The organism is Methylomonas sp. Uni0011, assembly GCF_056850255.1.
Genome location: NZ_JBVVNO010000017.1, coordinates 1 through 56691 on the forward strand (window position 1 = coordinate 1; position 56691 = coordinate 56691).

At 52.7% G+C, this 56691-nt stretch carries 57 protein-coding genes (1 of these 57 only partly in view); 32 read left to right on the forward strand and 25 right to left on the reverse strand.

Translation table 11 applies throughout. The features are described from left to right. Positions 1–159: 159 nt before the first annotated feature. Positions 160–729 carry a nitroreductase family protein gene (locus tag AC0IM9_RS16115; RefSeq protein WP_482804672.1) on the forward strand — a complete coding sequence of 190 codons (570 nt, stop codon included), beginning with the start codon at positions 160–162 and terminating at the stop codon, positions 727–729. 229 nt (positions 730–958) lie between these two features. On the opposite strand, the gene AC0IM9_RS16120 is transcribed toward AC0IM9_RS16115, so the two are convergent. The 3 genes from AC0IM9_RS16120 to AC0IM9_RS16130 are packed head-to-tail and all read right to left on the reverse strand — an operon-like array spanning position 959 to position 3026. Next, positions 959–1240 (reverse strand): RnfH family protein, encoded by a 282-nt coding sequence (locus tag AC0IM9_RS16120; protein WP_482804673.1) that lies wholly within the window; start codon positions 1238–1240, stop codon positions 959–961. Then, positions 1230–1667, reverse strand: a complete 438-nt coding sequence (locus AC0IM9_RS16125) for a type II toxin-antitoxin system RatA family toxin (protein ID WP_222101861.1) — start codon at positions 1665–1667, stop codon at positions 1230–1232. Before AC0IM9_RS16125 ends, AC0IM9_RS16120 begins: the two co-directional genes overlap by 11 nt. Next, positions 1668–3026 (reverse strand): sodium-dependent transporter, encoded by a 1359-nt coding sequence (locus AC0IM9_RS16130; protein WP_482804674.1) that lies wholly within the window; start codon positions 3024–3026, stop codon positions 1668–1670. Between the two features lie 98 nt (positions 3027–3124). Here AC0IM9_RS16130 and smpB point away from each other — a divergent pair, with 98 nt between their 5' ends. The 14 genes from smpB (at position 3125) to AC0IM9_RS16200 (ending at position 15777) form a co-directional block, all read left to right on the forward strand. Beyond that, entirely contained in the window at positions 3125–3610 is a 486-nt protein-coding gene (gene smpB / locus AC0IM9_RS16135; RefSeq protein WP_482804675.1) for an SsrA-binding protein SmpB, read from the forward strand. Between the two features lie 3 nt (positions 3611–3613). Further along, complete coding sequence (locus AC0IM9_RS16140) at positions 3614–4180, forward strand: hydrolase (RefSeq protein WP_482804676.1); 567 nt, start codon at positions 3614–3616, stop codon at positions 4178–4180. A gap of 21 nt (positions 4181–4201) precedes the next feature. Continuing rightward, positions 4202–5230, forward strand: a complete 1029-nt coding sequence (locus AC0IM9_RS16145) for an FAD:protein FMN transferase (RefSeq protein WP_482804677.1) — start codon at positions 4202–4204, stop codon at positions 5228–5230. Positions 5231–5263: 33 nt separating this feature from the next. Next, positions 5264–6052, forward strand: coding sequence for a DUF2231 domain-containing protein (locus tag AC0IM9_RS16150; RefSeq protein WP_482804678.1), 789 nt, complete (start codon positions 5264–5266; stop codon positions 6050–6052). Between the two features lie 114 nt (positions 6053–6166). After that, positions 6167–6787 (forward strand): phosphoribosylanthranilate isomerase, encoded by a 621-nt coding sequence (locus tag AC0IM9_RS16155; RefSeq protein WP_482804679.1) that lies wholly within the window; start codon positions 6167–6169, stop codon positions 6785–6787. A 23-nt stretch (positions 6788–6810) separates the two neighbouring features. Beyond that, the gene (gene trpB, locus AC0IM9_RS16160; RefSeq protein WP_140911307.1) at positions 6811–8013 is read left to right on the forward strand and encodes a tryptophan synthase subunit beta; all 1203 of its coding nucleotides are present in this window, start codon (positions 6811–6813) and stop codon (positions 8011–8013) included. Further along, positions 8010–8813 carry a tryptophan synthase subunit alpha gene (trpA, locus tag AC0IM9_RS16165; protein WP_482804680.1) on the forward strand — a complete coding sequence of 268 codons (804 nt, stop codon included), beginning with the start codon at positions 8010–8012 and terminating at the stop codon, positions 8811–8813. The genes trpB and trpA overlap by 4 nt, the downstream gene beginning before the upstream one ends. Before the next feature lie 24 nt (positions 8814–8837). After that, on the forward strand, positions 8838–9770 hold the full coding sequence (gene accD, locus AC0IM9_RS16170) for an acetyl-CoA carboxylase, carboxyltransferase subunit beta (protein ID WP_482804681.1): 933 nt from the start codon (positions 8838–8840) through the stop codon (positions 9768–9770). Between the two features lie 11 nt (positions 9771–9781). Further along, positions 9782–11047, forward strand: a complete 1266-nt coding sequence (gene folC, locus AC0IM9_RS16175) for a bifunctional tetrahydrofolate synthase/dihydrofolate synthase (protein WP_445370643.1) — start codon at positions 9782–9784, stop codon at positions 11045–11047. Between the two features lie 11 nt (positions 11048–11058). Then, a complete protein-coding gene (locus AC0IM9_RS16180) occupies positions 11059–11859 on the forward strand; it encodes an SPOR domain-containing protein (RefSeq protein WP_482804682.1) in 801 nt (266 codons plus the stop codon). A gap of 32 nt (positions 11860–11891) precedes the next feature. Then, positions 11892–12410 carry a CvpA family protein gene (locus AC0IM9_RS16185; protein ID WP_278211848.1) on the forward strand — a complete coding sequence of 173 codons (519 nt, stop codon included), beginning with the start codon at positions 11892–11894 and terminating at the stop codon, positions 12408–12410. Between the two features lie 12 nt (positions 12411–12422). Next, a complete protein-coding gene (gene purF, locus AC0IM9_RS16190) occupies positions 12423–13931 on the forward strand; it encodes an amidophosphoribosyltransferase (protein ID WP_140911200.1) in 1509 nt (502 codons plus the stop codon). 1 nt (position 13932) lies between these two features. Further along, on the forward strand, positions 13933–15123 hold the full coding sequence (locus AC0IM9_RS16195) for an O-succinylhomoserine sulfhydrylase (protein ID WP_445370641.1): 1191 nt from the start codon (positions 13933–13935) through the stop codon (positions 15121–15123). A gap of 75 nt (positions 15124–15198) precedes the next feature. Then, positions 15199–15777 carry a PilZ domain-containing protein gene (locus AC0IM9_RS16200; protein ID WP_140911202.1) on the forward strand — a complete coding sequence of 193 codons (579 nt, stop codon included), beginning with the start codon at positions 15199–15201 and terminating at the stop codon, positions 15775–15777. 32 nt (positions 15778–15809) lie between these two features. On the opposite strand, the gene grxC is transcribed toward AC0IM9_RS16200, so the two are convergent. Next, positions 15810–16064, reverse strand: a complete 255-nt coding sequence (gene grxC, locus AC0IM9_RS16205; RefSeq protein WP_278211850.1) for a glutaredoxin 3 — start codon at positions 16062–16064, stop codon at positions 15810–15812. Between the two features lie 35 nt (positions 16065–16099). After that, positions 16100–16753: a class II aldolase/adducin family protein gene (locus AC0IM9_RS16210; RefSeq protein WP_482804683.1), complete on the reverse strand. Its 654-nt coding sequence runs from the start codon at positions 16751–16753 to the stop codon at positions 16100–16102. A 46-nt stretch (positions 16754–16799) separates the two neighbouring features. Between AC0IM9_RS16210 and AC0IM9_RS16215 the strand changes: the two genes are divergently transcribed. From AC0IM9_RS16215 to AC0IM9_RS16265, 11 genes are all read left to right on the forward strand, one after another. Then, positions 16800–20180 carry a mechanosensitive ion channel domain-containing protein gene (locus tag AC0IM9_RS16215; protein WP_482804684.1) on the forward strand — a complete coding sequence of 1127 codons (3381 nt, stop codon included), beginning with the start codon at positions 16800–16802 and terminating at the stop codon, positions 20178–20180. Between the two features lie 66 nt (positions 20181–20246). Beyond that, complete coding sequence (gene nrdR / locus AC0IM9_RS16220; RefSeq protein WP_140911206.1) at positions 20247–20705, forward strand: transcriptional regulator NrdR; 459 nt, start codon at positions 20247–20249, stop codon at positions 20703–20705. Then, positions 20695–21792 carry a bifunctional diaminohydroxyphosphoribosylaminopyrimidine deaminase/5-amino-6-(5-phosphoribosylamino)uracil reductase RibD gene (ribD, locus tag AC0IM9_RS16225; RefSeq protein ID WP_278211853.1) on the forward strand — a complete coding sequence of 366 codons (1098 nt, stop codon included), beginning with the start codon at positions 20695–20697 and terminating at the stop codon, positions 21790–21792. Before nrdR ends, ribD begins: the two co-directional genes overlap by 11 nt. 11 nt (positions 21793–21803) lie before the next feature. Next, positions 21804–22058 (forward strand): hypothetical protein, encoded by a 255-nt coding sequence (locus AC0IM9_RS16230; protein ID WP_140911208.1) that lies wholly within the window; start codon positions 21804–21806, stop codon positions 22056–22058. A 35-nt stretch (positions 22059–22093) separates the two neighbouring features. Beyond that, positions 22094–22750, forward strand: a complete 657-nt coding sequence (locus tag AC0IM9_RS16235) for a riboflavin synthase (protein ID WP_482804685.1) — start codon at positions 22094–22096, stop codon at positions 22748–22750. Beyond that, positions 22747–23859, forward strand: a complete 1113-nt coding sequence (ribBA, locus tag AC0IM9_RS16240; protein WP_140911210.1) for a bifunctional 3,4-dihydroxy-2-butanone-4-phosphate synthase/GTP cyclohydrolase II — start codon at positions 22747–22749, stop codon at positions 23857–23859. The genes AC0IM9_RS16235 and ribBA overlap by 4 nt, the downstream gene beginning before the upstream one ends. A 38-nt stretch (positions 23860–23897) precedes the next feature. After that, positions 23898–24386, forward strand: a complete 489-nt coding sequence (gene ribH, locus AC0IM9_RS16245; RefSeq protein WP_482804686.1) for a 6,7-dimethyl-8-ribityllumazine synthase — start codon at positions 23898–23900, stop codon at positions 24384–24386. After that, positions 24386–24832: a transcription antitermination factor NusB gene (nusB, locus tag AC0IM9_RS16250; protein ID WP_140911212.1), complete on the forward strand. Its 447-nt coding sequence runs from the start codon at positions 24386–24388 to the stop codon at positions 24830–24832. Before ribH ends, nusB begins: the two co-directional genes overlap by 1 nt. Further along, positions 24832–25767 carry a thiamine-phosphate kinase gene (thiL, locus tag AC0IM9_RS16255; RefSeq protein ID WP_482804687.1) on the forward strand — a complete coding sequence of 312 codons (936 nt, stop codon included), beginning with the start codon at positions 24832–24834 and terminating at the stop codon, positions 25765–25767. Before nusB ends, thiL begins: the two co-directional genes overlap by 1 nt. Further along, the gene (locus AC0IM9_RS16260) at positions 25751–26248 is read left to right on the forward strand and encodes a phosphatidylglycerophosphatase A family protein (RefSeq protein ID WP_482804688.1); all 498 of its coding nucleotides are present in this window, start codon (positions 25751–25753) and stop codon (positions 26246–26248) included. The genes thiL and AC0IM9_RS16260 overlap by 17 nt, the downstream gene beginning before the upstream one ends. 193 nt (positions 26249–26441) lie before the next feature. Continuing rightward, positions 26442–27257 carry a GlcG/HbpS family heme-binding protein gene (locus tag AC0IM9_RS16265; RefSeq protein WP_278211859.1) on the forward strand — a complete coding sequence of 272 codons (816 nt, stop codon included), beginning with the start codon at positions 26442–26444 and terminating at the stop codon, positions 27255–27257. Positions 27258–27489: 232 nt separating this feature from the next. On the opposite strand, the gene AC0IM9_RS16270 is transcribed toward AC0IM9_RS16265, so the two are convergent. The 13 genes from AC0IM9_RS16270 to AC0IM9_RS16330 form a co-directional block, all read right to left on the reverse strand. Beyond that, on the reverse strand, positions 27490–28458 hold the full coding sequence (locus tag AC0IM9_RS16270; protein WP_482804689.1) for a glycosyltransferase family 2 protein: 969 nt from the start codon (positions 28456–28458) through the stop codon (positions 27490–27492). 30 nt (positions 28459–28488) lie between these two features. Next, the gene (locus AC0IM9_RS16275; protein ID WP_278211861.1) at positions 28489–29577 is read right to left on the reverse strand and encodes a glycosyltransferase WbsX family protein; all 1089 of its coding nucleotides are present in this window, start codon (positions 29575–29577) and stop codon (positions 28489–28491) included. Between the two features lie 6 nt (positions 29578–29583). Then, the gene (locus AC0IM9_RS16280) at positions 29584–30555 is read right to left on the reverse strand and encodes a glycosyltransferase (RefSeq protein ID WP_482804690.1); all 972 of its coding nucleotides are present in this window, start codon (positions 30553–30555) and stop codon (positions 29584–29586) included. A 144-nt stretch (positions 30556–30699) separates the two neighbouring features. Further along, positions 30700–32037 carry a glycosyltransferase family 4 protein gene (locus tag AC0IM9_RS16285; RefSeq protein ID WP_482804691.1) on the reverse strand — a complete coding sequence of 446 codons (1338 nt, stop codon included), beginning with the start codon at positions 32035–32037 and terminating at the stop codon, positions 30700–30702. 5 nt (positions 32038–32042) lie between these two features. After that, a complete protein-coding gene (locus tag AC0IM9_RS16290) occupies positions 32043–33251 on the reverse strand; it encodes a glycosyltransferase family 4 protein (protein ID WP_140911218.1) in 1209 nt (402 codons plus the stop codon). Positions 33252–33308: 57 nt separating this feature from the next. Continuing rightward, the gene (locus AC0IM9_RS16295) at positions 33309–34184 is read right to left on the reverse strand and encodes a glycosyltransferase family 2 protein (RefSeq protein WP_445370629.1); all 876 of its coding nucleotides are present in this window, start codon (positions 34182–34184) and stop codon (positions 33309–33311) included. Positions 34185–34191: 7 nt separating this feature from the next. After that, positions 34192–34854, reverse strand: coding sequence for a class I SAM-dependent methyltransferase (locus AC0IM9_RS16300; RefSeq protein ID WP_445370628.1), 663 nt, complete (start codon positions 34852–34854; stop codon positions 34192–34194). Positions 34855–34859: 5 nt separating this feature from the next. Continuing rightward, on the reverse strand, positions 34860–36101 hold the full coding sequence (locus AC0IM9_RS16305; RefSeq protein WP_445370627.1) for an ABC transporter ATP-binding protein: 1242 nt from the start codon (positions 36099–36101) through the stop codon (positions 34860–34862). 44 nt (positions 36102–36145) lie between these two features. Beyond that, the gene (locus AC0IM9_RS16310) at positions 36146–36964 is read right to left on the reverse strand and encodes an ABC transporter permease (RefSeq protein WP_140911222.1); all 819 of its coding nucleotides are present in this window, start codon (positions 36962–36964) and stop codon (positions 36146–36148) included. A 27-nt stretch (positions 36965–36991) separates the two neighbouring features. Continuing rightward, positions 36992–37603 carry a tetratricopeptide repeat protein gene (locus AC0IM9_RS16315; protein WP_140911223.1) on the reverse strand — a complete coding sequence of 204 codons (612 nt, stop codon included), beginning with the start codon at positions 37601–37603 and terminating at the stop codon, positions 36992–36994. Between the two features lie 31 nt (positions 37604–37634). Continuing rightward, positions 37635–38864 carry a glycosyltransferase family 4 protein gene (locus AC0IM9_RS16320; RefSeq protein WP_482804692.1) on the reverse strand — a complete coding sequence of 410 codons (1230 nt, stop codon included), beginning with the start codon at positions 38862–38864 and terminating at the stop codon, positions 37635–37637. A 48-nt stretch (positions 38865–38912) separates the two neighbouring features. Beyond that, on the reverse strand, positions 38913–39860 hold the full coding sequence (locus tag AC0IM9_RS16325) for a glycosyltransferase family 2 protein (protein WP_482804693.1): 948 nt from the start codon (positions 39858–39860) through the stop codon (positions 38913–38915). An 18-nt stretch (positions 39861–39878) separates the two neighbouring features. Beyond that, positions 39879–41120: a hypothetical protein gene (locus tag AC0IM9_RS16330; protein ID WP_482804694.1), complete on the reverse strand. Its 1242-nt coding sequence runs from the start codon at positions 41118–41120 to the stop codon at positions 39879–39881. A 220-nt stretch (positions 41121–41340) separates the two neighbouring features. Between AC0IM9_RS16330 and xrtA the strand changes: the two genes are divergently transcribed. From xrtA to corA, 3 genes are all read left to right on the forward strand, one after another. Beyond that, the gene (xrtA, locus tag AC0IM9_RS16335; protein ID WP_482804695.1) at positions 41341–42855 is read left to right on the forward strand and encodes an exosortase A; all 1515 of its coding nucleotides are present in this window, start codon (positions 41341–41343) and stop codon (positions 42853–42855) included. Between the two features lie 115 nt (positions 42856–42970). Further along, positions 42971–44371 carry a mannose-1-phosphate guanylyltransferase/mannose-6-phosphate isomerase gene (locus AC0IM9_RS16340; RefSeq protein WP_482804696.1) on the forward strand — a complete coding sequence of 467 codons (1401 nt, stop codon included), beginning with the start codon at positions 42971–42973 and terminating at the stop codon, positions 44369–44371. Between the two features lie 110 nt (positions 44372–44481). Then, complete coding sequence (gene corA / locus AC0IM9_RS16345; RefSeq protein WP_445370621.1) at positions 44482–45759, forward strand: magnesium/cobalt transporter CorA; 1278 nt, start codon at positions 44482–44484, stop codon at positions 45757–45759. A gap of 200 nt (positions 45760–45959) precedes the next feature. On the opposite strand, the gene AC0IM9_RS16350 is transcribed toward corA, so the two are convergent. Beyond that, complete coding sequence (locus AC0IM9_RS16350) at positions 45960–47210, reverse strand: HlyC/CorC family transporter (RefSeq protein ID WP_482804697.1); 1251 nt, start codon at positions 47208–47210, stop codon at positions 45960–45962. 236 nt (positions 47211–47446) lie between these two features. Between AC0IM9_RS16350 and AC0IM9_RS16355 the strand changes: the two genes are divergently transcribed. From AC0IM9_RS16355 to AC0IM9_RS16365, 3 genes are all read left to right on the forward strand, one after another. Further along, positions 47447–48859 carry a sigma-54 dependent transcriptional regulator gene (locus tag AC0IM9_RS16355; RefSeq protein WP_482804698.1) on the forward strand — a complete coding sequence of 471 codons (1413 nt, stop codon included), beginning with the start codon at positions 47447–47449 and terminating at the stop codon, positions 48857–48859. A 102-nt stretch (positions 48860–48961) separates the two neighbouring features. Further along, positions 48962–50203, forward strand: a complete 1242-nt coding sequence (locus AC0IM9_RS16360; RefSeq protein ID WP_482804699.1) for a M20 aminoacylase family protein — start codon at positions 48962–48964, stop codon at positions 50201–50203. Between the two features lie 176 nt (positions 50204–50379). Next, on the forward strand, positions 50380–50589 hold the full coding sequence (locus AC0IM9_RS16365) for a hypothetical protein (RefSeq protein WP_482804700.1): 210 nt from the start codon (positions 50380–50382) through the stop codon (positions 50587–50589). A 39-nt stretch (positions 50590–50628) separates the two neighbouring features. Here the strand turns inward: AC0IM9_RS16365 and AC0IM9_RS16370 are convergent, their stop codons facing one another. The 6 genes in view from AC0IM9_RS16370 to AC0IM9_RS16395 are tightly spaced (at most 26 nt apart) and all read right to left on the reverse strand, a layout consistent with a single transcriptional unit that may run on beyond the window. Next, on the reverse strand, positions 50629–51375 hold the full coding sequence (locus AC0IM9_RS16370; protein ID WP_482804701.1) for an MgtC/SapB family protein: 747 nt from the start codon (positions 51373–51375) through the stop codon (positions 50629–50631). A 26-nt stretch (positions 51376–51401) separates the two neighbouring features. Beyond that, complete coding sequence (gene gspD, locus AC0IM9_RS16375) at positions 51402–53690, reverse strand: type II secretion system secretin GspD (RefSeq protein ID WP_482804702.1); 2289 nt, start codon at positions 53688–53690, stop codon at positions 51402–51404. Further along, on the reverse strand, positions 53680–54291 hold the full coding sequence (locus AC0IM9_RS16380) for a hypothetical protein (RefSeq protein ID WP_482804703.1): 612 nt from the start codon (positions 54289–54291) through the stop codon (positions 53680–53682). Before AC0IM9_RS16380 ends, gspD begins: the two co-directional genes overlap by 11 nt. Beyond that, positions 54288–54866: a type II secretion system protein GspM gene (gene gspM / locus AC0IM9_RS16385; RefSeq protein ID WP_140911237.1), complete on the reverse strand. Its 579-nt coding sequence runs from the start codon at positions 54864–54866 to the stop codon at positions 54288–54290. Before gspM ends, AC0IM9_RS16380 begins: the two co-directional genes overlap by 4 nt. After that, the gene (locus AC0IM9_RS16390; protein ID WP_482804704.1) at positions 54859–56022 is read right to left on the reverse strand and encodes a PilN domain-containing protein; all 1164 of its coding nucleotides are present in this window, start codon (positions 56020–56022) and stop codon (positions 54859–54861) included. The genes gspM and AC0IM9_RS16390 overlap by 8 nt, the downstream gene beginning before the upstream one ends. Continuing rightward, positions 56003–56691 carry the 3' portion of a type II secretion system minor pseudopilin gene (locus AC0IM9_RS16395; protein WP_260839203.1) on the reverse strand. It continues 244 nt past the right edge of the window, so only the last 689 of its 933 coding nucleotides appear in the window; the start codon falls outside the window, past its right edge; the stop codon is at positions 56003–56005. The genes AC0IM9_RS16390 and AC0IM9_RS16395 overlap by 20 nt, the downstream gene beginning before the upstream one ends.

Genomic DNA, 56691 nt, shown 5'->3' on the forward strand with positions numbered 1-56691 from the left:
GCGGCATCTTGCTTAAATTCCAGACTGTATTTGGGCCGTTTGTGTTTTTGCTCGTTTGTCATGGTCACCTCTGCTGACAGTATAAAGTCTGCCTTTTGAAGTGTCCGGGTTCATTAAACCATTTCAGACTCTGTCTTAGAATCTCTCGACTTTAAGCCGTTGAAGTTGTTTTATGACTCTCGACCTAATCAAGCACGTCCAGATGATTGTTTTCGACTGAACAAAAGCGAGTTCTTGGTTACTGTAACCAATGCCGGCCGTATTGATCAGGGTTTGTATTTTTATGACGCAAATGACAATTCATACGAGCTCGTGGGCGGGCATTATTGGCCGGAAATTTCAATAAAACGCGAGTTTATCGGCGGGAACCAAAAACGATTCGTTTTGATTAGCACATCGAATCTATCACGAGGTAATTGGGAATACGGCTACAGGATTCTCTATCTAGTTCCTGGAAAAAAAATAGAATCCTTTGCCGTCAAAGATCTTCTATTTGCGAAAGAAAATCCGGTTTCGGGTTTTTGTGGGCATGATAGTGATGGGGTTGAACTAAACGATATTGCAACTTCGATTAACGGCTTTGATATAGTCGATGAAGGAAGCGACAAAGTTCGAGTTAAATTCAATGTCGAAGAGGAAGACTGCAAAACAGGCATACGTCGAAAATATAATCGGGTATTTATGCCCCAAGCTTGCGGATTCACTGAAGTTGAGCAGATCAAGAATTGACGTTCAATCGCTTAATGTGCGCTGTCGCTGCGACTTTATTAACGCGGTGCGCATGGCGTTCTGATCCTACGCTTCGGAGCTTTTGTATCGGGGCATTCGAATGGGTTTTCCAGTCGACTCCTCAGTAGTGTGACATTCCTGCGGCCCCGTTTGAGTATTTGTCGATAAAAACTCTGGGCTCTGCGCAGCATCTGGATAGGACTATGTTAGGCATACAATTTTGATGCCGTCACTTTTTTACCCGTTCCCGCCTGGCTTCCATCGGATTTTTCCGTAGCGGCCGGTAGATTTCGACGCGGTCGCCGTCGGCCAGAACTTTATCCGGGGCGCAAGCCGCGCCGAAGATGCCGATGGTTTGCTGCGCCAGATCGATGTCGGGGAGTTGGCTGGCGATGTTTGACTCGGATATCGCCTCTACCGCAGTAGTGCCGGCCGCCAGCGTCAGCCGAATCAGAATTTGCCGTTCCGGCAGGGCGTAGGCCACTTCGACCTGAATCGGATCAGCCGCCATACAGGGCTTTGGCGCGTTGGGTGAAGGAACCGACCATGGTGTTGCAGATTTGGTTGAATACCGGGCCGAAGGCCAGGCTGGCGAAAGCGCTGGAAATTTCGAACTCGAGATCCAGCGAGATTTTGCTGGCGTCCTCGCGCAACGGCATAAAGCTCCAAAAACCTTCCAATGATTTGAACGGCCCGTCGAGCAGGCTGATCTGAATCCGGCCGCCGCGGTCGATTTTGTTGCGGGTGGTGAACGACTTGTGAAAACCGGCTTTGGCGATGTCGATCTGGCCTTCGACGATATCGCCCTCGCGGCGCAGCACCCGGCTGCCTGAACACCAGGGCAGAAATTTGGGATAGGATTCGATGTCGTCGACCAGATCGAACATCTGCTGCGCGGAAAATTTCACCAGCGCGCTTTTTTGTACCACCGTAATCATTTACAGCACTCCGAGTACGTGCAGGAATACCAGAAAGACCGAGGCCGGCGCGACGTATTTGATCAAAAATTGCCAGACCTGAAAACCTTGCGCCGGCAATTCCAATTCCTGTTCGGCATCGGTCTGGCGCATGCTCCAGCCGGCAAACAGGGCGATGCATAAACCGCCGATCGGCAACATCAGGTTGGCGGTCAGGTAGTCCAGCAATTCAAACAGATTTTTGTCGAACCATTTGTGGCCGGACCAGATGTTGAACGAAAACACCACGGCGACACCCAGAGCCCAACAGGCGCTACCGGCCCAGACGCAGGCCCGGTTGCGTTCGAGATCTTTATTTTCCACCAGCCAGGCCACAGCCGGTTCGATCAACGAAATTGAGGAAGTCAGCGCCGCAAAAAACAGCAAAACGAAAAACAGCACGCCGAACAGCCAACCGCCGCCCATGTGGCCGAAAGCCAGCGGCAGGGTTTGAAAGATCAGTCCCGGTCCGGCTGCCGCTTCCAGGTTGTTGGCGAACACCAGTGGGAAGATCGCGATGCCGGCCAGCAGTGCGACCATGGTATCGGCGCCGGCGATAAAGAACGTGGTTTTGGCGATCGAGACATGGCCTGGCAGGTAGGAGCCGTAAACCATGATGGCGCCCATGCCCAGGCTCAAAGTGAAGAAGGCGTGGCCCATCGCGGTCAATACCGCATCGGCGTCGATTTTGCTGAAATCCGGGCTGAACAAAAATTCGATGCCTTGCTCGTAGGCGCCCGACGACATCGCATAAGCCACTAATATCATCAGAATCACGAACAAGGCCGGCATCAAAAATCGCACGGCTTTTTCCAAGCCGCCTTGCACGCCGCGCATCACCACCTGCATCGTGATGATCATGAACAGCGTATGCCAGAACAATTGCTGGATCGGGCTGGCCATCAGGCCGTCGAACATGGCTTTGACCTCGCCGGCGTCGGTGCCGAAGAAGCCGCCGAAGAAGGCTTTGAAAATATAGGCCATGGCCCAGCCGGCAATTACGCTGTAGTAAGAAAGGATCAGAAAGCCGGCGATCATGCCCAGCCAGCCCAGGTAATGCCAGCGCGGGTCGGCGCCGGCTTCCGCACTCAGGTTTTGCATGGTGTTGATGGGGCTTTGCCGGCCGCGCCGGCCGAGCATGATCTCGGCGATCATGATCGGCACGCCGATTGCGGCAACGCAGGCCAAGTACACCATCACGAAGGCACCGCCGCCGTTTTCGCCGGTGATGTACGGAAATTTCCAGATATTACCCAATCCCACCGCCGATCCGGTGGCGGCCAAAATAAATGCAAAGCGGGATGACCATTCGCCGTGAATGGATCGGGTTTTATCGCTCATGTGATGCGCCCTGTGTTTTTTAAGTCGTTATTTAACGGGTGTGTGAGTAAAATAACAAAATTCCCGTTTTCAGTCAGTCTAAAAAATCCTAGCACCAGATGGCCGCCAAAAAATCGAAAAAGGACTCTAAAGCCAACGACAACACCATTGCGGTAAACCGGCAAGCCACGCATGAGTACACGATAGACGAGCAATTCGAAGCCGGGTTGGTGCTGGAAGGGTGGGAAGTGAAGAGTCTGCGCGACGGCAGGGTACAGTTGAAGGAAAGCTACGTTGAAATCAGACGCGGCGAAGCTTGGCTGTGCGGCGCCCACGTGTCGCCGCTGCTGTCGGCCTCGACCCACGTCAACCCGGACGCGGTGCGGCGCAAGAAGCTGCTGTTGCACCGGCGCGAACTGAACAGGTTGATCGGCTCGGTGGAACGCAAAGGCTACACTCTGATCCCGCTGTCCATGTATTGGATTAAAGGCCGGGCCAAACTGAAAATCGGCTTGGCTAAAGGTAAAAAACTGCACGATAAGCGCGCGGCGGCCAAGGACAAGGATTGGCAACGCGACAAGGCGCGCATCATGAAACACGGCTAAGCCATGTCTTCTCATCCCAATTTACTCGACGCAAATAACAGCGTCCTGCTGCTGGTGGATATCCAAACCCGCCTCAGTGCGGCGATGGCGGCAGCCGAATCGCAACAGATGTCGTTGCACTGCGAGCGCCTGCTGCAAGGGGCGGCTTTGCTGGATGTACCGGTCATCGTGACCGAACAGTACCCGCAAGGGCTGGGGCCGACTCAAGCCAATTTGTTGGAGCGATTGCCGGCCGCGGCGAACGTGTTCGCCAAAACCGGGTTTTCCTGCTGCGCGGCGGAAGGCTTTGACGGCACGTTGGCGGCACTGGGACGCAAGCAGATAGTGCTGGCCGGCCAAGAAACCCATGTGTGCGTCCTGCAGACTGCGCTTGAATTGCAGCATCGGGGTTACCAGATACATGTGCTTACCGACGCCGTCTGCTCGCGGCATGCCGAACATAAGGCCTTCGCTTTGCAGCGCATGCAGCAGCAGGGTGTGACGCTGAGCTGCCACGAATCGGTATTGTTCGAATGGTTGCGCGATGCCAAGCATGAACGGTTTAAGGCTATTTCCGGTTTATTGCGTTAAAAACACCATCGTGGGGGATAAATGATACGGACGACATGGATCGGACCGATACTGGGAGCGTTATTGCTGGTGGCTTGCGGCGGTGAACCGCAGCTGCCGGTGCAGAAATTCGAGGGCTTTGCCCAAGGCACCACCTACCATGTCAGCTATTGGTCGGAGCAGGTTGTGGATGGCAAGCAAGTGCAGGCCGAAGTCGACAAGACGCTGGCGGAGCTGGATAAATTGTTGTCGAACTACCGGCCCGATTCCGCAATCGAGCAATTCAATGTGTCTGCCGCGACGGTTGGCCAGACGGTGGACGCGCAAATCGTTGCCCTGGTCAAAGTAGCGCACACGGTCAGTCAGCTCAGTTCCGGTTGTTACGATCTGACCGTCAAGCCTATATTCGAACTTTGGGGTTTTCAAAACGACGAATTGCACGTGCCGGACCAGGCCGCTATCGATGCCGCGTTGGCGAGTGTTGGTATGTCCAAATTGGAAATCGTCGACGACGTGCATTTGTTGAAGAAATTACCAAGTCTTCGCGTCGATTTGTCCTCCATCGCTCAGGGCTACAGTGTTGGCAAAGTTGCCGAAGCCATGGAACACTTGGGGATACAAAATTATCTGGTGGAAATCGGCGGGGAACTGAAATCGAATGGCCATAAACCCGACGGCAAAGCCTGGATCATCGCCGTCGAAAAACCCTTGCCCGGCGAAAGAATGATGCATAAGACGGTGACTTTGCCGAAGGATGCGCCGATGGCGGTGATGACCAGCGGCACTTATCGCCACTATTTCGATCTGAAAGGCCAGCGCTACAGCCACATTCTGGATGCGCGCAACGGCAGGCCGGTGGGGCATGATTTGGTGGCGGTGACGGTTTTCCACGAAAATCCGACGGTGGCCGATGCTTGGTCGACGGCCTTGCTTTGTCTGGGTCAGGAAGAGGGTATGAAGTTGGCGGATAACGAGAAACTGCAGGCTTTATTCATTCAGCAGCGCGGCAGCGAATTCGTCGAAAGCAAGACTCGGGCGCTGACGACCTCGACCGCAGTCACAATCAATTAAGCCAAGGCCGGAGCGCCGAAACCAGGGGGATTCATGTTGGGACTAGACAGTCAAATCCGATTTTCGATACATGGCGGTGCCGACAGCGGCGGCGTGGCCGGCGGCGTCGATAGTCTGCTGGCGTTTTTGGAGACCGCAGTCCGGCAATCGCCGGCCGAAACCTTCCACGATTTAATGCCGGGAATCGCGGCATTGCAGAATTTGCACCCGTTATTCGTGCATTTTCCGATCGCCTTGTTGAGTCTGTTTTTTGCAGTGGATCTGGTCGGCACCCTGGCCGGTCGCGCCGAGTGGCGCCGGGTCGCCGGCTGGCTGTTGTATCTTGGCGTCGCCTTTGCCGGGATTACCGCGACCTTCGGTTTTATTGCGGCGGATACGGTTGCCCACGGCGGCGATGTCCACGAGATCATGGAAAGCCACGAACATTTGGCGATATCGGTATTCGGTCTGGCCGCATTTCTGGCGGTGTGGCGCGGAATCAGCAAAACCCATCCGGCCGGTCCGGCCAACGCGTTTTACTTGCTGCTGGCCGGAGTGCTGGCCGGCTTGCTGATGTTTACAGCCGATTTGGGTGGCCTGATGGTTTACAAATACGGCGTCGCGGTCGAGGCGGCCGCCGATGCGAATCGGGCTGCGGCGCAGGAACATGAACACGGCACTCCCGATTTCGACCAACCGGTCGATCACGACGAGCCGGTGGTGAAGCAGCAATTGGGCTTAGGCAGCGCCATCCATCAGGACGGCGCGCAGCATTCGCAAGGCGATCCTGCCCCGGCAGCTGCAAGCCACCCGCACCAGCATAACCACAAACATGCGCACTGAGCTGTCGCTGAAGGCGCGGCAAAGGCTGGTTCGTCCGGCCTTTTTTGTTGGGTGCGGGCATGATTTCCGGTTTAGCTGTGGTATCCTACGCCGCCATTTTTTATGAGCTTGGCTATGCGTACCCGCGTTAAAATATGCGGCTTTACCAATGTCGACGATGCGGTGCAGGCCGGTCGGCTGGGTGCCGATGCGATTGGATTGGTGTTTTACCCGCCCAGTCCGCGTCATGTCGAAATCGAACAAGCGGCGGCGATCAGCGAAGCCTTGCCGGCGTTCGTCAGCGTGGTAGCCTTGTTCGTCGATGCCGAGCCGGGCATGATTCGGGAAGTATTGGACAAAGTGCGGGTGGATTGCCTGCAATTCCACGGTGAAGAGCCGGCGGAAGCCTGTCGGATCTATCGCAAATCGTATATCAAGGCTGTCCGGATGCGGCTTGGCATTGACGTAGCGCAGTTGGAAAGCCGATATGCCGATGCCGCCGGATTGTTACTGGATGCCTACCATCCGGGTCTGCCGGGGGGAAGCGGTAGCGGTTTTGACTGGGATTTGATTCCGCAAAGACGATCGCTGCCGTTGATATTGGCGGGTGGTTTGACAGCGGAGAACGCCGGTGCGGCGGTGATTGCGGTAAAGCCGTATGCGTTGGATGTCAGCAGCGGTGTTGAGGCCGGGAAGGGCATCAAGGATGCGGCGAAAATGGCCGAATTCATAAGAATAACTAATCAAGCGACTTGAGAATTATGACTGACACATACCCTTTGGGTGACAAGTACGATATGCCGGACGCCAGGGGGCATTTCGGTCCTTATGGCGGCATCTTTGTAGCCGAGACGCTGATGCCGGCGATTACCGAACTCAACGCAGCCTACCAGCGCTATATCGACGATCCGGATTTCATTGCCGAACTGGACGCGGATCTGCGCGATTATGTCGGTCGGCCGTCGCCGTTGTACCACGCTCAACGTTGGAGTGATCACCTGGGCGGCGCCCAAATTTATCTGAAGCGGGAAGACCTGAACCACACCGGCGCCCATAAAGTGAACAATACCGTCGGTCAGGCCTTGCTGGCCAAACGGATGGGCAAGACCCGCATCATCGCCGAAACCGGCGCCGGCCAGCACGGCGTCGCCACCGCCACCGTCGCAGCGCGGCTGGGATTGGAATGCGTGGTTTACATGGGTGCGGTCGATGTCGCCCGCCAGGCGTTAAATGTGTACCGGATGAAACTGTTGGGCGCCACCGTGGTGCCGGTCGAATCCGGCTCCAAAACCCTGAAGGACGCGTTGAACGAAGCGCTACGCGATTGGGTGACCAATATCGACAACACCTTTTATATCATCGGCACCGTGGCCGGTCCGCATCCTTATCCGGCGATGGTGCGCGATTTCCAAGCGGTGATCGGCCGCGAAGCCCGCCAACAATGCTTGGACCAAGCCGGTAAATTGCCGGATGCGTTGGTCGCCTGCGTCGGTGGCGGTTCCAATGCCATTGGCCTGTTTTATCCGTTCATCGACGATGCCGGAGTGAAAATGTATGGGGTCGAAGCGGCCGGCGACGGTATCGCCAGCGGCCGCCATTCCGCGCCGCTGTCCGCCGGCCGCCCCGGTGTACTGCACGGCAACCGCACCTATCTGATGGCAGACGACGACGGCGAGATCATCGAAACCCATTCCATTTCCGCCGGTCTGGATTATCCCGGCGTCGGTCCGGAACATGCCTGGCTGAAAGACATCGGGCGGGCCGAGTACCCCAATATCACCGATGACGAAGCCTTGCAGGGCTTCCACGCGCTGACCAAGATGGAAGGCATCATTCCGGCGCTGGAATCCAGCCATGCTATGGCCTACACGATGAAATTGGCGCCGACGATGCGCAAAGATCAAGTCATTGTCGTTAACCTGTCCGGCCGCGGCGACAAGGACATGCACACCATCATGCAACGCGAGGGGATCAGCCTATGAGCCGTCTAGCCGCCAAATTCGCCGAATTGAAAGCTTCCGGGCGCAAGGCTTTGATTCCGTTCATTACCGCCGGCGACCCGTATCCCGAATTCACCGTGCCGATGCTGCACGAAATGGTCAAAGCCGGTGCCGACGTGATCGAACTGGGCGTGCCGTTTTCCGATCCGATGGCCGACGGTCCGGTGATTCAGCGCGCCAGCGAGCGCGCCTTGTCCCACCATGTCGGGCTACGCAAAGTGCTGGCGATGGCAATGGAATTTCGCAAAACCGATCAAACTACGCCGCTGGTGTTGATGGGTTACCTGAATCCGATCGAAATCATGGGCTACGAAGGTTTTGCCAATGCGGTACAGCGTGCCGACGTCGACGGGGTGTTGACAGTCGATTTACCGCCGGAAGAATCGGAGGATTGCGTCAAATTGCTGCGCGAGCGCGGCATCGACCAGATCTTTCTGTTGGCGCCGAACACCACGCCGGATCGGATCCGCAAAATGCACGAGGTCGGCAGCGGTTACCTTTATTATGTCTCGTTGAAAGGCGTCACCGGTGCCGGTCATTTGGATACGGCCGACGTCGAAGACAAGTTGCAAATGATCAAGGCCAATACCGATTTGCCGGTCGGCGTCGGTTTCGGCGTCAAGGATGCCGATACGGCGCGGACGATTGCCGCCATTGCCGACGGCGTAGTGGTGGGCAGCGCGCTGATTAGTAAGGTTGAAGCCAATCTCGACGATCCCGAGCAGGCCAAACGCGAAATTATCGAATTGTTAAAGTCCATGCGCCAAGCAATGGACCACTGAGCTACATAGCGGAGATCACCCCGAATGAGTTGGTTTGAGAAATTGGTTCCCTCTGCAATACGAACCGAATCGTCGCAAAAACGCACCACGGTCCCGGAAGGCTTGTGGAACAAGTGTCCGCGTTGCGACGCGATACTGTTCAATGCCGAACTGGAAAAAAACTTCAGCGTGTGCCCCAAGTGCGAACACCATTTGCGGATTTCCGCACGCAAGCGGTTGAACATGTTTCTGGACGACGACAATCGCCAGGAAATCGGTGCCGGTCTGAAACCGGCCGATCCGCTGAAATTCAAGGATAGCAAGCGGTACAAGGACCGGATCAGTCAGGCGCAAAAGCAAAGCAACGAAAACGACGCTCTGGTGGTGATGAAGGGCACTTTGAAAGGCTATCCGATTGTGGCGGCGGCCTTCGATTTCGGCTTTATGGGCGGCTCGATGGGCTCGGTAGTGGGCGAGCGTTTCGTGCGCGGCGTCAACGAAAGCCTGCGTAGCGGCGCCCCGTTCATTGTCTTCACCGCCAGCGGCGGCGCCAGGATGCAGGAGTCGTTGTTTTCGTTGTTTCAAATGACCAAAACCAGCGCAGCCCTAACCAAACTGGCTGAGGCCGGCATTCCTTATATCTCGTTCATGACGGACCCGACAATGGGCGGCGTATCGGCCAGTTTGGCAATGTTGGGCGACATCAATGTGGCCGAGCCCGACGCGTTGATCGGATTCGCCGGGCCGCGCGTGATCGAACAGACGGTGCGGGAAAAGTTGCCGGAAGGTTTTCAGCGTAGCGAGTTTTTGCAGGAGCACGGCGCGATCGATATGATCATTGATCGCCGGGAGATGCGCGATAAAATAGCCAGCATTCTGGCGATTTTACGCGAAGCCGCAACCGCCGCTGCGGCAACGAGCGAAACGGCCGATTCGAATCCAGGCTCAGTCAGCGAAACCTTGCCGATAACAGACTAAAACCGGTCGAAATGGCGCGTTTCGATTCACTGCAAGCTTGGCTGGCCTGGCAGGAACAATTACATCCGCGCTCGATCGATTTAGGCTTGGCACGAGTTGCCGGCGTATACCGGCAGCTCAATCCGACCAGGCGTAAACCCTTGACCGTCACGGTCGGCGGCACCAACGGCAAGGGCTCCTGCGTGGCATATCTGGAAGCAATCTACCGAGCCCAGGGCTATAAAGTCGGTGCCTACACATCGCCCCACATCCTGCGCTACAACGAACGGATCCGTATAGACGGCCGTGCAGTTGACGATGCCGACATCTGCCGGGTATTTTCCCGAATCGATATGGCCCGCGGCGAAACCAGTCTGAGCTATTTCGAATTCGGCACACTGGCGGCCTTGTGTTTGTTCGCCGAAGCCGATCTGGATGTACAGTTATTGGAAGTGGGTTTGGGCGGCAGGCTGGATGCGGTTAACATCGTCGATCCGGATGTTGCTCTGGTGACCACCATCGCCTTGGACCATGTCGATTGGTTGGGCAATACCGTCGAAGCGATAGGCCGGGAAAAAGCCGGCATTTTTCGGCAATCGGTGCCAGCCGTGATTGGCGATGCCGCGGCACCGGCTTCGTTACGGCAGGTGGCCGAGCAGATCGGTGCCGAGGTTTACCAATTGGACGAAGCTTTTGCTTACCAAAAATACGGTGAAACCTGGGCTTGGCGTGCAGGCGATCGAGTCTACGCCGGTTTGCCGGCTCCGGCTTTTAAAGGTGAACACCAATACCGGAATGCGGCGGCGGTGCTGATGGCGGTTTCGGCGTTGCAGGAGAACTTGCCGGTGGACGAGGCGGCGATCCGTGCCGGTTTGAACGCGGCCAAACTGCAGGGTCGGTTTCAGTTGATTCCGGGGACGCCGCAGGTGTTGCTGGATGTCGGCCACAATCCGCAAGCGGTCGGTACCTTGATCGATTACCTGAGCGACTATTTTCCCGAAACCAGAATTCATGCCGTATTTGCCATGATGCGCGATAAAGACATCGGCAGCGTGTTGAAAATGATGCGGGCTAGGGTGGCCAAGTGGTATCTGGCTCCGCTCGACAATCCGCGCGCCGCCACGCCCGAATTGATCGAATCCCATTTCCGCCAGTTGCAGATGGCGAACTTCGAAAACGGCTTCGCCGATTTTTCGGCCGCATTTGAAGCGGCGCGGGCCGCGGCCGGACCGGACGAGCTGGTTCTGGTGTTCGGCTCGTTTTTTCTGGTATCCGAATATTTGGCTAAATTTTCCTAGAGGGGATCGTAATGGATCAAGAATTGAAACAGCGATTGATTGGGGCGGCGGTGATCACTGCATTGGCCGCGATTTTCGTACCGATGTTGTTCGACGACCCGATCGACGAAACCGGCAAAAATATCAGCGAACTGAAAATTCCCGAGCTGCCTGCCAAGACCCAGGATGTGGAAATCATGCCGCTTCCGGAAAAAACGGAAGATGTCGCTGAAGCGCAGGCTCCGGCCAGTACCGGAAAGCCCGTACCCAAGTTCGTTGAGGAAGGCGAAGCCGAGGCCGAATTCGAGGCGCCGAAACCGCAACTGAAACTAGGCGCGCGGGATACCGCGCCGATAACGCCGGCCGCGCCGCCACCGCGGGCATTAGCGCCTGTCGAAGAAGAACCGGCTGAGGCTGAAGATTTGCCGATAGCGCCAAAAACCACAAAACCTGTTGCCCCGGTTCAACCGTTGCCAGGGGTTGCACCGGTGCCGAAACCTTTGAAGCCTCTGGCAAAACCAGCCGAAGCGAAACCGGAACTGCAAACGCAGGCGCCGGTAGCGCCGCCAGCGATCAAGCCCGCCGCTCCGGCCGAGGAAACCAATCGCTGGTATTTGCAGGTCGGTACCTTCAGTCAAAGAGCCAACGCCGCCAGTTTGCAAGAGAGTTTGAAGCAGCAGGGTTTTGCCGCGACGATCAAAGAAGCCGCCGGCGATAAAGGCACGGTATTTAAAGTTCGGATCGGGCCCATCGTCGACAAAGCCAAAGCCCAGGCCGTCAAAGCCAAGTTGGCGCAGATCAACGTCAACAGCTTTGTCTCCGCCGACGAGTAAATTTTGCGTACGGATCGATAGATCTCTGAACGATGCCGGACTTGGTTGCTTGGGACAAGCTGCTGTGGGTTGATTACACCATTATCGCCATCATATCGATGTCGGCGGTGATGGGTTTGGTGCGCGGTTTTATCAAGGAGGCTTTCGCGTTGGTGCTGTGGATTGCGGCGGTGTGGGTGGCGACCCATTACAGCCGGGAGCTTGCGGTGTTGCTGCAAACCACGATCAGCTATCCGTCGGCCCGCATCGCCGCGAGTTTCGGCTTGCTGTTTTTCGCGACTTTAATATTGGGCAGCCTGATCAGTTTTCTGTTGAGCCAATTGATCGAAAAAACCGGCTTGAGCGGCAGCGACCGCCTGCTCGGCATGTTGTTCGGCATTGCCCGCGGGGCCGTGCTGGTTTCCATTCTGGTGATTCTGGCCGGGGTCACACCATTGCCGGAAGATCCGTGGTGGAAACAATCCGTTCTCATTCCTCCGTTTCAAGCCTTGGCGGTCTGGTTGAAAACCCAGATGCCGGCAGGCTTGGCGGATTACATTCATTATCGATAATCCGGATCAGCTATGTGTGGTATTGCCGCTATTGTTTCCAATCAAAGTGTTAACCAGGACCTGTACGATGCGCTGACGGTGTTGCAGCACCGCGGTCAGGATGCTGCCGGTATAGTCACCTGCGAAGGCGGCCGTTTGCATCTGCGCAAAGACAACGGTTTGGCCAGAGACGTGTTTTCAACCGAACAAATGATGAAGTTGAAAGGTAACATGGGCATTGCGCACGTGCGTTATCCGACCGCCGGTTGCACCAGTTCGGCCGAGGCGCAACCGTTTTACGTCAATTCGCCGTTCGGCCTGACCCTGGCCCACAACGGCAATCTGACCAATACCGAAGAACTGAAGCGCCAAGTGTTCGTCGACGACCAGCGCCATATCAATACCGATTCCGATTCGGAAGTGTTACTGAATGTGTTCGCTCACGAATTGCAGCAGTTCGGCAAATTGCGCTTGACGGTAGAGGATGTGTTTCAAGCCGTTAGCGCCGTGCATAAACGTTGCCGCGGCGCTTATGCGGTGGTGGTGATGATTGCCGGCTTCGGCGTATTGGGTTTTCGCGATCCGCACGGCATCAGACCGATCGTGTTCGGCGAACGCAAAACCGAGGATGGCGTCGATTACATGATTGCCTCGGAGAGCGTCGCACTGGACGTGTTGGATTTTCGTCTGATCCGCGATTTGGCACCGGGCGAAGCCGTGTTCATCGAGGCTTCCGGCACATTGCATACCCGCCAGTGCGCCGAGGTCACCGATCATTGCCCGTGTATCTTCGAATATGTCTATTTCGCTCGGCCGGATTCGATCATCGACAACATTTCGGTTTATAAGGCAAGGATGCGGATGGGCAAAAAATTGGCGTTAAAGATTCTGCGCGAATGGCCGGACCACGATATCGACGTGGTGATTCCGATTCCGGACACCAGTCGTACCGCCGCTTCGCAAATCGCCCATGACTTGGGTGTGAAGTTTCGCGAAGGCTTTATGAAAAATCGTTACATCGGTCGCACCTTCATCATGCCCGGCCAGAAGCTGCGCAAAAAGTCGGTAAAACAAAAGCTGAACGCGATTTCGTTGGAATTCGACGGTAAAAACGTGTTGTTGGTAGACGACTCCATTGTGCGCGGCACCACCTCGGAGCAGATTATTCAGATGGCACGCGACGCCGGTGCCAAAAAGGTGTATTTTGCCTCCGCGGCGCCGCCGGTGCGTTATCCGAACGTCTACGGCATCGATATGCCGGCCGCGCATGAGTTGATTGCCCACGACCGAAGTGAAGCCGAGGTGTGCAAAGCACTGGGTGCCGATAAACTGATTTACCAGGATCTCGACGATTTGATCGAAGCGGTAGGTCGCGGTAATCCTAAGATCAAACATTTCGATACCTCTTGCTTCAGTCACGATTATGTTACTGGCGACATAGACGACGCCTACTTGGCGAGAATCGAAGCCTTGCGCAACGACCACGCCCAGGAGCAGCGCAACAGCAGCAGTTTTATCATCGAAATGCAGGTGGCGAAATAATATGAGTCAACCGGATTGGCAGGATTTTGCCGCAGAAACCCAAGCCATACGCGCCGGCCAGCATCGGACTCACGAGTCTGAGCACAGCATGCCGATTTTTGCGACCTCCAGCTATGTGTTCGGCTCGGCCGAGGAGGCGTCGCTCAAATTCACCGGCCAGTTGCCCGGCAACATTTATTCGCGCTTTACCAACCCGACAGTCGCGGCCTTCCAGGAGCGTCTGGCGCTAATGGAAAAAGGCGAGCGCTGTCTGGCGTTTGCGTCAGGAATGGCGGCGATCATGGCGGTAGGGATGGCTTTATTGAAGGCCGGCGACCATGTGGTGTGTTCGCGTAGCGTATTCGGTAACACGGTCCTGGCTTTTCAAAATTATTTCGGCAAATTCGGAGTCGAGACCGATTTCGTCAGTTTGACCGATCCTGCCGCTTGGGAAGCGGCCATCAAGCCCAATACCCGGTTTCTGTTTCTGGAAACGCCGTCGAATCCGCTGATCGAAATTGCCGATATCCGGGCTTTGGCCGATATCGCCCATCGACACGGTTGTCTGTTGGTGGTGGACAACGTGTTTTGCACGCCGATTTTGCAGCAGCCGCTGGCGTTGGGCGCAGATATCGTGGTGCATTCGACGACCAAGTATATTGACGGTCAGGGACGCTGCGTTGGCGGCGCGGTGGTCGCCAACAACGAGATCATCGAAAAGCAGGTCTACCCCTATCTGCGTACCGGCGGCGCAACGCTGAGTCCGTTCAACGCCTGGGTGTTTTTGGGCGGTTTGGAAACGCTGGCGATTCGGATGAAAGCGCATTGCGACAGCGCCTTTGCCCTGGCCCAATGGCTGGAACAGCAGGACGCCGTCGCCAAGGTGCATTATCCGGGGTTGGCGTCTCACGCCCAGCACGAACTGGCCAAGCGTCAGCAAAGCCATTTCGGCGCGGTAGTCAGTTTCGAACTAAAGGGCGGCAAGGCAGAAGCCTGGCGTTTGATTGATGCGACGCGGATGCTGTCGATAACGGCTAATCTGGGCGACGTCAAAACCACAATTACGCATCCGGCTACGACCACTCACGGCCGGCTGTCGCCGGAGGCCCGCGCCGAAGCGGGGATTAAGGACAGTCTGGTGCGGATCTCGGTCGGTCTGGAAAATCTCGACGACATCAAGGCCGATTTGGCGGTCGGTTTGGGTTTGGTCTGAAACACGGGGCCGGGCGGGCGAACGTTGAGCCAAAAATAAGCTATCTTTGTCGGACATTCCTTAGAGATTTCGAGCATGTTTCAGGATAGAAAAGAATACCGAAAAAACTTTAATGCCGAAGGTAGGCTGTACGTGGGCGGCGAGACGCTGCAGATCAATTGCTACGATGTTTCGCTGAACGGCGCGATGCTTGAGGTTGCGCCTGGCGATTTGTTGACGACTATTCGGGATTTCGAAGTTCTGTTGGAACAAAGCCGGCGCGCGGAAATTTTTGTCGCCGAGTTGCAGTTGGCCGGTGAGGTTGACATTGTCTGGGTCAAGCGCGATCGCAACCGCATAATGATGGGTCTGGAGTTTCGCGACGTAGTACACAACGCCCAAAAACTGTGGCGCAAGCGCCGCGGATACCGCAAGGCCGAACATTTTAAGGCGGAGTTATTCGTCGACAAGGAACGTTTTTTGGTGGAAGGGCTAGACCGCTCGGTGGAAGGCATGTGTCTGAAACTGGCCGGCAATTCGCCAGCCATCAAAATCAACGCTCCGGTCAAAGTGCAGTGCCCAGAGTTGGGCTTGAGCGCGTTGGGCAAAATCGTCTGGTACGACAGTAACGAAATCAGCACCCGCATCGGCCTGCAGTTAGTCACTATCCGCTAAAATGCTCGGCCCGAACAGGGCTCGCTTTAGTTTCAATCCCGCAGTAGCGGATCCAGCTCCTGATTTCTGTCCAGCGCTTGCAAGTCGTCAAATCCGCCGATGTGGCGATTGCCGATGAATATCTGCGGCACCGTGCGGCGTTGGGTTTTCTCGATCATCTGCTCTCTCAAGCCCGGCTCGGCATCGACGTTGATTTCGGTGTAACCGGCTCCTTTACGCTCCAGCAAGCGTTTCGCCATCGTGCAATAAGGGCAAATTTTGGTGGTGTAGATGATGATTTCCGGCATGATAAAAATTAATAAATGCTAATAAAGCTGGCATTCTAGCGGCCCGGCTGGTTTTGCTCAAGCGCTAAGGCCATGGCCAGCCGAGCAATCAATAACTCTGCTGCTTGCTGCAGCGAGCCGCCGTAGGCGACGACGCCGTCCAGGTGTCCGAGCATGGCAAATATGCCGTGGTCGACGCTCCCAGAATTTCGCAATAGCGTTGCCACGGCGTCGGCCATCTCCGGAGTACCGTAGGGTACCTGCGCGGCGGTATGCGCCAGCTGCAAATTTGCGTTATTGTGCCAAATTTCCGGGCAATGTACGTGGATGACGGCCTGCACCGGCGGCAACAACTGGTAGATCACCGCGTGAGTCAAGGCTTCCGAAGAGGGTTGGGCCGGGCCCAAGGACTGCAGCCGATTCTGCTGTGGCGACGCCGCCGTGACCCAGGCGTAATGTTCCGGGCCGAGCTGGGGCAGATCGCCGGTCTGGGTGGCGGATACCAAAAAGCCGTTCTCGCCGGGAACCCGACGGCTACTGATGTTGCCGAAACCGAGGCCATCGTATTTGCCGGCGATACGACCTATCAAACCGAGGCGATACATGATGTTGCGCCAAGCATTGATCGCGCGCAGATCGGTGTCTGCGGGCAGTGCTTGGTATTGGTGGTCGAGACGGTATTTGATCACGCCTTCGCGATCGTTAAGCATAGGAACTCCAGCCGGCTATTTTGTTTTACGCTGATTACACTAACTCATGAACTTGAATTTTTTGCTGCATAGCCTGTTTTTTTTATTGATGTTGTTGGCGGGCGATGCCTTTTCGGCCGCAGCTGCGCCGGCTACGGCCATCAAAGCCGTGACCCGGGCAGATATTCAGCAGCGGGTGCAATCGATCAAGGACAAGCAAAATCTGGCCGAAGAGATCAAGAACCGGATTTTGGCCGCCTACCGTGAAAGCGACGACAATTTGAGCGAGGCCGAAGCTCAGGATGCCCAAGCCGATTCCTTCAAGCAGGCGTTGAGTTTGTATCCGGTTGTTGCCAAACAAATCGCCGGCCAGATTGCCGAAGCGGAAAACAACTTAAAAAATCGCAAAGCGGAAAAGTTGGCGCTATTTCCGACCGACGAACTGGAGCAGCGCTTAATTATCGAAAAGACCCGTCTCAGCGATCTGGATGCCGAAATCAGCCGGATCGAAGCGCAAATCGGCGAACTAAATAGCCGGCCGCAACTGATTCGGGAAAAAATTGCCGAAATCAAAAACAAGCAGGCATCCAGTTTACAGGAGCAACAAAGTTTGGTCGCGCGCGCCGCCGACAGTCTTTACGAGCGCGAAGCCCGCCAAATCCAACTGGATACCCGGATTCGCCTGTTGAATAGCAGTTTGAAAACGCTGGAGCTGGAAAACATCAGCAGCCCGCTCCGGTTGCAGGTCGAAAAGGACCGGATGCATCTGGCGTCGTTGCAACGGGAGTTGGAAGCTCTGACCATTGCCGATCTGGATAATTTTTTATTGGATCGGCGCCAGCAGCAAATTGACAAGGAGCAGGCCGAATTGGCGCAGGCGGAGAGAGAAGCCGAAAGCAAGCATCCGCTGATTAGAGCTGCAACCAAGCAGAACATGCAATACAACCGCAAGCTGCAGGACATCAATAAAAACATGGAGCAATACCTGCTGCAAAAAACCGAGATCGATACCCGCGGCAAACAATTGGAAAAAGACTTTCAAAGCGCCGAGCAAAAAATCAATCTCGCCGGTTTGAGTCCGGCCTTGGGCAACCTACTGCGCGAACAGCGCCGTAACGTGCCGCAGAGAAAGCAGTTTGCCCGTTTGAACGACGATATCCAGGCGCAAATTGCGCTGGCGAGTTTGGAAATGTTCAAACTGGATGAGGCGAAGAAAGAGTTGGCCGATGTCAATCAAGTGTTACTGGATCAAATCGGCCAGTTGCCAGCGGAGACGGACGACGCGGAGAAATTGCGGATCCGTACCGAGTTGCGCATGTTGTTGAACGACCGCAAAGATTTGGTGATGCGGCTGGCCTCCAGTTATAACGACTATGGCCGCTTACTCGGCGACGTCGATTTCAGTTTGCAGCAAATGCTGGGGGTGGCCGACAAATTCAGTGCCTATCTCGACCAGCGTTTGCTGTGGGTGCCCAGCGCGCCGGTGATCGACAAACACTATTTGAAGGACATTTTCTCGTCGTTGATCTGGTTTCTGAATCCGGGCAATTGGCTGCGGGTGGCCGCCGATTTTGCCGAGAGCATCGCGAATTATCCGATGTTAGCGCTGGTCGGTTTGGGGATAGTGGTCCTGCATTGGCGTTTTCGCTTGAATCTTAAACTCAAGCTGGGGCGCTTGCTGGTCAAAAATCCGATAGGCCATAGTTTCGGCGAGATTCTATCCGGCATGGGATATTTGATGCTGTTGTCTTTATACGGCGGGTTATTAATGGCCTGGATCGGCGGCGTATTGTTATTGAACGCCCGCGCCGATTTTTTCAGCCACGCCTTCGCCGAGGGGATGGTCGTTACAGCCGTATCGTTGTTTGTCGTACAATTTTTCTTTCGCCTGTTCAAACCCGGCGGTATCGCCGAAACCCTTTTCCATTGGCCGGAGCATGCCACCAGTCTGCTTTACGGCCAAATGAAATGGGCCCGGTTTTTGTTGCTGCCAGCCATATTCATTATGTCGATGACCGGGAGCGACTTGTTTTCCGAACACAGCTATGCCTTGGGGCGTAGCGCGCTGATTGCGATGATGCTGACCTTCAGCTACGTCTTTCACCGTTTGACGCAGCCGCAAACCGGGCTGGGTCGCTATTTTTACCAACAGTCGGAGGGTTGGGTCAGTCGGTTGCGTTACGTCTGGTATACGATTGCGGTACTGACGCCGCTGGCGATTATCGGCTTCGCGGTGGCTGGCTATTTCCAAAGTGCGTTGGAGTTGGAACAAAAGCTGATCGACAGTCTGCGATTGGTGTTTTTCGTCTCCTTGTTCCAGGCCTTGGTGTTACGTTGGTTGCGAAATACCGAGCGGCGCCTGGCGCTGCAAAATGCCCGCCAAAAGCGCAAACAGACCGAACAGGCGGCAGCCGCGACCGGCGCCGAGCCGGCGATTCCGTTGGAAGATGATTTGTTGGACATCTCCAAAATCAACCAGCAGGGCCATAAATTTTTGACCACGATAACCGGCGTGTTGCTCGTGGTTGGTGCTTGGCTGATCTGGAGCGATATCCTGCCGGCATTTTCGGTATTCGACCAAATCGTGCTGTGGCAGCACGCCCAAATCGTCGACGGCAAGGAGGCACTGCAGCCGATCACGTTGATCAATCTCCTGCTGTGTTTGCTGTATATCGGACTGGCGTTTTTGTTCGTCGGCAATTTTCCAACCTTGGTCGACTTGGCTACGGCCGGTAAATTCGCCATGACCGCCGGCGGCCGTTACGCCCTGATTCAGTTGGTGCGTTACAGTTTGGTTTCGATTGCCTTTTTGGCTGTCGCCAACGAGCTTGGCGGCAGTTGGTCGCAGGTGCAATGGTTGGTGGCGGCGCTCAGCGTGGGTTTGGGTTTCGGTTTGCAGGAGATCTTCGCCAATATGGTGTCGGGCATTATCCTGTTGTTCGAACGGCCAATTCGGGTCGGCGATACCGTTACCGTGGGCGACGTTACCGGCCGGGTCAGCCGGATTCAAATGCGGGCCACCCACATCGTCGATTGGGACCGCAAGGAGTTGGTGGTGCCGAATAAGACCTTCATTACCGACCAGCTGATCAACTGGACCTTGTCCGATACCGTAACCCGGGTAGTGGTACCGGTCAGCGTGTCCTACGGCTCCGATATCGAGTTGGTGGAACAGATCCTGAGCGAAGCGGTAAAAAACACCGAACAAGTTCTGGCCGATCCGGAACCGGTGATCAGTTTCGTCGGTTTCGGCGAAAGCGCATTGGAATTCAAAGTCAATGTGTTCGTGCGCGAGCTGAGCGATCGGGCCGTCGCTACCCACAAATTGCATATTCAGATCTACGAAGCGTTACAGGCCCACCATATCGAAATCCCGTATCCGCAACGCGACGTGCATATCCGGTCGGTCGCGAAAGGCGTATTGAACGAGGGCGGTGCCAGCTATTAGCCGATTTCAATATCACTGGGTTCTGTAATAAAATGCATCCCTTTAAACCCAGTTTCGATTTTTAACATGCGTTGTCCGTTTTGCGCTGCACAAGACACGCGGGTGATCGACACCCGTCTGGCCGACGACGGCGACCAAGTCAAGCGTCGGCGGGAGTGCGTGGCCTGCAAAGAGCGTTTTACCACGTTCGAAGTGGTCGAATTGACCCTGCCGCGGATTATCAAACGTAGCGGCGCCCGGCAAAGTTTCGACGAACAAAAACTGCGGGCAGGTATGCAGCGCGCACTGGAAAAACGGCCGGTGCAGGTCGATGCCGTCGAAGCCGCGTTGAGCCGGATCAAAAAGGCGCTGACGGCTAAGGGTGAGCGGGAAATTCCGGCGCGCGAGCTGGGCGAAATGGTGATGAACGAACTGAAAGCGCTTGATCACGTGGCTTTCGTGCGTTTCGCCTCGGTTTACCGCAGTTTCCAGGATGTGTCCGATTTCACCGCCGTGATCGAAAATCTGCAGAAGCATGACGCCTAGCCAAGACGCCGCCTTTATGGCGCGGGCTTTGAAACTGGCGCAAAACGGCCTTTACACGACCGACCCCAATCCCCACGTCGGTTGCGTGTTGGTCAAACATGGCGAAATCATTGCCGAGGGTTGGACCCAGCGCGCCGGTTACGCTCATGCCGAAGTCGACGCGTTGAGTCGGGCCGGTGACGCCCGCGGCGCCACGGCCTACGTCACGCTGGAACCTTGCAGTCATCAAGGCAAGACCGGGCCCTGCACCGAGGCATTGATTGCAGCAGGTGTGACACGGGTGGTCGCCGCGATGCAAGATCCGAATCCGCTGGTATCGGGCCGTGGCTTGCAGCAGCTTGCTGCGGCCGGGGTCGAAGCGGTTTGCGGTGTGTTGCAAAGCGAAGCGGAAAATTTGAACCGCGGCTTTTTCAAACGGATGAGCCAAGGTTTGCCGTGGATTCGCAGCAAGTTGGCCATGAGTCTGGACGGGCGCACAGCGATGGCCGGCGGAGAAAGCCAGTGGATCACCTCTCCGCTGTCGCGGCAGGATGTCCAACGTTGGCGAGCCGCCAGCAGCGCGGTTTTGACCGGAATCGACACGGTGTTGGCAGACGATCCTTCATTGAGCGCGCGAGTCGATTTCGATGTGGTCCAGCCTGTGAAAGTGGTGCTGGACAGCCATTTGCGCATGCCGCTCGCTGCGCGGATGTTGCAGGATTCTGCGGAAGTCTGGATCGTCACTTCCAGCAGCGATTCGGTAAAACGACAGCGTCTGCTGGATGCCGGCTACAAGGTGTTTCAGGTCGATGCGACAGCCGGAGGAACCGATTTGCACCAGGTGTGCAGATTGCTGGCAGAGCGGCAGATCAACACGGTCTGGATCGAGGCTGGCGCGACCTTGAACGGCGCTTTGTTGAATAGCGGCCTGGTCGACGAGTGGTTGATTTATATGGCGCCATGCGTTTTGGGCGACAGCGGACGCGGCCTGTTCCGGATGCCGGAGTTGCAGCGCCTGCAAGATAAGAAAAAACTTACTTTGGCGGAAGTGCGGCAAGTAGGCCCGGATTTACGGTTGCTGTACCGCCCGCAAACAATTTCCGATTAGGGCTAGCCGTTATGAGGACTGTCATCATTTTTACGTTGTCATTATCGTTGTTGCCGGGCTGGGCGGGCGCCGAGGACGACGAATCGAAAAGCTCGAAAACCGTTAAAATCGAAGGCGGCAAATACGTCGGTGAAGAGCGCGATATCGAAATTTACGATTATCATAGCGGCGTCTACCAATCGGTAACCGTTTACCGTAAACCGCACAAAACCGAAAAAACTCAGGACTCCGCTGCGCAGCCGGCGGAACAGCCGCAAAAACGTTGATGGTCCAACATAACCCGAATCATCGAGCGAATATCATGTTTACCGGAATTGTTTTAGCCGTCGGCCAAATCGCGGCCGTTCAACCCAGGGGCGGAGATTGCCGCTTGAGCATCGAAACCGGCAAGCTGTCGCTGCGAGACTGCGCGCTCGGCGACAGCATTGCCGTCAACGGCGTCTGCCTGACCGCGGTCGAATTGGCCGAGCATCGCTTCAGTGCCGACGTATCTAACGAGACCTTGTCGCGCACGACCTTAAGTCAGGCCAAACCGGGCATGCCGGTCAATCTGGAATTGGCCCTGACTCCAAGCAGCCGGCTGGGCGGGCATATCGTCAGTGGCCATGTCGACTGTATCGGCCAAATTCTGGAAAAACGCGCGGACGGCCGTTCCTGGCGCTTCAAGTTTAAAGCGCCGGACCCACTGGCCAAATACATCGCCGAAAAAGGTTCGATTTGCATCGACGGCATCAGCCTGACGGTCAACAGCGTCGACGGCGCCACCTTTGCCGTAAATATCGTGCCGCACACTTTGCAGGAAACCACGCTCGGCGAGGCCGAAGTCGGCGACCGGGTCAATCTGGAAGTCGATCTGTTGGCCCGCTATCTGGAACGCCTGATGCAAGGCGATGCTGCGGCCCGCGGCCGGGGGACCATTACCGAGGCGCTACTTTACGACGCAGGCTTTATCCAATGAACAGCATAGAAGAAATCATCGGCGATCTGCGCCAAGGCAAGATGGTCATCATCATGGACGATGAAGACCGCGAAAACGAAGGCGATTTGTTGATGGCGGCCGAATTCGTCCGCCCGGAAGACATCAATTTCATGGCCAAATACGGCCGCGGCCTGATTTGTTTGACCTTGACCCGCGAACGTTGCCAGCAACTGCGGCTGCCGCTGATGGTCAACGACAACCGCACCCCCTATACCACCAATTTCACCGTGTCGATCGAAGCGGCCGAGGGCGTGACCACCGGCATTTCTGCGGCCGACCGGGCGTTGACGGTGCAAGCCGCCGTTGCCAAACAGGCTCAGCCCAGCGATTTGGTCCAGCCGGGCCATATTTTTCCGCTGATGGCGCAGGCCGGCGGCGTGCTGAACCGGGCCGGGCATACCGAAGCCGGTTGCGATCTGGCTCGCTTGGCCGGTGTCGAGCCGGCCGCGGTAATCGTCGAAATTCTGAACGACGACGGCTCTATGGCCCGCCGTCCCGACTTGGAGGCGTTCGCGGAACGCCATAATCTGAAAATCGGCACGATTGCCGATTTGATCCATTACCGGATCAAGCACGAGAACACGCTGGAACGCATCAGCGAATGCGCCTATCCGACCGAGTTCGGCGATTTTCGGTTATATGCCTACCAGGATTGTAACGACGACAACGTCCATCTGGCTTTGGTCATGGGCGATGTGGCCGGCGACGAGCCGGTTTTGGTGCGAGTGCATGCGCGTAACGTGATCGACGATTTGCTGTTCTCCAAACGCAGCGATTGCAGTCTGCCGGTGCGGGAAGCGCTAAAAAATATTGCCGAGGCCGGCCGCGGCGTGCTGGTGCTGATCCGGCAGAAAGAAAACAACAAGGATCTGGTCGAATTGATCCATAGCTATCAAATGCAGGACCACGGCGTCAAACACAGTCGCGATCTCAGCGCCGACGCCGATTGGCGCACCACCGGCGCCGGCTCGCGGATTTTGTCCGATCTGGGTGTGCGCCGGCTCAAGGTGATGGGCGCGCAAAAAAAATACATCGGCTTGTCCGGTTTCGATCTGGAAGTGGTCGAACATATCGATGCCGGCAATTGACCGCAACAAACTCAATCTCTCACTCATCAGGTAAATACATGGCAACAGTCACTACCGTAGAAGGCAATTTTTCCGCGCAAGGCGGCAAGTTTTGTCTCGTCTCTTCGCGCTTCAACAGCTTTATCGTCGAACAATTGGAAGGCGGCGCGATCGATGCATTGGTCCGCCACGGTGCCGACCGCAACGATATTACGCTGGTCAAGGCGCCGGGCGCCTTCGAATTGCCGATGGTGGTGCAACGCATCGCCGCCAGTAAAAAGTACGATGCGATCATCGCCTTGGGCGCTGTGATTCGCGGCGGCACGCCGCACTTCGAATACGTGGCCGGCGAATGCGTCAAAGGCATTGCTCAAGTCTCATTGCAACACGATATTCCGGTTGCATTCGGTGTGTTGACGGTCGATAGCATCGAGCAGGCGATCGAACGTGCCGGCACCAAGGCCGGCAACAAAGGCGCCGAGGCCGCTCTGTCCGCAATCGAAATGGTCAGCCTGTTCAAGGCCCTGAACGCCAACCAGGGCAATTAATGAGCCAGGCAAAAACCAACGCCAGAAAATGTGCGGTGCAGGCCTTGTACCAATGGCAGATGTCGGGCGACAGTCTGACCCGGATCGAGACTTATTTTCTGGAAGAAGAACATTTGAAAGGCGCCCAGAAAACTTATTTCAGCGAACTGTTCCACGGCGTGCCGAAACAACTGGACGTGATCGACGCCGCGTTGGCCGAATTCGTCGACCGGCCGGTGGAGAAAATCGATCCGGTGGAGCGGGCGATTCTGCGCATCGGTGCCTATGAATTGATCAACCGTCTGGAAACCCCGTACAAGGTCATCATCAACGAGGGCGTCAATCTGGCCAAGGATTTCGGCGCCGACGGCAGCCACAAATACGTCAACGGTATTCTCGATAAAGTGGCGCAGAAGCAGCGCGCAATGGAAATCGCCGCCAAACAACGCCACAAAACCGGCGACTGATGGCGCTGGGCGAATTCGACCTGATCCGGCGCTTCTTTGCCGGATCGGCGCTGCAACATCCGTTCAATCATCTCGGCATTGGCGACGATTGCGCCTTGCTGAATCTGCCGGAAACCTACCAGATCGCCGTGACCGCCGACACCATGGTCGAAAACGTGCATTTTTTTGCCGATGTCGATCCAAATGCCTTGGGGCACAAAGTCTTGGCGGTAAACCTCAGCGATTTGGCGGCGATGGGCGCGGAGCCGTTCGCGGTGACGCTGGCGTTGACCTTGCCGCAAGTCGACGAATCCTGGTTGCAAGCTTTTGCGGATGGTTTTCTGGCGCTGGCTCGGCAATATCGAGTGGATCTGGTCGGTGGCGACACCACCTCCGGACCGCTGAGCTTGACGGTACAGGCCATGGGTGCAGTGCCGCGCGGCCAGGCCTTGTTGCGTTCCGGCGCCAGGCCCGGCGACTTGATTTTCGTCAGCGGCCCCATCGGCGATGCCGGCTTGGGACTCAAGATCAAACAAGGTTTGCCGGTCTTCGATAACGAACAACCTTTGCAAAGGTTCGACCGGCCGCTACCGCGAATCGAGACCGGTCTGGCGTTGCGCGGCGTCGCCAGCGCCTGCATCGATATTTCCGACGGCTTGGCTGCCGACCTGGGCCATATTCTGCAGCAAAGCGGCGTCGGTGCGGTGCTCGATTGGGACAAACTGCCGTTGTCGACTGCGGTGGGCGAGTATATCGCAACCAGTTCGGACTGGACGTTGCCGTTGAGCGCTGGTGACGACTATGAACTTTGCTTCACGGTGCCGGCGCCATTGGCGGCAAAGGTGCCGGTCGGCTGTAGTTGTGTCGGCGTCGTTGAAGTCGAGTCCGGATTACGCATTCGCCGGGCAGGGCGTATCGAAAACATTCCAGCCAGGGGTTATGAACATTTTGTTTAGGGATCATTACGGCAATAGCCAACTCAGCACCCGGCAAATTCTGCAAGATCCTGAATTGTTTCTCGCATTCGGTTTCGGTGCCGGTCTATTCCGTTTCATGCCGGGCACGTTCGGTACTGCCGCCGCGATTCCGCTGTATCTGTTATTGGTCCAAACCGGCAGCGTCGTTTATAGCTTGGCGACGCTGGTAGCAATCGTCGCTGGAGTGGCGATTTGCCGCCGCGCCGCGGACAAACTGCAGGTACACGATTTCGGCGGCATCGTCTGGGACGAAATCGCCGGTTTCTTGGTGACCATGCTCGGCGTTGCTTTATCCTGGCAGAGTTTGTTGGTCGGATTCGTCCTGTTCAGGCTGTTGGATATCCTGAAGCCTTGGCCGATCAAATGGTTAGATCGAAACGTCGACGGCGGTCTCGGCATAATGCTTGACGATATCGCCGCCGGCGCGATTGCCTGTCTGATTTTACATTACTGGTTTTAGTGCGTTTTCTGGTTGCCGCCCGCTGCAATAGCCGCACGCGCTAACTACCCTCCCTGCGGACGGTTGACCCTTAGCCCTTGCCAATCTAGAATCCAAAAACGCGGCCAGTCATAAGAGCGAGCCGCGGCTTCCATCGGCTGTGCGAGCGAGCTATCGAACGCATGGTCAACAACAAAAATAACGAGGGGAAATTATGAATTCGAAGTTAGTACTTGCGGCGACTGTCGCCGCCCTGTTGAATACGGGTAACGCATTCGCAGATTGGGATTTTGGCGGCAAAGGTATTGGCGCAGCTTGTAAAGGCTTGCCCAGCCACGCTGCGTTAAAAGCTGCCTTGAATCAGGCCGTCAGCACCGAAAGCAGCGGTTTGAATCTGCATATGTGGGCCACTATCGTCAACCGAGACGGTGTAGTTTGTGCCGTGGCTTATTCCGGTGGCAACCGAGCCGCGCAATGGCCTGCCAGTCGGGTGATTTCGGCCCAAAAAGCCAATACCGCCAATTCCTTGAGCCTGGATTCTACCTCGGCTTCGGCCGGCTCGGGCAGACAGTTGGGGCTGGCGTTGTCGACCGCAAATTTATACTCTGCGGTGCAGCCTGGTGGTAGTCTGTTTGGACTACAGGAAAGTAATCCGGTGAATGCGGAAGTGGCTTATGGCGGTAACTCAGGCCTTTACGGCACGCCGGTCGACCCGATGGTCGGCAAAAAAATCGGCGGTGTCAATGTGTTTGGCGGCGGTCTTGGTTTATATGCGACAGGACAAGCCTTGATTGGCGGTATCGGTTTGAGCGGCGACACATCGTGTGCCGACCACAATATCGCTTGGCGAGTCAGAAATAATTTAGGTTTGGATCACCTTCAGGGCGTAAACGGCGTCAGCGGCGATGGGCAGCGCCCGGATAATATCGTTTACGACATCGGGGCCGACGGTAAGAGCGCCGGTGGCTTTGGTCATCCGACTTGTATAAACGTCTCTAACCCTTCGGAATTGCCGGCAGTCATTCCATAGGGGGATCCCAGCCAGAAATGGTTACGGGCCTATAGCGGTCAATCGCATGGGCCGTGAAGGTGCCGTGGAAAGCGGCACCTTTCTTACATCCCGGAAATGGTTTCGGTATTGGTTTGGTCTGGTTTTTTGCTTAATGCACATTCCGGCAATCCGGGGCATTTTGCTATTGAAGTAAAAACCAGCTGATTGTGGTCGCGAAAGCTGGGCGACCAAAATCCAGGGTATAAATGTTTTATTGATTGGCCTGTTTTCTAAACGCGCCAATAAAATTTAAATAAATACCGGACGGTAACCAAGCGGGAATAATATATCTCAGATCAGTAGGTTTAAACTGGCCGGATATAAAAGCTTTTCTAAATAATATTTGGGCGCCGCCCAATTCGCCGGCCCAGTATAATTCATACGCTTGATATAAAATCTGCTCATAAATCAATTTATTGCAGTTCTGCTTGCCAATGGATTCTTCGATGCCTGGAAAGTCTTTTAAAAAGGCTTTTTGTACGCCAAGATGATTCAATATTGCGCGCAAGCGATTACGGGTAATCTGTTCGCCTTGTTTATGGTGATAGTAAGAAAGAACTTCCGGAACCCGGACTATTTTGCCGAATAACGCGATTCTCAACCACATGTCAAAATCCTCTGCGGTAAACCAGGCATCGTTAAAACCTTTGACGCGGTCTATCTCTTGTTTGCGGGTAATGACGGCGTGGATCGGCCAAGGGCAGCTTTTTAACAGAATACTCGCCTTATCGGACGTTTCGTAGTCCGGCGGAATATATGGCTTGCAGCGGTCGGCTGCTAAGCCGATATTCTGCCAGCCGCAATAGGCAAGTTTGCAATCCGGATTTTGTTCTAGGCAGCCGAGGAGTTTTTCTAAAAATTCCGGGTGCCAAGTGTCATCTGAGTCTAGAAAAGCAATAAATTGGCCAGAGGCTGCTTGAATTCCGACGTTACGGCTTTGCGCCGGGCCGGAGTTGGGTTTGAATATCGACTTAATATTGGGATAAGTAGCTTCCAATTCGTTGATGACTTGTCTGGAGTTATCTGTTGAGCCGTCGTCAACGATAATTAACTCGAAATTCTTAAAAGTTTGGTTGTAAACGGAAGCAACGGAGTTTTTGATCGTGAGAGCCGAGTTGAAACATGGCATTACTATGGAGACAAAAGTATCCCCTGTTTTTGAGTTGTTATTTACTGCCACGGCGTTTAACTCGGCAACTCTATAACTTGACTAGTTTTCGTAATGGGTGAGTTCTTCTTTGACAATATTCAGATAACTCAGGCCGTGTAGTTGATCTGGTTCCAGATAATTGCCTTCAGCCCATTCATTCCAGGCTTTGACAAAAACAATGCGTTTTTCGGGGGGATTTTTGGCAATTAATCCAAACGCTTGGCGTAATAGCTTCCTGAATAGCTCGGGCGTTGATCCATGCAGTACTAAGCCGTTTTCGTTGGATCGCGGAGTGTTATCCCAGTTTGGTAATACGGTCGGATAGTCCGGAAAGCTTGGTGCCGATTTGCGAATCAGGTTATCCATCACCTCAGCATAGTCGTATACGGTCAGCGAGGATTTTTTTCCCGCAATAAACCGCAAGATTTTACGCATGATATATCGGGTGGGTAAGTGACCATCTTTTGGCGGCAAAGGCTGCCACGTCGAAGCATCGAGCCCGACGCTGGTCGGGTCCCAGTCCTGGCGCATTCGATAATTCACTCCAACCAGATACAGACCAGCCAATCCGGCGGCGGCGGCTAATTCTCGCCAGTATGCAATTACGTTTTGCAGATCGGGCACGTCCATTGGACTAAAAATCAAAAACAGAGGTTTGCCTTCGACCGTGATGTAACGTGGGTCTTTGAAGGCATTAAGCAGCCATTCAAAGTGCTGCTTATGGTCTTCCATGCCTGGGTAGGTCTGCTCGATTAAAGTTCGATCAGCGGTGCCTTGCCAGATGTTGTTCCAACTATGATTTGCCCAACACAAGCAAAATGGGAAATCGGGTTCGCCGCTGGCGAGGATCTCGTTGACCGGCCGCTCAAGGATGCGTCGGCCGTCGCCGAACCAGTAGTGGTAGTAGCAAAACCCCTCAATTCCGTATTCTTTGGCAAGTTCGGCTTGAGCGTGGCGCGCTTCGGGTAACCGTAGGTCGTAGAATCCGAGGTCGGCCGGCACATGGGGTTGGTAATGGCCGGGGTATAGCGGCTTGGCTTTAGCGACGTTGGTCCATTCTGTGAACCCTTTGCCCCACCACTCGTCGTTTTCCGGGGTAGGATGAAATTGAGGTAAATGAAAAGCGATAAGGCGTGGACTGGTCTTCATAAAATGTTAAACAGAGTTGAATTTTGCAAGTATGGCTCGCCAGGCTGACACGATTTCTTGTTCTTCAAGCGCCAATGAATAAGTCTCGCGAATAAAATCAGCCGCCAGCCGACCTTTCTGCGCCATGGTTTCGGGGGCCTGCCGGTAGGTTTGTATGACGTGTTCGACAGTTTTCGCAAAGCCTACTATATCGCCTTGCTCGATAGGATAAGAGAATTCAGGTTTGAAAAACTCCCGGCCCCCTCCGCCGTGGAAGCCGATCACGACACAACCCGATGCCATAGCCTCTGCTGCAGGTAAGCCGAAGCCTTCGGGATAACCGAAACTCAAAAAGACGGTCGAGTCGCGGTAAATTCTTGCAACTTCTGCTTGAGGCAAGTTAATGAAAGGGACGATCTCGAAGTCTTCAAGCGCACCGCGAAACTTCAGAATGTTAATCACTTGCATCGCGTCTTGCTGATTTTTGATGCGGGAAAAACACAATTGTTTTTTCTTTTTCTCTTGATAATAAAAGGTATTAGGATCGATAGAGAGTCTAAACCGGTAGAGCGATAGTTCCGGAAAAGCATGGCGTAAATAATCTTCACCGTCCTTCGAATTCACCAGCGTGGCAAGCGTATCGGGGTCGTGATACGGGCTTATCAGACGATCTTTGTTCAACGAGTAACCGTTAAAGGTCAGATAGCAATTTTGGTTTAATACGACTTTTTTTATGCCTTTGCCGTAAGCCCACGCCAAATCCGGTCCGTACAATTCCGGTATAGCAATAATGTCGTCTGAGCCGATCGTGCGACTTTTGCCGCCTTTGATGTGCAACTCAACGACCTGATCCGGCTGGAAACGGCGTTTTACCTTGCCGTGAAGACGATCGATGATCGAGCCCCGCCAATACACAATTGGCGTTTTATTTTCGAACCACGATACTCGAAATCCGGGATTGTTGTGCACGACGTAGGCCGGGATGCCGTTACGGTTCAATACGTCGACATGCTGATATATGACTCTTACCCCCCCTACGGGAGTGTTATGTTCCGGACAAAGATAATAGATAGTCACGAGGTTAGCTCAATTTCGAGTGTTAGCGTGAGCAAAGCCAGCGGCTCGCTCTGGCTGTTAAGATGGTTATGCCGATCCATTTGAGTCGGTTTGCTTGAAACGCCACATTACATGTTTGTCCAACATGTCGATGCATCGTCTTTTAAAACCAGGGAGTCCGAAATAGTTAAATTGCATTTCGGCGTTTTTTAATGCCTTGGTATCGCTAAGCTTGCTGTGTTGCCGCCGTGATAAAAACGATTTTTCTTCCAGAATTAACGCCAAATCGTTCATAAATTCGATTTGCTCCGACGCGGCGTGATAGGCCCGAGCATCAGCAGTCGCTTGGCGGCCGATTTTTTCGCGAAGTCCCGGATCGGCGGCTAATTTTTTCATCCAGTCGGCGGCCTCATCGATATGGGGTTCTGCCCATACTGCGCGTTTGCCGAGTCGGTCAGGGCCATTGGCGGCCATGCCGGTATAAGGCACCAAATCAAATCCTACCAGACACGAATTCGTGTGCCGCATGAACGACATGTTACCCGACCAGGCGGTTGCTATCACAGGCTTGCCTAACGTCATACATTCTAATGGTCCGAGTCCCAGTCCTTCCGCACGGTGCATAGAGACAAATACGTCACAGCTGGCATACAGGCTTAACACATCCGGGTAGCTCAGCGACTTGGGGATAAAATGAACACGGGGATTACCAGCACATCGTGATTTTAGTTCCTCTACCAATCGCATGGGGTTGCAACCCGGCGTAGTGACTTCCGCGTTATTTAATTTCACGACTAAATGCGGCGCGTCCGAAGCTTCGGAGTTGCCGGGAAACGCCTGCAGGAAAGCATCGACAGCACCAAATGGGTTCTTGCGGGCCGGGTCATGATGCGGATCGAAACTGGATACAAACAGAAGCTTATCGTGAGGCAGTTCAAATTTAGCGCGGTCTGCGTAAATTCCGTCAGGCAGGAAAAGCGGGTGTATGCAGTCGAGCGTCAATACATCCGATAAATTAGTATCAAATACATGTTTAACAAAGTGCGATCCGGCCAGTACCACATCAAATAAACGTAGCGCTTCCCGGAAGCGTTTCGGTAGCACTGTTTCTTCGCACCAGATCAATCCTACATTGAGACGATTGGCGGCAAACAAGCCCTTCGGGGGATGCAGAAACAGGTTTGGCAATTGTCCCATCGATAGAAAGAACAAATTGATCGAGTAGGGCAGTTGTATCGGGTCGTCAACTGTAAGATCCTGGTACTCATGCACCCGGGCATTGGGAGCGCGCTTGTAATCTATATCAAAAATCGATACTGGAATTTGCCGATTTAAAAATAGTTTTACAAAATGCCTGGCAGTTATTCCCAAGCTTACGTTACTGCTGACGTAGCCGATAACGTTGATGCCAAAATTACCGTTCATCTGAGTTAATTTGTTTTATTGAATCGCCATAGCACATAACGATTGAGAGTGTGATAAAACCAGCTACGAAGAATGCGGCTTTTGAGTTTTAACCATGGTACCTGGGTTTGATCGATCTGGCTGAATACCTGATTAATTTTGACTTTCACCACCGCTTCTGAAAAATTATTTTCCAGAAAATTTCTGCCGGATAAGCCGATTTCGCTATGCCGCCCCGGATCGTTGAGTAAACTTAATACGTGATCGGCAAATTCTCTGGGTGTATCGCCAATCAATATTTCCTTGCCTGGAGTAAGCCCGAAGCCTTCTAGCCCAATCGAGGTCGTGACGACTGGGAGGCCGAAGGACAGCGCTTCGCCAATTTTGCCCTTTACACCGCTCCCGTAACGCAAAGGTGCTACCGAGATATAGGACTCTGTCAAATAAGGGTGCATGGATGGCACGTGGCCCAAAATCTCGATGGGCCCGCCGTGAAGATTTTTCACCGTCTCCGGGTAGCCTTCGCCGATTACTTTAAAACGAACCTGAGGGGCTTGTTCTAATATTAGCGGCAAGACCTCGTTGGCAAAATATAACACTGCGTCACTATTAGGCTCATACTGGCCCCAGCCTACAAACATCAATACGTTTTTATCTCGCGCCGCAGTAGGAATATATTCACCCATAGGATGAATATTTGGAATGATAGCGAGTTTATTGGCGGGGAGTTCTGGTGCTAATAACTGACGCTCCTGTTCAGAAACGACAATAATGAAATCAGCTTTCCTATAGGTGGCAATTTCTTCCCGCTTAACTTTATTGGCGAAATCTATATCGCTCTGTTGTTTAGTCAATCGGGCACGTGACATATATCGGCCGAACTGAACGTCTACAGAGTCTATAATCAATTTCGCTGTCGGCGCCCAATCTCTTACTGCTTGAATATTTTTCGGGGTCGCCAGTACATAGAGAACGAATACCACCGAATCGTAATTTTCAGCCTGTAAGGCCGGCACCAATCCGTTATCGCAAATACCGACGCCTTGAGACACCAAAGTTTGTCGATAAAGCGACACCGCGGACTCTCCTAATTCGTTGACCATGTAGGGGACATCCAACGGGCAAAGCGATACTTGGTGAGACTCCGTCAGTATTTGAATCAAGCGAGAAAACCTGAGTTCGTATGAGGAACGGTCGAATGCTGGGTAGGAGTCAGAGACGATCAGTATTTTCATGCGCTAAATGACTCGGTAAAGAATATATTTGTTGAGATATCGATCCGGCAACTAAAGTTAATGTTTTACCCATGGCGGTATGAATTCGCTCCAGTATTGATCTTCATTTTTTGCCAATCGCTTGATAATCGGTCTGAGAAATCTAATAACAGGATTCTGGATAATTGCTTGGTAATTTTTCTCGTACCAGCAGTATTTATTGATTATATCTGTTAGTTGTTTTTCGACTTGCTTTTTACCACCATGTTGAATGATAACCATCGCACAATCTAGAAGCATAAGTTTCTCAAAAGCTGTTGTTTTGGCATTAGGATGACTTAAAGCTTCAGAAAGAAGGCTGTCAGTGCTGATAAATTTAATTCCATTTTCCGCCATTCGCAGCCATAAATCCAGATCCATCGCGATGTGGATAGATTCATCAATCGGACCAACCTGCTCCCAAGCCGCGCGAGAAAATGCGCTAGACGGTTGCAAAAAATTGCCGCCATTCATCCAGCTATATAGGCTATTCAGATCGATTGTTGGATTAGGTTCAATGTAATAAATTTCGTTGCCAGACAAATCAACAATTCTTCCTGAGCCAACGACCATACCAATTTCCGGATTGTTCTGGAATGTCTTAGAGAAATATTCAAGAGTGCCAGGCAGGTACCAATCATCCGAATTTAGCCAAGTAAGTATGTCGCCGGTGGCTTTTGCCATGCCTTTGTTTATAGCATGGCTTTGACCTCTATCAGGCTCGCTAACCCAATAAGCTAAATAGTGCTCGTATTTTTTTATGACCTCAATTGTGTTATCGGTACTTCCACCATCAATTATTATAAACTCCAGATTATGATAATCTTGTGATATTACAGATTGTATAGTTTTCTCAATAAATTTACCTTGGTTAAAGGTGGGAGTTACTATCGTTATTCTTGGTAATTTATTCATTTTTTTACTATTGAACCTTTGAAGCCTCTAAGTTAAGGCTAATTAGGTATTCTTTGTTATTAAACGATAGCTTCTTTGATGCCCAGTCTTCAAAATTATGAAATTGACTTTCATGCGGATTCCATTCCGTTATGTCTCCAAAATTATGTGAAAATAATAGGTTACTTAAATATTTTTTGTTATAGACTTCATGGTGAAAATTTTCTGGGTAATCTTGTCCGCCCATAAGGGAGGGCGATATGTATTCTATTTGGTGATTTGTATCGTTATAAATGGCAATGATGTGATCGAAATCCGGTACGGATATTCTTAATTTTCCTTTGGGTTTTAATATGCGATGCATTTCTTTGAGGACTAATGATATATTTTTCCTAGGGACGTGCTCCAATACGTGACACATGTAGATGAGATCGACAGTATTATCCGGAATCATCCATAGGCGGAAAATATTGCGAGTCACTATATGGACATGACGATATTTTCTAGCATCAATATTGATAAAGTCTGGGGCGTTTATGTCGCCGCAGCCAATGTGTAAAAGTAATTCTCCGTCTTGCGTTCTCGGGTATTTCTTTTCTCTTGCAAGCCAGAGTGATTGTCGAGCGAAGTTGGCAATATTGTAAAATTTTGATCCAATTATATTTTTAAGTCTTTCGATTCGCCAATGCATTTTATTTATTGTCCATTGTTGTCAAGAAATTTCCATTTTCCGTTTAAATTAATAAATCCTTCCGTCATGCTTTGAGTTCTTTCGATATTTGAAGTTTTAACTTGGAAGTTAATTACGCCTTCTTCATAGAAGATATTACGCGCTATTTTTCCGGCCTCAATGCCGATACGAATTGAAAAAACACCGGGTAATAGAGGAAAGGATGGTATTTCAATGGCCAATATATATTGACCTGGATACAGTATTTTGTTTTTAAACTGAGACTCGGTGATTTCTGTGGCAAGATAAAGAAAGTCTGTGGTATGAATTCCAAACCCGAAGTTTGGGTTTTCAAGTGTTTTGTTGACTTTAAAATTCAAACGAAATGTTATATTTTCATTGGTATTGATGCTTTCAATTTTTTCACCGCGATCGTTAATTATTTCAACGGCATTTAGTTCGATATCCCCAGAAAGCTCTTTTCGAGCTCTGCTTGATGAATGGTGGCTTTGCTCTTTTATTTTCTCGTCGTTTTGCGCATAAAAAAGGCCACATATTTCCGCCGGGTTTCCATCCGCGACAATTTTACCGTGATCCATGAGGAGCACTCGCTTGCATATGCGTTCGATTTGTCGAATGTTGTGGCTGACAAGTAAAACTGTTTTTCCTTGATGAATTATCATGTCTTCCATCTTATTGAAGCATTTCCGTTGAAACGCTAAGTCGCCGACTGCTAAAACTTCATCGATAATTAGAATATCCGCATCCAGACTGGTGGCGATGGAAAATCCCAGCTTTACGGTCATGCCGGAGCTGTATCGTTTTACAGGGGTGTCAATAAATTTTTCCAATTCGGAAAAATTAATGATTTCGTCCAATTTTTGTTGAATGACTTTTTTCGGAATACCCAAAATAGAACCATTCAGGAAAATATTTTCCCTGCCGGTTAATTCTGGATTTACGCCTGCGCCCACTTCGATAAGCGGGGCGATACTACCTCTTACCACAACATTGCCCTTTGTAGGCTTGCTAATATTGGCGAGGTGTTTGAGTAGAGTGCTTTTTCCGGCGCCGTTGTGTCCGATAATGCCAACGACTTCACCTTCATCAATAGCAAAGTTCACATTGTCGAGGGCTTTAAACCGCTCGCGACTAATTGTAGGCTGAAAACTTAGGCGTCGTATTGCGTTGACGGCAGTTTCTTTCAAACTGGTAAGGTGTCCGAGTTGATATTCTTTGGTCAGATGATTGACTTCTATAATGGCCATATAGTGGAATTTGAGTATTTCGATTCTAGTAAGTTATCGACCTATTAGATAACGTCTGCAAACCAATTTTCAGCCCGCTTAAAAAACCAATAGCTAAAAGGAAGCACAGACAAAGTTAATATCAAACCTGGGTAAAGTGCTTGAAAATCCGGGTCAGATGCTCCAATTAGTGTGCGCTGAAAACTATCGATTATTCCAACTAATGGATTTATAGTGTAAAGGGTATACAACTTCTCCGACCACTCTCCGGCTGCCTGCTCTATAAGTAGTTTCTTTTTAACCAGGCTTAAGGGATAAATCACCGGTGAGCCGTACATCAATAACGATAGGCCGATTGGTATGGCTTGCGCGATATCGCGGTAGTAGACATTCATCGCTGCGCCGAAAAAACTGATCGTCAAAGCCACTACCATGGTATACAGCACAAAAACCGGCAGCCAGAAAGCATATATAGTAGGCAAAATTTTGTAATAGATCATCATTCCGGCCAGTATTACAAAACTAACAACTAGTTCTACTAGTTTGGTCACCATTGCTGTCAACGGAAAAATTTCCCTTGGGAAATATATTTTTTTAATTAAGGCTGCGTTCGAGGTGACGCTGTTTACACCTTCGGAAACGGATTCCTGAAAAAAGACCCAAGGTATTAATGCCGCAAAGGTAATTAAAGGGTAAGGTAATCCACCTGTCTCAATACCTACGAAACCCTTGACTAGCGTGAATACCAACATCAGCATAACTGGTTTTAGTACCGCCCATAAAATGCCAAGGTAAGCCTGTTTGTAGCGAATAACTATATTTTTGTAAGTTAGAGCGGCTATTAGCTCTCTATAGTTATAAAGGTTTTTGATTATTCTGAACATCTCGAATGGTATGCGCTATAAGGTATATTAATCAGCTTTTTGGGTTTTTTTCAGTTTAGAAAGACGTTTCAATAGAGGCTTAGAATCCGGTTTCTTTTCTAAGCCTTGTTCCAGTATATTGATCGCCTCGTTAGGTCTGTTCAATTTGATATATATATCGCCTAGCGCTGCATAAGGCATCCAGGTTTTCGGGCTACGCTCGATACTTTTGTGATAGTTGTCGATAGCCGCTTTGTAGTCCTCCAATCCTTCGTATGCTTTGCCGATGTCGTAGTACATTTTAGGGATCAATACAAAATCCGACACCATACCGTGCTTAAACGGAAAAACCATTTCGTTGATGGCCTGTTTCAGATAACTGACTCTTTCCGCACGGTTGTTGGTTTTCCAGGCCAGGTTATAGGTAAATAATCCTGCACAATAATGGTGAATACCGCCGTTGCCTGCCAGCCTTTTTTCCCACATCAAGGCTCTTGGCGTGCCTTGGGCACCTTCCTGATGCATTTCTTTGCAGAAAATAGGCAGCCCCATATAGTCTAGATCTGTTTGAGGAAATTCTGCTTTAGCAATGATCGGTAAAAGTCCGATACACAGCATAAATGTTTTTAATGATTTTTTGGCAAACTTTATAATTCTCATTATGTATAAGCTTTATAAGTTGTAAAAATAACTACTGTTTTAGTAATTTAAAGTAAATTGACTCTATACTTGTTGTATGAGTTTTTATAGAGAATAATTTAAAGGCCTTTTCTTGCGCGTTTTCCCCAAGCCGTTCGGCTAAGTCAGGTTTTTGGTAAAGTTCAAGTACGGCATTACGAAAGCTTTCGGAGTCACCGGCGCTAAATAACAACCCCGTTTCTCCGTTGTCCAGCATTTCCGCGCCGCCACCGTGGTTCGGGCCGATTAAAGGTCTGCCCATTGCCATGGACTCGATAACTACTGTGCCTAACGGTTCAGGCGCTGTCGATGCCGACACGACCACATTTAAACCGTTGTATACGCTTTCCATCTGCCCGATATGGCCGGTGAAAATAACAAAATTTTTTAAGTTTTCGTTATTGACTCTATTTTTCAACATTTCTTCATATTTAGAGCATTCTTCCGGCGTGCCGCCAATAATTACCATTTTTAAATTTGGAATTTTATCAGATAGCTCTTTGGCGGCATCCAAAAATAATTCCTGGCCTTTCCAGGGAATCAGTAATCCTACCAGTCCGACTACAAAATCATTGGTGTCTATATCAAATTTTTTACGGAATGTGTTGCCGTCAGCCTTTAAATCGAGTTTTTGTAGTTCTATCCCATCATAAACTACGGTTATTTTTTCCCGGGCAACCATTAGTTCAGAAGTCATTCTGTCAGCGACCCAATTAGAAACAGATACAAAGTGGTCCGGAATTTTGTAAAGGTAGCCCGCCAATTTGGAATAACTAGGGTTTTCGCGCACATGGCAAACACACGGTTTATGCAAAATTTTAGCGGCCAGCAAAGCGGCGCGGTTGCAAACTGGGTCATTGTTGGCGTGAATCAGGTCTGCTTCAAATTTCCAGGCAATCCAGATAAGTTGCAAAAAGAACGGCATAAAATTGAGCAAATCATCAGCGCGAGCGATGATTTGCGTGGCGATAAATCTTAAATATCGGTTGCTTGCAAACACTGGTTTGCGTTTTACTAAAGCACGCCATGCGCTAATGTCGAAATGGCGGTCTTTTATATGTTTCCAAACAGCCTCGCTTGCTATTTCTTGGTATTGAGCAGTTGCGCGTCCAGTAACAACGATCGGATAGAATTGGCTACGATCAAGACATCTCACTAAATGGCGAAGACAAATTACGGCACCACCATAGCCAATGCCATTTTCAACGAATAATATGCGTTTCGGTTTGACTGCACCGTTCATTTAACCGGAATGTCCTATGGCTGTTATAATTAAAATGTAATTTAGGGGTTAATTTAATACTTGTTTTAAACTACGTAATTTTATTATCAAGTCTTTGGGTAGGTTACTTAACGTTAAATACTTCAGAGAGCGGAGGGTGAATTTTTGTTTCATACTTTTTAAAAAATTCACTCGGGCTTGGTCGTGTTCCAAGTTGATAAAAGACCAATACCCTAGCGACCAGTACGCGTTAGCTACCATCAAATTAGCGTCTATTCCCTGAGCGCTTAATTGCGGCCCAGCAAATTCGCGGATCGAGTTCATGACTTTGATTAGGTCTGCCAGCATAGGCCGGTTTGCTTGGGTAGCATTGTTGCCGTGTTGGCGGCGTAGCATCAGTACCTCGGGCACACAGCTGATAGCATGAACGGCAGCAACTTTTGCCCACATCTCCAAGTCTTCGCCAAAACGAATTTCTTGATTGAATCGCCCGGATGAGATGATAGTTTCACGGTCAATCAGGACGGTACCTGTCGGAATGAAATTTTTTTCGACAAGTTTGGCCAATGCGTTTGGTATTGGGCAACCCGCCAAGTGATGAAAATAATCAAACAGTTGGTGCTTGGCTAGTACCGATTTGACCGTCATGTTGTCGTCTATATCGATCTCAGCCATATCGCCGGCTACTAGTTTCAATTCTGGATGTGCGATCAGAATCTGTTTTTGCAGCGCAATTTTGTTGGGGACCCATTGATCGTCGGCGTCCAAAAATGCGATCCAGTCTCCACTTGCCAGTTCAATGCCTTTGTTCCTGGCGGCGGATGGACCCTGGTTTTTTTGTTTGTAGTAGATAATGTTTCCGGGCAACGCTCTCACGATTGCTTCAGTTTCGTCGGTCGAACCGTCGTCGATAATAACGATTTCCGCTACGGGCTCGGTCTGGGCCTGAATACTGGCGACGGCGGCACTGATGAACTTGGCGCTGTTGTATGCCGGGATGACTGCGCTGATTTTCATTAGTTTTCTTCGTTACCCTTATTTGAGTCCAGTTTTACAGATTACCCAAGCAGGAAGGCTTAGTCCTGTGACGTATCCGATCAAGGCCAATTTTCGATGACGATAGTATAGACGATATAAGAATGCGCCCAATTTTCGGTGACTGCTCGCCATCTTCAGGCCAGGCCACCGCTTGCCGTTAAAACGGTTGGTAATTTCAGGCGAAGGATCTAGTAGCGATTCCCCGAGTTCGGCCGAGGACAGAAAGCGGACTCGCGGAAACATCCCGGCAATAGCCGACATCAACTGATCCAGCCCGGCAATCGCAACGTTGCATTCTGTTTCGGAACGAGTGAAGTTGTAACGATGAGTCGAGATACTGATCGGCGCTGCTTGCCGATAAGCAATTTCAGCCTCAGCCACAGCGCTCGCAACGGTGTTTTTACCGTCAACGGGTTCGTACATGACGTTGCGGACCAGATAAAATTGGCCGAAACGGGTTTTGTTCCCGACCCGGATAATCGGCGGATCCTGTCGATATCGGCCGGATTGGTCGCGGCCGGTGCAACGGTAGCCTGCGGTTTGAATTGCAATGATATTGCGATCGCGCCACTGTTGTTCGATAAGGTCGTTCCATAGATAGCAGGGCGCGACCGTAGTCACGCTGGGTGCACCGAACATACGCTGGAAGCTGGCGGTGGCAAGTTCTATGATGTTTTGCGCCTCGGCCGAGTCGACGGATGACGTCGGTAATGCGCTGCCGTCCACGTAATGGCCTTGTAGCGGCGAATCCAGTGATTCCCAGTCCCACCAGTCGGAGGTGGATTTGGCCGCGGTTAAGCGCGGGTCGTTTTGCTGGCATAATCTGGCAAAACCGGCTCCGTTCAGGTGTTCCAGACCGTGTAATTGCGGAGTCAATAGATCCCGGGCGATGCCATCTTTCAGTGCTTGGTAGATTGCCGGAAAATCGGCATCCAGCATTTTTCGGTGATATTCACCGTCAACGGCTATTTTTTCTATGTCGGGAACCGCCAACACCATGTCGGCAGTCAGGACAGGATTGCGTCCTACCGCGTCTTTATGCTGATCCAGCATATTTAGCAATTGGTTGAGCCGGTCGGCATGAAACTCGCCGCCTGGCCCCCAATCGTCGCTCTCAATCAATACCGGCGTGTCGGCGAAATAGGCTTCGTTCCAGGTTGCAACAAACAGATCCTTTTTCCAAACCCATAAGCAGGCGATGCAGACCGACCAGAAACCTAAAATAAACAGAATTGCCATATTTTCAATCGATAATTAAAGTGCCGCGGTAGCAAGCTATAACGGGCTACACTTTCATCCTAGCAGAGATTCATGGTCTCGCGGAACCGTGATAGCCTCGGGAAGGATTCCGGATGCATTGTGCGGCCAATTTTAGTGTTATGAATCGTCTATTTGTTCAGTACGGGGTGATGATGCGCAAAAACAGTGGTTTAGATCGGGTAAAAGCGGAGAATTTTTTATGACCGATAAGTCAGGTTTACCGCAACATTGGCGTAGACCGTTGGCAGGAGTGCTGGTGGTTACGCTGGTTACGCTGGGAGTGTTCGCGGATACATGGGCATCTATCGTTGCAATTTGGTCGCGTTCAGAGACCTTTACCCATGGCTATTTAGTAGCGCCGACGAGTTTATGGCTGATCTGGCTGCGGCGGCGGCAATACCGCGATTTGCGGGCGGAATTCAGTTGGTTTGGCCTGATTTTGTCCATCGCGGGTGGCTTTATGTGGTTGGTGGCAGACTTGGTCCACGTCTTGGTAGTACAGCAATGGGCGGTGGTTGGAATCCTGATCAGCAGTCTGTGGGCGGTGTTGGGAATCGGCGTGATATCGAGTATGCTTTTTCCCATTCTGTTCTTGTTTCTGATGGTACCTTTCGGCGAAGCCTTTATTCCGCCGCTGATGGACTACACCGCGACCTTTGTCGTCACGTTACTGCGTTTGACCGGGATTAGCGTTTACCGGGAAGGCTTGTTCTTTACGCTAACCTCCGGGAATTGGTCTGTGGTTGAGGGCTGTAGCGGTTTACGCTATCTGATATCGTCTTTTACTCTGGGAACCGTTTACGCCTATCTGAATTACAACAGTTATAAAAAACGCGCAGTGTTTATCGCGGTTTCTTTTCTGGCACCTATCATCGCAAACGGATTCCGCGCTTATATGATCGTCATGATCGGCCATTTAAGCAGCATGAAACTCGCGACCGGCGTGGATCACATAGTTTATGGCTGGGTATTTTTCGGAATCGTCATGTTCGCGCTGTTTTACATCGGTTCGTTTTGGCACGACGCCCCAAACAGCTCCGAAATAAGCGAGAAAGAAGAAGGGCCGTTCGATGCCGAAGTTGCTTCAGAGCCCCGTTATCAGTGGTTCGGTTTCGCGGCAATCTTGGTGTGTCTGACAATTTGGCCGCCGATTTCTCATGGTCTGTCCGGCTTGCAAAATAGCAATGTAGTAGTGCCGGAGAGGTTCAGTCATCCCGCGCTCGATACTTGGCTACCGGCTGATCCGCCGGATTGGGGTTGGGAGCCGAACTTCAAAGGTGTGGTCGCCGAATCCAGAACATTTTTAAAAGACGAGCAAGCCGTCGTCGGCCTCTATTTCGCCAACTTCGGCGACGAAAGCCAAGGCGGCGAATTGGTAAACTCGCAGAACTATTTGGTCCCGCAAAAACATAAGATTTGGCGGATGCTGCGCGACAATGACTATCCGGTCGATTGGGGCTCCGGCTACTCAATCGTTGTCGAGGAAGCGGTCTTGAACAGTAGCCAGCGAGAATTATTGGTATGGCGCTGGTATCGAATCGGCGATAAAAATACCGACAATGCCTATTTGGCAAAGTGGTGGCAACTGCTCAAGCGCTTAACCGGCGATTCGGCGCCGGAATTGCAGGTTGTGGTTTACACAGAACTAGCTAATCAAGAATTGGATACGGCGCGGGATAAGTTAAAACAAATAGCCGTGGCGTGCTGCAGTTGATTAGGGCGAACGGGATCGACACAGTCGACCCGCGTCACTAGTCCGCTTGACGCTGCAGGCCGCGCGGATGTTAGACTAGCAACACCCTTATTTAAAACTTTGTGAAGGAAAACTTATGATACCGGTAATTTTGTCAGGCGGTTCTGGAACCCGGCTTTGGCCATTGTCGCGCGGCCAATATCCCAAACAATTTTTGCCTTTGGTTTCCGGTGCAACCATGATCCAGGAAACCATGCTCAGGCTCGACGGGTTGGCCGGTTTGCAGCCGCCGATCGCGGTGTGTAACGAAGATCACCGCTTCATGATGGCAGAGCAAATGCGGGAGATCGGTATCAAGCCGGCGGCGATTATATTGGAGCCGGTAGGCAAGAATACCGCGCCGGCGGTAGCCATGGCGGCGTTGAGTGCCGGTTCCGAGGACGACATCTTGCTGATCTTGCCGGCGGATCACGTCGTGGCCGATCGGCAGTCTTTCCATCGTGCGGTGGTGCAGGCCGAACAACTGGCGAAGCAGGACTTGTTGGTCACCTTCGGTATTGTCGCCAGCGAACCCGAGACCGGTTACGGTTATATCAAGCGCGGTGAGGTGCGTTACGGCGAGGCCTATAAAGTCGATGCCTTTGTCGAGAAGCCGGATTTGCAGACCGCGCAACGCTATCTGGAATGCGGCGAGTATTTTTGGAACAGCGGCATGTTCGCGTTCAAAGCCGGTTGTTTCTTGCGCGAACTGGAAAAATTCAATCCGCAAATGTTGGCAGTGTGCCGGGAAGCATTGAAAGCGGCCAAACCTGACCTGGACTTTGTGCGGTTGGATAAGGAAATATTTGCGACATGTCCTTCCGATTCGATCGACTATGCGGTGATGGAAAAAACCGACAAAGCCGCGGTGATTCCGTTGGACGCGGGCTGGAACGACGTCGGTTCCTGGTCGGCACTATGGGATGTCACCGCCAAGGACGAAACCGGCAATGCCATCAAAGGCGACGTCTTGACTGTCGATACCCGTAATTCCTACATCCATTCCGGCAACAAATTGGTGGCAGTGATCGGCGTCGATAATCTGATCGTGGTCGAAACCGACGACGCAGTGATGATTGCCGCCAAAGACCGGGTTCAAGACGTCAAGGATGTCGTCGACCAACTGAAAAAAGCCAAACGCAGTGAAGCCAACGTGCACCGCAAGGTTTATCGGCCTTGGGGTCACTACGACCTGGTCGACAGCGGCGACCGGCACCAAACCAAACGCATCGTGGTCAAGCCCGGTGCAAAATTGTCGGTGCAGAAACATCACCATCGCGCCGAGCATTGGGTGGTGGTGAAAGGGACCGCCTGGGTCGAGAAAAATGGCGAAAAAGTTCTGGTGTCGGAAAACGAATCGATTTACATCCCGCTCGGCGTGATTCACAGTTTGGAGAATCCGGGCGTGATTCCGCTGGAAATGGTCGAAGTCCAATCCGGCAGCTATCTGGGCGAAGACGATATTGTGCGCTACGAAGACCAGTACGGACGAATCTAGCGCCATTCGGTAATAGTCACGCTAAACTTCCGATCAACGCCGCGCCGGCTTGGCGCGGTGACCTGCCTAACATCCGATAACGTTCGGTAATCGTTTTCCCGGAGTTGCCCTTGTCTCTGCAAACGGTCAACGACCTTTTGAAAAAACACAAGCTCGTCGAGGGCATGTTGCACAACCAGCCGATGCCGCGGCGCAAGTTGATTACTGCGCTGGTGCAAAAGCAGCACATGGTCGAATTGCGCAGCCTGTTGGCGCGGCTCACGGCAATCGAAATCGGCCAGATCTTGCACGCCTTGGAGTTGGAGGATGCCCGCCTGGTCTGGGAGCAGGTGGAGGAGAACCGGCAGGATGACGTGTTGTGGGAGCTTTCCGATACCTTACGCGAACAATTGGTCGGCGACCGAGAGCCGCATTGCGGTGTCGGCCAAATGAGCGCATTCGAACTGGTCGAGGGCCGGTTATCCAAAGTGGCGATCACCTGTCGCCACGATTTGTACGAAATCAAACCGATCTGGATCGACTTATTGGCGCCGACCAAGGCCCAGCGCCAACTGATCGGCCAGCATTTCGGCTTGGAATTGCCCGATCCGTTGGATTTGACCGATCTTGAGGCCAGCGCCCGGTTCTATGTCGAAGACCAGCATGAAATCCATATCCATTCGGATTTTTTGTTGGACCGGGAGGGCAAGTCGCGCAGCGTGCCGGTAGCCTTCGTTTTGTCGGGCGACATGCTGTTCTCGGTACGCAACGAGGAGTTGCCGGTATTTCGGCTCCAGCGCTTAAGGGCGAGAACACAGCCAGGCTTTGTCTCGGATTCCAAGGATATGCTGCTAGATTTATACGGTGCCGAGGCTGAATATTCGGCCGACGCGCTGGAAAATATTTACGAGCAACTGGAGAGCGTCAGTAAAAAAGTACTAAGCCAGGATATCAGCGACGAAGAAGCTGCTGAGATATTGACCGATATTGCCGAAGAAGAGGATTTGAATGGCCGTATCCGCCGCAATATGCTGGATACCCAACGCGCCGTGTCGTTTTTGATCCGGCGTAAATTGTTGAATCCGACCCAGTTGGAAGATGCACAGCAAATCTTGCGCGATATCGAGTCCTTGAATAGCCATACGGCATTTTTGTTCGACAAAATCAATTTCTTGATGGACGCAACCGTCGGTTTTATTAATATCAACCAAAACAAGGTTATTAAAATCTTTTCGGTCGCTTCGGTGGCAATGTTGCCGCCTACCTTGATCGCCAGCATTTACGGTATGAATTTCGAGTATATGCCCGAATTGAAATGGATGTTGGGTTACCCGTTTGCGTTGGGGTTGATGACTGTTTCTGTGCTATTGCCTTACGTATATTTCAAACGCAAAGGCTGGCTTAGATAAAAAATCACGGAGTGCGTCACAGTTTGTTGGCTCAAAACCACAAACTGCGACAATATGTCACATTTAAAATCGACAATTCGCCAACTATTATTAACCTAACTTTTTCGGTTTGGTTTGACAGCTAAAAGTTGCGTTATATTTCTTCCTATTGCTCTGAGGCGATTATCCACTGGTAATCGCCTTTTTTTTGCCCGAAGAAATTAACTGACCGGTTTGAATTTTACCGACTTGATTGCATTATCGTCGCGCTTGACGATCTCAATGACGTGGCCGTGGAGCTTAATGCTGGTGCCGGGCTCGGGGATGGTTTCCATATATTCGATAATTAAGCCGTTGAGGGTTTTTGGACCTTCGGTCGGCAAATCCCATTGAGTGACGCGGTTTAGCTCACGGATGGTAACACCGGCATCGACCAAGTAACTACCGTCTTTTTGCGCTTTAATATCCGGTTCTTCTATCGCCAACTCGCCGACGATCTCCTGCAACAGATCGTCGAGCGTAACCAGTCCCAATACGTCCCCATATTCGTCGACTACCAAGCCGATCCGCAATTTTTCCGCCTTGAAAATCTGCATTTGCTTATGAATCGACGTGCTGGCCGGAATGAAAAACGGCTTGGCCAAGCTGTTGACAATGCTTTGCTTGTCTAAATCGGCGTGGCTAATGCGGGATAGGGCGGTGCGAATATGCAAAAATCCGATCACCCGGTCGATATTCTTTTTGTAAACCGGCAGACGGGTATGTGGACTGGCTTGGAGCTGGCGAATGATATCTTCGATCGATTCTTCCAAATCGATGCCGACGATCTCATTACGGTGGGTCATGATATCGGTCACGCTGGCGGATTCCAGATCCAGAATACTCATCAGCATATTGCGGTAGCGGGCCGGCAGTTGGTGGTTGGCTTGAGACACTAGGCTTTTCAACTCGTCCTTATTCAAAGGCTCGGCAACTTCGCCCAATTTTTTACGTTTGATCCCGAAAATGCGTAACAGGCCGCTCGATATCAAATTGATGGTCCATACCACCGGATAAAACAATTTCAATAACGGGGGATAAATCCAAGCCGAAACGAATGCCAGCAATTCCGGCTTTAGTGTGCCCAGAGTTTTTGGGGTAACCTCGGAGAATACTAAAATGGCGAAGGTCAATAGTCCCATCGCGGCAGGAATGGCCTGATTACCGCCGATCCGGATTGCAATCACCGTCGTCAGCGCAGCGGCCAGAATATTGACGAAATTGTTACCAATTAAAATCAGGCCCAGCACTCGTTCCGGCCGTTTTAGCAGGCGATGGGTTTTAACGGCGCTTTTATGTTTTTTTTTGACGAGGTGCTGCAACCGATAGCGGTTAAGCGTCATCAACGCTGTTTCAGAGCCCGAGAAAAATGCGGATATCAACAATAATACCGCCAGTATACCGAATAGTATACTTAGGGAAATTTCGTTCAAAACAAACGTACTCTGGGTTATGTAACAAGAGCTTAGTTTCTATGCTGGGCAAAATTTGTCAAGCTGAAAACCGCGTGCCGATCCGAAGCATTTGCCGGAGATTGAACTAAACTACATCAACTAGACGGCGCAATCGGCTGAAATCCGGCGATTTTGACAATCCCGGACTTCGATGCTTAACTTGAAATTCGATTGTTCCCTCCCTTCGTATCCAAGTAGTTTCAGAGAACACACGCATGGCATTGCCGGAAATTTTGCTGGTTGACGATAACCTTAATCGCGCACAACAAGTCGAAACGGTGCTCCGGTTTTTAGAATACCGCGTGATTACGGTCAGCGGCAATCAATACGAATCGGTATTGGCCGGGCAAGATGCTTTCGGTGCGGTGTTTGTCGGTAGTGGCGATCGCCAAGCCAGCCTGATCAAAGCGATAGCCGACGCGACGGGGGATACGCCGATCATTCTGCTAGCGGAGCCCGGTAACGGGCAGCAGTTGCTGAGTACTATTCAACAATTGGTCAGTAAAGTCGTGGAATGGCCGACGGTCTATCCGACACTCATCGACATATTGGACGAGTTGCCCAAACCAGAATCGACTGCGCACAAGCCGCAAACCAATAAAGGCTTGGCCGGAATCAGTAAAGCAGTACAGAAAACCCGCGAACTGATCGATCAAGTGGCCAAATCCGATGCGACCGTGCTTATTCTCGGCGAGTCTGGAACCGGTAAGGAAGTTGTTGCCCAAGCCCTACATCGGGCATCCGCCCGCAGGGACAAGCCGTTTGTGCCAGTCAATTGCGGAGCGATTCCGGGCGAACTGTTGGAAAGCGAACTGTTTGGCCATGAAAAAGGGGCATTTACCGGGGCCTTGACATCGCGTCAGGGCCGATTCGAGATGGCCGAGGGCGGTACCTTATTTCTCGACGAGATCGGCGACATGCCGATGCCGATGCAGGTCAAGCTTTTGCGCGTATTGCAGGAACGGACCTTCGAACGGGTCGGCAGCAATAAAACCATCCGCTGCGACGTCCGTATCGTCGCCGCCACCCACCGCCATCTGGAACAGGAGATTATCGAAAAACGTTTTCGGGAGGATTTGTTCTACCGGCTGAACGTGTTTCCGATTGAAGTGCCGGCGTTGCGGGAGCGGGCTGAAGACATCCCGTATCTGATCAACGATTTGATTGCTCGCATGGAAGCGGCGAACCGCGGCAGCGTCAGCTTAACGCCGCGGGCGGTCGCTGTTCTGATGCAACACAGTTGGCCGGGCAACGTGCGCGAGTTGTCGAATTTGATCGAACGCTTGGCGATCATCAGCCCGGATTCACCCGTGGATGCCGGCGACTTACCGGAAAAATTCCAAGCGTACGAAGTGCCCGACACGGTTCAATTGCAACTGCCGGAACCTGATATCCATGTGGTCCGGCCGGCCGCACGCGAAGCGTTGGCCAAGCCGATACAGGGCCAGGCTAATGTGCAATTGCCGGAGCAAGGCATCGATTTAAAAGAATACTTGACCGACTTGGAAAACGAACTGATCCGCCAAGCCTTGGAAGAGTGCAATGGCGTGGTCGCCCATGCCGCCAAATTGCTGAATATGCGCAGGACCACGTTAGTGGAAAAACTGCGCAAAGTGGATGCCGCCTAAGCGGCGGCGGTTTTTTGTCCGGCCGCCAGATTTGTGCGGTAGCAATCCAACCCCGGCCAAGTGTTAGACTAAGGTTTTGCCACTGCAGCAGCCTTCGTAACCATGCCAGAATCGAATAACTCGACTCACTCAAATACCGAAAACGGCCGAATTGGCGGTGCCGTTGCCGAAATCTTCGACTATGCCGGCGAAATCAGCGTTTGGCGGCAGCGTATCCATGCTCATCCTGAACTTTGCTTTCAGGAGTTTGGCACTGCCGATTTCGTCGCAGAAAAATTAACGGAATGGGGGATACCCATCCACCGCGGCTTGGGTAAAACCGGTGTAGTCGGCATCGTCAAGTCCGGTCTTTCGGAAAATGCGATAGGCCTGCGAGCCGATATGGACGCATTGCCGATCCAGGAACAAAACCGCTTCGCCCATGCCTCGGTTTATCCCGGCAAAATGCACGCCTGCGGCCACGACGGCCATACCGCAATGCTGCTGGCCGCCGCACGCTATTTGGCCAAGCAGCGCAACTTCGACGGCACCGTGTATCTGATTTTTCAACCGGCAGAGGAGGGCGGCGGTGGCGGCGACGCCATGATCCGCGACGGCTTGTTCGAGCGTTTCCCGATGCAGGCCGTGTTCGGCATGCACAATTGGCCGGGTTTGCCGGCCGGCAGTTTTGCCGTCAGCCCGGGGCCGGTGATGGCCTCATTAAATACCTTCCGGATCACGATAAATGGCAAAGGTTGCCACGCCGCGCTGCCGCATTTGGGTCTGGACCCGACACCGGTTGCCGCGCAAATTATTTTAGCGCTGCAAACTATTCTGACGCGTAACACCAATCCGTTGGCGGCGGGGCTGATTTCGGTGACGATGATGCACATCGGCGAAGCTACCAACGTGATTGCCGAACGTTGTGAACTGGCCGGTACGGTGCGGACGTTTTCCGCCGAACTGCTGGATATGATAGAAGCGCGCATGGCCGAAATCGTCCACCATACCTGTTTGGCGCACGGCATGACCGGCGATTTCGAATTGACCCGCAGCTATCCGCCAACGGTAAATCATGCAGAGCAAGTCGTAATTTCCCGGAAAGTCATGGCTGGCATCGTTGGCGACGAACAGGTTTTCGAACAACAGCCCACCATGGGGGCCGAGGACTTTGCCTTCATGCTGCAACGCGTACCCGGCAGTTACTGCTTCATCGGCAACGGCGACGGCGGCCACCGGTTAGCGGACCACGGCGCCGGTCCGTGTACGTTGCACAATCCCAGTTACGATTTTAACGACGCTATTTTGGCGTTGGGCGCCAGTTACTGGGTCAGATTGGCCGAAACCTGCTTGGCGTTCGCCTGACAGTTGGCTGCCACAGTGTGTAAGCTGTCTGACAATTGTGGCAGGAGTCTCCAAGAACTGCGGTCTCTTCGGCGCGTCAGACCGGCTGCAAATGGTTGAAAGCCAATAAAACTTGAGCGTTTGGCCCAGCCTATGCTGCAACGTTGGTGAGTTCCAGCAACCCAACGGTGAGCGCCATGCAAGCATTGAACGAAATGATAGAACTTGGCTATGCCCGGACCATGTTCATTGAAAACCTCAGCCACCAATTTATTGCCGCCACCGGCTGCGGCGTCTACGCCTACTTGGATCCGGTCGATGTCAGCAGTTTGTTCAACAATTATGTCAACGACAATCTGCCGATAGAAGCCTTCATCAGGCAATGCGTGAAAGACGTACTGAAGTAGAAATCGTAGCGTGGTGCTGGCCGCAGTTGCTGCAGCAGGTCAGTTGCGGGCGAAAGACAACTGGTAACCGGCCAGAAAAACCTGTTGCTCCAGCGTCTCGCTGATTGCGGGAATCGATACCTTTCGGTTGTCGGTGGCAATCAGCACCAAATGCCATTCTTCACCCTGCACGTCTTTGCTCATCGAAATCGACCCTTCCGCCAGGCGGTAACCCATGGTCTGGGCCAACTGTTCCAAATCGGTTTGCCGCGGGCGGTGGTCGGGTTTGAAACGTAGCAAAACCGCAATGGCGTGCCTGGAGGGGAGTACAGTTTCGATCCAGCCACCCCAGATCATCGTCGCCGACGCGATCAAGGCCAGTACGATCGCTGCCAGATAAAAGCCGGCGCCGCAAAGGATGCCGATCGCCGATGAGGCCCAAATCGACGCTGCGGTGGTCAGCCCGCTGATATTCAGGCCTTCCTTCATGATGACGCCGGCGCCGAGAAAGCCGATACCGGTGACGATGCCTTGAATCACCCGAGTCGGATCGGCCGTCGCCGTCAGCGGCAATAAGCCGCCGAACCAGAATTGCGGGTAACCGACGATGACGGTAACCGCCGCCGAGGCCATACAGACCAAACCGTAGGTGCGCATGCCGGCAGCGCGGCCGTGATAGGAGCGTTCGTAACCGACCACCATGCCCAACAACAGGGCTCCGACGATGTTCATCAGTATCACTGCGCTGGCCTCGAGCTGGGCAGCGGACCAAAACGAGATCAAGCGGTCGGGAGAGATCGGATTCATAAAGCGATTGCCGCTATGCGATAGCGTTATTGCTCGTTGGGTTCGACCTTCTCGACATCGACCTCGAACGGTTCTTGAAAATAGATGCCGGACAATTTGCGTTTGAACTCCTTGGTAATGTCTTGTGCGTCCTGGCGGCTTTTCATGACTCTGGGGGTCAGTAGCACTACCAGCTCGGTTTTGCCTTTATTTCGGGTGGTGCCGCCGAATAACGGGCCTATTAACGGAATTTCGTGCAATAGGGGTACCCCGTCTCGCAAATAGTCATTATTTTCTCTGATCAAGCCGCCTAGTACGATGGTTTCTCCACTTTGTACGGCGACGCTGCTTTCGATTTCCCGTTTCTGTATCGTAGGCGAGTCAATGGTATCGCTAGTGGTCGTCTTAATTGCTTGATTGACGCTTTGTAAAATGTCCATCAGTACCAAGCCGCCGGCGTTGACTCGAGGTCTGACAGATAAATTTACCCCGGTATCGATCATTTGAATCGAGCTGGTTTGAATAGGGGTGTTATTGGCCCCACCAGATGTCAAATTGGTAGAAACGGATGAACGGATAGGTACCGAATCGCCAACCTTGATGGATGCTTCCTGGTTGTTCAATACCATTAAAGATGGCGATGAAATCACGTTGACATTATTGTTTTTTGCGCTCGCATTCAGTACTGCCTGGATGTCTTTAGAGCCGCTTGAAAACGCATAGGTAAAACCACCTGTAGAAAAGGCTTTTGCCGCTTCTTCTGCCAGATCTAGTGCATTGAGCCCTTGGTTTGAGCCGCCCGTGATCTGATTTGTCCCGCCATTGTTGTGGCTGAAATACCATTGAATACCGTATTTTAGGTCGTCGTTCAGAGTTACCTCAACGATCGTCGCATCGATTAATACCTGCAACGGCAACACGTCCAGTTGCTTCAACACACGCTGAATCACGGCATATTCCTGCGCCGTAGCGACGATAATCAAGGCGTTATTGCCTTCGTCGGCCAGGATTTTGACGTTCGGCATATCGTTATTGTTGCCGCCGCCACTGCCGCTGCCGCCGCTCAAACTGCCGCCGAGTGCGCCGGAGCTGCGGTTGGCGGAACGGTCGGTACGGTCGCTCAGGGTTCGTTCGCTGGCGGAATCCTGTTGCCGGTTGCTGCCGGTGCTGCCGCCCATGCTGCTGGCGCTTGACGACGTGCCGCTGGAGCTTTTGTTGGTCGCGGAGAGCGATTTGCGGCCTGAAGCGATCGAGGCTTTGCTGCTGCGTTGCACGCCGCTACCGAAAATGCCGCTCAAGGTGTCGGCGAGATCGCCGGCGCTGACGTGCTGGCAACGGTAGACGTTGACGCCGCCGGCCGCAGCCGGATTGATCCGGTCCAGCCGCAACACCCAGTTTTCAATGTCTTTCAGGTAATTGGCTTGATGAGTGATAGCCAATACCGCGTTCAGGCGTTCGATTTCGATGAAACGGAAGAAACTGGCTTCTTCGTCCTTGGCTTTCTTGTTATTAAAAATCTGTTCCAGTTCTTCGATAATCTTGCCGGCGCTGACATTGGCCGGGGTGAACAATGCAAAGGAGCGGCCTTTCATGATATCGATATCGAAAGTATTGACCACTTCCATCGCTCGCGCGACTTCGTTGCCGGACCCGGCCACCAATAAAATGTTGCGGCTCGGGTCGACATGCAGAACCGACTTTTCCGGCATCAGCGGCTTCAGGATCTCGGACAGCTCGGTCGCGGCCACGTTTTTCACCGGGATGATGCGCACCTGGTAGCCGTTCGGCATTTTGGCGCTGGTCAACGAATTGATCGAACTGCTGTACAAGGCCTCGTTGGCCGGTTTGATCAGATACATTCCGCCTTGCTCGGTCAATGCGGCGTTATTCAAACCCAGCAGCATGTCCAGTGTCGGCAGCAGCTCGTCCTTGGTCAGCGGCTTCGAGGTTTGCAAGGTGACCTTGCCGGTGACTTGCGGACTGATCGTGTAATTGCGGCCCATGATGTCGCTCAGGATCACCTTGGCGACTTCGCCGAGGTCGGCATCGTCGAAATTCAGGCTGTATTCGCCTTTGGCGCCGGATTTGGCGGCGGTACTGGGCGTATTATGGGCGGTAATGCTGGCTTCGCCGTTCGGGAACAATTCGACTTTGGTGGTCCGGTTCTCGGCCGATTTATCCGCATTCGCCAGTTCCGGAATGGGCTGGTCGTCGCCGATCCGTTGGTTGTCGGCAATCGGCAATTTTTGGTGCAACTGCGGGCCGATATACTCGCAGCCGGCCATGGACAGCGCCAACACCAACATCGGGGGAACGCCAATTTTGTTAGTTGTCATTGAGTGTCTCGGGTATTTCATTGGGTGCTTGTTCAATCGGTCTGGCATTGACGTTGGCCGGCGCCGGGGGCCGGGGCGCGGGTTTACCGGGCGGCGGTTTGATTTGCGCTCGCGGTTTGCGCAACATGACCGGCTTGTCCTGGCCGGCTTGTTGCAGGATGACCCGGTCGGCCAGAATCTGTTTCAATTGCCAGCCGGATATACTTTGTTCTTCGCCGATCTTCAGGAATTTCCGCGCTTCGTTACGCTTGCTGAACAGCGCGGTCGGTTTGCCGCCTTTATCGTAAATACCGATCAGCGACCAGTCGTCGATCTGGCTGGTGTCGCTGTTCTGCATGGGGTCGTTGGCTTTGGTTTCGACCAGCGGCCGGCGCCCCTCGATAAAAATCGGCCGCTCGACGATATCGTTGTAACTGTCGATAGGGCGCGGGGAATCAGCGATAGCGGGTAGTTGTTCGGCCTCGAATCCAATTTGGTCTCGGGCCGCCAGCTGGCTGTCGAGTTCCTGTGCCGCATAACGGCTGACCAGCCACTCGCCGCCGAGGCCGGTGCCGAGTGCGGCGCAAGTCAGCAATTGCAAGCGTAACAACTTACGATTCATGACGCCTTGGCCCGCATAAAGCTGACGACTTGAAAGCTGACATTCAATTGCGAGCTCGGCTCCAGCTTGTTATTGCTGCGGTTGCGCGCGCCGCGTACCGGCGAAATGTCCAGCTGGTCGACCAATAACAGCGGGACGTTGGTTTCCAGCGCGTACAACACGGCGCGTAAGGCCTCCATGCTGCAGCTCATGCGGACTTTGACCAGGATCCGCATGAAACCGTCTTCAGTTTTGCCGGGTAATCCCTGAGTGCTGGTCAATTGGCCGCCGGCGTCGGTTACGGCAGTTTTGATGATGTTTTGCAATTCCGCCGATGCCAGCGATTCGGTATCGCTATCGCTCAAATAGCCTTGCTGTTGAAACTGTTGATGCAGAAAATCCAGGTTTTGAGCCACGCTGTCGCGGCGGGCAGCAATGGTTTGCTGGCGTTGCAGGCGGAATAACAAGGTTTCCTTCTGCTCCCGGTAATCCAGCCAGGTGTTGAACAGCGGCAACAGGGCGGCCAACACCACAACCAGCACCACTGCAGCCAACAGGCCCAACGCCAGCCAACGCTGATAGCGGGCTTCATTCATGCTGTGGCTCCTCGGAGTTGTCGCCCTCCGCGGCGGCGGGCGTTTCCGCGTCTGCTGCCGTGTCTTCCGGCTTCGGCACGGCGACATCCATGCTGATTTGAAACCGTTCGCGGCCGGTTGCCTTGTCTTGCGTCAACGGTGAGACAAAACTAACATTACTGAAGTAGGGCGAGGCTTCCAGTACCCCGATCAGCGACGATGCGGCCGGCGACTGGCCTTGAATTTGTATACGTTTTTCGGCGTATTGGTAGTGGGTTAACCAGGTATCGTCTTTTAACAAGACGCTGAGTTCGTTTAAAACCGCAACGAGCGATGGCGAATCGGATTTAATGCCGATCAGACGTTGGGTTTGCTCGCGGAGCGCGTCTATTTCGCTTTGCTGGGCTTCGATCAGAGTGGTTTCTTTCTCCAACGTCTTCAGTTGGCGTTTCAAGGTATCGACGGCTTCGCCTTCCTGCCAGACCGGCCAAGCCAAGGCGGCGACCAGCAACAGGAGTAACAAGGCATTCAAGCTCCAATGTACCGTGCGCACCCAGTTATTTGGCCGGGGCCGGTATTGTTCCGGCAACAAGGTGTAACGCGGGACGTTAGCGGGATAAACCGTCGCCGCCGGACTGAAATCGACTGCGGCCGGTTGTACGCCAAGCGCCTGCAGCCGGGCCAGGCAATCGTCCAGCAGCGGTTTCGGTGTTAACACTAACAACACTTCGATTTGGCCGAATTCGGTTTTGCCTAGCACGTTGGCGGCAAAATAAACCTGCTCTGAGCTGAACGGGGTGTAGCGGTCCAGTTCGAAGCCGACGACTTGTTGCAGATTTTCTTGGGCGGCGGCAGGCAGAAACAAGCGTTTTTGCAGGGCTTGGCCGGGGTTTAACCGCAGCAGGCACTCGGCCTTGTCCAGTTCGGGATTCAGATTTTTCAGGTTCCGGTACGCGTCCGCGGCATTGGAATCGAGTTGCCAGATTACGGTGTTTTCGCTTGCAGTTTCCCGATGAAAATCGATTCGGAAATTGCTTTGGTCGGGGCTGAAGATGGCGACGCCGCTGCGGTCGCTGAGCAGCCGTTTCAGGCCGGTCGGCAGCAGAGCAGCCAGCTCTCCGCTCCACCATTGCCAAAACCGCTTCAGATCGACGTCGTTAGTTGTTAGTAAGCTCATCTTGCACAGTGATTAACTGGGGTTCCTTTTCCGGGTCGAATAACGACGATTCTTGTCGACCCTGCTGCCAATCCAGGATGCGGTAGGGCGCTTGTCCGATATCTTGGTTTTCAAACTTCACCACGGCCGTAATCGACGCGGTTGACTGGTCCGCCAGCAGTGTTTCGCAGCTAATGGTAAAGGTTTGTTCCTGATCCGCCAAGCCGGCCTCGGTTTGATTGCCGTCCGGCGCGTTATCGCCGGTTTGTTTGGCCAGACGTCGCTCCAAGTATACATCATGAATATTTTGTGTCTTCAGCCGGGCATCGATGATGCGCAGCAACTCGGGCGGCGCCAGGCTTTTGTTCGGCTCGGGCTGACCGGAATAGACCGTGATCCAGGGCCGGATCCGTTCGAATATGGCTTCGTCCATGCCCAGTACCATTTGCAACTCTTCCAGCGATTGAAAGGGGGCATTGCCCGGAGGGTATGATCTGCCCGCCTGGCGGTAGTGTTTCTTTTCGGCGCCGTTCGGCCGCGGTTCGTCGTCGGCGTCGCGCCAATCGATGATCGCATCCATCAGTTGTTGCCGCCGGTTATCATCTTCGACGGCATAGGACAGTACCGCCAGTAGTAATTCTTCGCCGGCTGCATTGATATCGACCTTGCCCGATTCGGCCAAAACCCGAA

Coding starts and splice junctions, on each gene's coding strand:
- AC0IM9_RS16305 (WP_445370627.1), bottom strand. CDS start 36,101: ATGGCCATTATAGAAGTCAATCATCTGACCAAAGAATATCAACTCGGA.
- thiL (WP_482804687.1), top strand. CDS start 24,832: ATGGCGCTGGGCGAATTCGACCTGATCCGGCGCTTCTTTGCCGGATCG.
- AC0IM9_RS16370 (WP_482804701.1), bottom strand. CDS start 51,375: ATGAATCCGATCTCTCCCGACCGCTTGATCTCGTTTTGGTCCGCTGCC.
- AC0IM9_RS16330 (WP_482804694.1), bottom strand. CDS start 41,120: ATGGCAATTCTGTTTATTTTAGGTTTCTGGTCGGTCTGCATCGCCTGC.
- AC0IM9_RS16230 (WP_140911208.1), top strand. CDS start 21,804: ATGAGGACTGTCATCATTTTTACGTTGTCATTATCGTTGTTGCCGGGC.
- accD (WP_482804681.1), top strand. CDS start 8,838: ATGAGTTGGTTTGAGAAATTGGTTCCCTCTGCAATACGAACCGAATCG.
- AC0IM9_RS16315 (WP_140911223.1), bottom strand. CDS start 37,603: ATGAGAATTATAAAGTTTGCCAAAAAATCATTAAAAACATTTATGCTG.
- nusB (WP_140911212.1), top strand. CDS start 24,386: ATGAGCCAGGCAAAAACCAACGCCAGAAAATGTGCGGTGCAGGCCTTG.
- AC0IM9_RS16195 (WP_445370641.1), top strand. CDS start 13,933: ATGAGTCAACCGGATTGGCAGGATTTTGCCGCAGAAACCCAAGCCATA.
- AC0IM9_RS16200 (WP_140911202.1), top strand. CDS start 15,199: ATGTTTCAGGATAGAAAAGAATACCGAAAAAACTTTAATGCCGAAGGT.
- smpB (WP_482804675.1), top strand. CDS start 3,125: ATGGCCGCCAAAAAATCGAAAAAGGACTCTAAAGCCAACGACAACACC.
- AC0IM9_RS16140 (WP_482804676.1), top strand. CDS start 3,614: ATGTCTTCTCATCCCAATTTACTCGACGCAAATAACAGCGTCCTGCTG.
- AC0IM9_RS16365 (WP_482804700.1), top strand. CDS start 50,380: ATGCAAGCATTGAACGAAATGATAGAACTTGGCTATGCCCGGACCATG.
- AC0IM9_RS16260 (WP_482804688.1), top strand. CDS start 25,751: ATGAACATTTTGTTTAGGGATCATTACGGCAATAGCCAACTCAGCACC.
- AC0IM9_RS16275 (WP_278211861.1), bottom strand. CDS start 29,577: ATGAAGACCAGTCCACGCCTTATCGCTTTTCATTTACCTCAATTTCAT.
- grxC (WP_278211850.1), bottom strand. CDS start 16,064: ATGCCGGAAATCATCATCTACACCACCAAAATTTGCCCTTATTGCACG.
- AC0IM9_RS16265 (WP_278211859.1), top strand. CDS start 26,442: ATGAATTCGAAGTTAGTACTTGCGGCGACTGTCGCCGCCCTGTTGAAT.
- xrtA (WP_482804695.1), top strand. CDS start 41,341: ATGACCGATAAGTCAGGTTTACCGCAACATTGGCGTAGACCGTTGGCA.
- AC0IM9_RS16215 (WP_482804684.1), top strand. CDS start 16,800: ATGAACTTGAATTTTTTGCTGCATAGCCTGTTTTTTTTATTGATGTTG.
- AC0IM9_RS16185 (WP_278211848.1), top strand. CDS start 11,892: ATGCCGGACTTGGTTGCTTGGGACAAGCTGCTGTGGGTTGATTACACC.
- AC0IM9_RS16290 (WP_140911218.1), bottom strand. CDS start 33,251: ATGAAAATACTGATCGTCTCTGACTCCTACCCAGCATTCGACCGTTCC.
- nrdR (WP_140911206.1), top strand. CDS start 20,247: ATGCGTTGTCCGTTTTGCGCTGCACAAGACACGCGGGTGATCGACACC.
- ribD (WP_278211853.1), top strand. CDS start 20,695: ATGACGCCTAGCCAAGACGCCGCCTTTATGGCGCGGGCTTTGAAACTG.
- AC0IM9_RS16150 (WP_482804678.1), top strand. CDS start 5,264: ATGTTGGGACTAGACAGTCAAATCCGATTTTCGATACATGGCGGTGCC.
- gspD (WP_482804702.1), bottom strand. CDS start 53,690: ATGACAACTAACAAAATTGGCGTTCCCCCGATGTTGGTGTTGGCGCTG.
- AC0IM9_RS16320 (WP_482804692.1), bottom strand. CDS start 38,864: ATGAACGGTGCAGTCAAACCGAAACGCATATTATTCGTTGAAAATGGC.
- AC0IM9_RS16390 (WP_482804704.1), bottom strand. CDS start 56,022: ATGAGCTTACTAACAACTAACGACGTCGATCTGAAGCGGTTTTGGCAA.
- AC0IM9_RS16355 (WP_482804698.1), top strand. CDS start 47,447: ATGGCATTGCCGGAAATTTTGCTGGTTGACGATAACCTTAATCGCGCA.
- AC0IM9_RS16380 (WP_482804703.1), bottom strand. CDS start 54,291: ATGAATCGTAAGTTGTTACGCTTGCAATTGCTGACTTGCGCCGCACTC.
- ribH (WP_482804686.1), top strand. CDS start 23,898: ATGGCAACAGTCACTACCGTAGAAGGCAATTTTTCCGCGCAAGGCGGC.
- AC0IM9_RS16120 (WP_482804673.1), bottom strand. CDS start 1,240: ATGGCGGCTGATCCGATTCAGGTCGAAGTGGCCTACGCCCTGCCGGAA.
- AC0IM9_RS16210 (WP_482804683.1), bottom strand. CDS start 16,753: ATGCTTAACGATCGCGAAGGCGTGATCAAATACCGTCTCGACCACCAA.
- purF (WP_140911200.1), top strand. CDS start 12,423: ATGTGTGGTATTGCCGCTATTGTTTCCAATCAAAGTGTTAACCAGGAC.
- ribBA (WP_140911210.1), top strand. CDS start 22,747: ATGAACAGCATAGAAGAAATCATCGGCGATCTGCGCCAAGGCAAGATG.
- AC0IM9_RS16235 (WP_482804685.1), top strand. CDS start 22,094: ATGTTTACCGGAATTGTTTTAGCCGTCGGCCAAATCGCGGCCGTTCAA.
- AC0IM9_RS16125 (WP_222101861.1), bottom strand. CDS start 1,667: ATGATTACGGTGGTACAAAAAAGCGCGCTGGTGAAATTTTCCGCGCAG.
- AC0IM9_RS16145 (WP_482804677.1), top strand. CDS start 4,202: ATGATACGGACGACATGGATCGGACCGATACTGGGAGCGTTATTGCTG.
- folC (WP_445370643.1), top strand. CDS start 9,782: ATGGCGCGTTTCGATTCACTGCAAGCTTGGCTGGCCTGGCAGGAACAA.
- AC0IM9_RS16325 (WP_482804693.1), bottom strand. CDS start 39,860: ATGAAAATCAGCGCAGTCATCCCGGCATACAACAGCGCCAAGTTCATC.
- gspM (WP_140911237.1), bottom strand. CDS start 54,866: ATGAATGAAGCCCGCTATCAGCGTTGGCTGGCGTTGGGCCTGTTGGCT.
- AC0IM9_RS16155 (WP_482804679.1), top strand. CDS start 6,167: ATGCGTACCCGCGTTAAAATATGCGGCTTTACCAATGTCGACGATGCG.
- AC0IM9_RS16340 (WP_482804696.1), top strand. CDS start 42,971: ATGATACCGGTAATTTTGTCAGGCGGTTCTGGAACCCGGCTTTGGCCA.
- AC0IM9_RS16300 (WP_445370628.1), bottom strand. CDS start 34,854: ATGCATTGGCGAATCGAAAGACTTAAAAATATAATTGGATCAAAATTT.
- AC0IM9_RS16285 (WP_482804691.1), bottom strand. CDS start 32,037: ATGAACGGTAATTTTGGCATCAACGTTATCGGCTACGTCAGCAGTAAC.
- AC0IM9_RS16180 (WP_482804682.1), top strand. CDS start 11,059: ATGGATCAAGAATTGAAACAGCGATTGATTGGGGCGGCGGTGATCACT.
- AC0IM9_RS16130 (WP_482804674.1), bottom strand. CDS start 3,026: ATGAGCGATAAAACCCGATCCATTCACGGCGAATGGTCATCCCGCTTT.
- trpA (WP_482804680.1), top strand. CDS start 8,010: ATGAGCCGTCTAGCCGCCAAATTCGCCGAATTGAAAGCTTCCGGGCGC.
- AC0IM9_RS16310 (WP_140911222.1), bottom strand. CDS start 36,964: ATGTTCAGAATAATCAAAAACCTTTATAACTATAGAGAGCTAATAGCC.
- AC0IM9_RS16360 (WP_482804699.1), top strand. CDS start 48,962: ATGCCAGAATCGAATAACTCGACTCACTCAAATACCGAAAACGGCCGA.
- AC0IM9_RS16295 (WP_445370629.1), bottom strand. CDS start 34,184: ATGAATAAATTACCAAGAATAACGATAGTAACTCCCACCTTTAACCAA.